This is a genomic window from Pantanalinema rosaneae CENA516, assembly GCF_050753385.1.
GTDB classification, from domain to species: Bacteria; Cyanobacteriota; Cyanobacteriia; order Leptolyngbyales; family Leptolyngbyaceae; genus Pantanalinema; species Pantanalinema rosaneae.
This window is the reverse complement of the sequence record NZ_JBLZFZ010000017.1, coordinates 1-57,157: the sequence shown is the minus strand read 5'-3', so window position 1 is coordinate 57,157 and position 57,157 is coordinate 1. Positions and strand designations below refer to the sequence as shown.

53 protein-coding genes (1 of these 53 cut by a window edge) are annotated in these 57,157 nt (G+C 50.5%); 27 read left to right on the top strand and 26 right to left on the bottom strand.

Features of this window, described 5'->3' with window-relative positions:
• The 3 genes in view from ACN4EK_RS12180 to ACN4EK_RS12170 are tightly spaced (at most 3 nt apart) and all read right to left on the bottom strand, a layout consistent with a single transcriptional unit that may run on beyond the window.
• Nucleotides 1–1,683, bottom strand: partial view of a PhnE/PtxC family ABC transporter permease gene (locus tag ACN4EK_RS12180; protein ID WP_431658161.1) — the 5' portion only. It extends 3 nt beyond the left edge of the window; 1,683 of the gene's 1,686 nt are visible here — the first part of the coding sequence; it begins with the start codon at nucleotides 1,681–1,683; the stop codon falls past the left edge of the window.
• A 2-nt stretch (nucleotides 1,684–1,685) separates the two neighbouring features.
• Nucleotides 1,686–2,432, bottom strand: coding sequence for a phosphonate ABC transporter ATP-binding protein (locus ACN4EK_RS12175; protein WP_431658160.1), 747 nt, complete (start codon nucleotides 2,430–2,432; stop codon nucleotides 1,686–1,688).
• A gap of 3 nt (nucleotides 2,433–2,435) precedes the next feature.
• Nucleotides 2,436–3,362 carry a putative selenate ABC transporter substrate-binding protein gene (locus ACN4EK_RS12170; protein WP_431658159.1) on the bottom strand — a complete coding sequence of 309 codons (927 nt, stop codon included), beginning with the start codon at nucleotides 3,360–3,362 and terminating at the stop codon, nucleotides 2,436–2,438.
• Between the two features lie 148 nt (nucleotides 3,363–3,510).
• Here ACN4EK_RS12170 and ACN4EK_RS12165 point away from each other — a divergent pair, with 148 nt between their 5' ends.
• Both ACN4EK_RS12165 and ACN4EK_RS12160 read left to right on the top strand, forming a co-directional pair.
• A complete protein-coding gene (locus ACN4EK_RS12165) occupies nucleotides 3,511–5,223 on the top strand; it encodes a SulP family inorganic anion transporter (protein WP_431658158.1) in 1,713 nt (570 codons plus the stop codon).
• Nucleotides 5,224–5,371: 148 nt separating this feature from the next.
• A complete protein-coding gene (locus ACN4EK_RS12160) occupies nucleotides 5,372–6,427 on the top strand; it encodes a potassium channel family protein (protein WP_431658157.1) in 1,056 nt (351 codons plus the stop codon).
• Between the two features lies 1 nt (nucleotide 6,428).
• Here ACN4EK_RS12160 and ACN4EK_RS12155 read toward each other — a convergent pair whose 3' ends face one another.
• The 7 genes from ACN4EK_RS12155 to ACN4EK_RS12125 form a co-directional block, all read right to left on the bottom strand.
• Complete coding sequence (locus ACN4EK_RS12155) at nucleotides 6,429–7,307, bottom strand: SDR family oxidoreductase (protein WP_431658155.1); 879 nt, start codon at nucleotides 7,305–7,307, stop codon at nucleotides 6,429–6,431.
• Between the two features lie 5 nt (nucleotides 7,308–7,312).
• Nucleotides 7,313–8,767, bottom strand: coding sequence for a sensor histidine kinase (locus ACN4EK_RS12150; protein WP_431658154.1), 1,455 nt, complete (start codon nucleotides 8,765–8,767; stop codon nucleotides 7,313–7,315).
• 16 nt (nucleotides 8,768–8,783) lie between these two features.
• Nucleotides 8,784–11,447, bottom strand: coding sequence for a hybrid sensor histidine kinase/response regulator (locus ACN4EK_RS12145; RefSeq protein WP_431658153.1), 2,664 nt, complete (start codon nucleotides 11,445–11,447; stop codon nucleotides 8,784–8,786).
• A gap of 103 nt (nucleotides 11,448–11,550) precedes the next feature.
• Complete coding sequence (locus ACN4EK_RS12140; RefSeq protein ID WP_431658152.1) at nucleotides 11,551–12,549, bottom strand: BMP family protein; 999 nt, start codon at nucleotides 12,547–12,549, stop codon at nucleotides 11,551–11,553.
• A 120-nt stretch (nucleotides 12,550–12,669) separates the two neighbouring features.
• Complete coding sequence (locus ACN4EK_RS12135; protein ID WP_431658151.1) at nucleotides 12,670–13,974, bottom strand: acetamidase/formamidase family protein; 1,305 nt, start codon at nucleotides 13,972–13,974, stop codon at nucleotides 12,670–12,672.
• Between the two features lie 291 nt (nucleotides 13,975–14,265).
• A complete protein-coding gene (locus ACN4EK_RS12130) occupies nucleotides 14,266–15,054 on the bottom strand; it encodes an ABC transporter permease (protein ID WP_431658150.1) in 789 nt (262 codons plus the stop codon).
• A gap of 82 nt (nucleotides 15,055–15,136) precedes the next feature.
• Nucleotides 15,137–16,120, bottom strand: a complete 984-nt coding sequence (locus ACN4EK_RS12125; protein WP_431658149.1) for an ABC transporter ATP-binding protein — start codon at nucleotides 16,118–16,120, stop codon at nucleotides 15,137–15,139.
• Nucleotides 16,121–16,307: 187 nt separating this feature from the next.
• Between ACN4EK_RS12125 and ACN4EK_RS12120 the strand changes: the two genes are divergently transcribed.
• Nucleotides 16,308–17,087 (top strand): SIMPL domain-containing protein, encoded by a 780-nt coding sequence (locus ACN4EK_RS12120; protein ID WP_431658148.1) that lies wholly within the window; start codon nucleotides 16,308–16,310, stop codon nucleotides 17,085–17,087.
• On the opposite strand, the gene ACN4EK_RS12115 is transcribed toward ACN4EK_RS12120, so the two are convergent.
• Nucleotides 17,084–17,452, bottom strand: coding sequence for a single-stranded DNA-binding protein (locus ACN4EK_RS12115; protein WP_431658146.1), 369 nt, complete (start codon nucleotides 17,450–17,452; stop codon nucleotides 17,084–17,086). The two genes, ACN4EK_RS12120 and ACN4EK_RS12115, sit on opposite strands and share 4 nt — an antisense overlap.
• 502 nt (nucleotides 17,453–17,954) lie before the next feature.
• Here ACN4EK_RS12115 and ACN4EK_RS12110 point away from each other — a divergent pair.
• The 5 genes from ACN4EK_RS12110 (at nucleotide 17,955) to ACN4EK_RS12090 (ending at nucleotide 22,015) form a co-directional block, all read left to right on the top strand.
• On the top strand, nucleotides 17,955–18,956 hold the full coding sequence (locus ACN4EK_RS12110) for a rod shape-determining protein (protein WP_431658145.1): 1,002 nt from the start codon (nucleotides 17,955–17,957) through the stop codon (nucleotides 18,954–18,956).
• 138 nt (nucleotides 18,957–19,094) lie between these two features.
• A complete protein-coding gene (gene mreC / locus ACN4EK_RS12105; protein WP_431658144.1) occupies nucleotides 19,095–19,871 on the top strand; it encodes a rod shape-determining protein MreC in 777 nt (258 codons plus the stop codon).
• Nucleotides 19,871–20,428, top strand: coding sequence for a rod shape-determining protein MreD (gene mreD, locus ACN4EK_RS12100; protein ID WP_431658143.1), 558 nt, complete (start codon nucleotides 19,871–19,873; stop codon nucleotides 20,426–20,428). The genes mreC and mreD overlap by 1 nt, the downstream gene beginning before the upstream one ends.
• Nucleotides 20,429–20,538: 110 nt before the next feature.
• On the top strand, nucleotides 20,539–21,360 hold the full coding sequence (locus tag ACN4EK_RS12095; protein WP_431658142.1) for a radical SAM protein: 822 nt from the start codon (nucleotides 20,539–20,541) through the stop codon (nucleotides 21,358–21,360).
• Nucleotides 21,361–21,373: 13 nt separating this feature from the next.
• Entirely contained in the window at nucleotides 21,374–22,015 is a 642-nt protein-coding gene (locus ACN4EK_RS12090; RefSeq protein ID WP_431658141.1) for a 4Fe-4S single cluster domain-containing protein, read from the top strand.
• Here ACN4EK_RS12090 and ACN4EK_RS12085 read toward each other — a convergent pair.
• Both ACN4EK_RS12085 and ACN4EK_RS12080 read right to left on the bottom strand, forming a co-directional pair.
• A complete protein-coding gene (locus tag ACN4EK_RS12085; protein ID WP_431658139.1) occupies nucleotides 22,012–22,299 on the bottom strand; it encodes a (2Fe-2S) ferredoxin domain-containing protein in 288 nt (95 codons plus the stop codon). The genes ACN4EK_RS12090 and ACN4EK_RS12085 overlap by 4 nt on opposite strands.
• Nucleotides 22,300–22,307: 8 nt before the next feature.
• Nucleotides 22,308–23,453 (bottom strand): CobW family GTP-binding protein, encoded by a 1,146-nt coding sequence (locus ACN4EK_RS12080; RefSeq protein WP_431658138.1) that lies wholly within the window; start codon nucleotides 23,451–23,453, stop codon nucleotides 22,308–22,310.
• Nucleotides 23,454–23,578: 125 nt separating this feature from the next.
• Between ACN4EK_RS12080 and cysS the strand changes: the two genes are divergently transcribed.
• Entirely contained in the window at nucleotides 23,579–25,042 is a 1,464-nt protein-coding gene (cysS, locus tag ACN4EK_RS12075) for a cysteine--tRNA ligase (RefSeq protein ID WP_431658137.1), read from the top strand.
• Nucleotides 25,043–25,105: 63 nt separating this feature from the next.
• Nucleotides 25,106–26,275, top strand: coding sequence for an AI-2E family transporter (locus ACN4EK_RS12070; protein ID WP_431658136.1), 1,170 nt, complete (start codon nucleotides 25,106–25,108; stop codon nucleotides 26,273–26,275).
• Nucleotides 26,276–26,325: 50 nt separating this feature from the next.
• On the opposite strand, the gene ACN4EK_RS12065 is transcribed toward ACN4EK_RS12070, so the two are convergent.
• From ACN4EK_RS12065 to ACN4EK_RS12040, 6 genes are all read right to left on the bottom strand, one after another.
• Complete coding sequence (locus ACN4EK_RS12065) at nucleotides 26,326–27,246, bottom strand: branched-chain amino acid transaminase (protein WP_431658135.1); 921 nt, start codon at nucleotides 27,244–27,246, stop codon at nucleotides 26,326–26,328.
• Between the two features lie 156 nt (nucleotides 27,247–27,402).
• On the bottom strand, nucleotides 27,403–27,819 hold the full coding sequence (locus tag ACN4EK_RS12060) for a hypothetical protein (protein ID WP_431658134.1): 417 nt from the start codon (nucleotides 27,817–27,819) through the stop codon (nucleotides 27,403–27,405).
• A gap of 93 nt (nucleotides 27,820–27,912) precedes the next feature.
• Nucleotides 27,913–28,791, bottom strand: coding sequence for an ABC transporter permease (locus ACN4EK_RS12055; protein ID WP_431658133.1), 879 nt, complete (start codon nucleotides 28,789–28,791; stop codon nucleotides 27,913–27,915).
• 4 nt (nucleotides 28,792–28,795) lie between these two features.
• On the bottom strand, nucleotides 28,796–29,815 hold the full coding sequence (locus ACN4EK_RS12050; protein ID WP_431658131.1) for an ABC transporter ATP-binding protein: 1,020 nt from the start codon (nucleotides 29,813–29,815) through the stop codon (nucleotides 28,796–28,798).
• Between the two features lie 150 nt (nucleotides 29,816–29,965).
• Entirely contained in the window at nucleotides 29,966–30,952 is a 987-nt protein-coding gene (locus ACN4EK_RS12045) for a heme o synthase (protein ID WP_431658130.1), read from the bottom strand.
• A 146-nt stretch (nucleotides 30,953–31,098) separates the two neighbouring features.
• The gene (locus ACN4EK_RS12040; protein ID WP_431658129.1) at nucleotides 31,099–32,082 is read right to left on the bottom strand and encodes a COX15/CtaA family protein; all 984 of its coding nucleotides are present in this window, start codon (nucleotides 32,080–32,082) and stop codon (nucleotides 31,099–31,101) included.
• A 648-nt stretch (nucleotides 32,083–32,730) separates the two neighbouring features.
• Between ACN4EK_RS12040 and ACN4EK_RS12035 the strand changes: the two genes are divergently transcribed.
• The 4 genes from ACN4EK_RS12035 to ACN4EK_RS12020 all read left to right on the top strand — a co-directional run bounded on the left by ACN4EK_RS12035 (nucleotide 32,731) and on the right by ACN4EK_RS12020 (nucleotide 37,291).
• A complete protein-coding gene (locus ACN4EK_RS12035) occupies nucleotides 32,731–33,771 on the top strand; it encodes a cytochrome c oxidase subunit II (protein WP_431658128.1) in 1,041 nt (346 codons plus the stop codon).
• Entirely contained in the window at nucleotides 33,768–35,531 is a 1,764-nt protein-coding gene (gene ctaD, locus ACN4EK_RS12030; RefSeq protein WP_431658127.1) for a cytochrome c oxidase subunit I, read from the top strand. Before ACN4EK_RS12035 ends, ctaD begins: the two co-directional genes overlap by 4 nt.
• 81 nt (nucleotides 35,532–35,612) lie before the next feature.
• Nucleotides 35,613–36,233 (top strand): cytochrome c oxidase subunit 3, encoded by a 621-nt coding sequence (locus ACN4EK_RS12025; RefSeq protein WP_431658126.1) that lies wholly within the window; start codon nucleotides 35,613–35,615, stop codon nucleotides 36,231–36,233.
• Nucleotides 36,234–36,421: 188 nt separating this feature from the next.
• The gene (locus ACN4EK_RS12020) at nucleotides 36,422–37,291 is read left to right on the top strand and encodes an alpha/beta hydrolase (RefSeq protein ID WP_431658125.1); all 870 of its coding nucleotides are present in this window, start codon (nucleotides 36,422–36,424) and stop codon (nucleotides 37,289–37,291) included.
• Between the two features lie 11 nt (nucleotides 37,292–37,302).
• On the opposite strand, the gene tsaB is transcribed toward ACN4EK_RS12020, so the two are convergent.
• Entirely contained in the window at nucleotides 37,303–37,932 is a 630-nt protein-coding gene (gene tsaB, locus ACN4EK_RS12015; RefSeq protein ID WP_431658124.1) for a tRNA (adenosine(37)-N6)-threonylcarbamoyltransferase complex dimerization subunit type 1 TsaB, read from the bottom strand.
• A gap of 127 nt (nucleotides 37,933–38,059) precedes the next feature.
• Here tsaB and ACN4EK_RS12010 point away from each other — a divergent pair, with 127 nt between their 5' ends.
• Nucleotides 38,060–38,467 (top strand): lysozyme inhibitor LprI family protein, encoded by a 408-nt coding sequence (locus ACN4EK_RS12010; protein WP_431658123.1) that lies wholly within the window; start codon nucleotides 38,060–38,062, stop codon nucleotides 38,465–38,467.
• 50 nt (nucleotides 38,468–38,517) lie between these two features.
• Here the strand turns inward: ACN4EK_RS12010 and ACN4EK_RS12005 are convergent, their stop codons facing one another.
• Nucleotides 38,518–38,955 (bottom strand): barstar family protein, encoded by a 438-nt coding sequence (locus tag ACN4EK_RS12005; RefSeq protein ID WP_431658122.1) that lies wholly within the window; start codon nucleotides 38,953–38,955, stop codon nucleotides 38,518–38,520.
• Nucleotides 38,956–38,958: 3 nt separating this feature from the next.
• Nucleotides 38,959–39,375: a guanyl-specific ribonuclease gene (locus ACN4EK_RS12000; RefSeq protein ID WP_431658121.1), complete on the bottom strand. Its 417-nt coding sequence runs from the start codon at nucleotides 39,373–39,375 to the stop codon at nucleotides 38,959–38,961.
• A gap of 194 nt (nucleotides 39,376–39,569) precedes the next feature.
• Between ACN4EK_RS12000 and ACN4EK_RS11995 the strand changes: the two genes are divergently transcribed.
• Nucleotides 39,570–39,770 (top strand): heavy metal transport/detoxification protein, encoded by a 201-nt coding sequence (locus tag ACN4EK_RS11995; protein WP_431658120.1) that lies wholly within the window; start codon nucleotides 39,570–39,572, stop codon nucleotides 39,768–39,770.
• On the opposite strand, the gene ACN4EK_RS11990 is transcribed toward ACN4EK_RS11995, so the two are convergent.
• Both ACN4EK_RS11990 and ACN4EK_RS11985 read right to left on the bottom strand, forming a co-directional pair.
• Nucleotides 39,767–40,327 carry a pyridoxamine 5'-phosphate oxidase family protein gene (locus ACN4EK_RS11990; protein ID WP_431658119.1) on the bottom strand — a complete coding sequence of 187 codons (561 nt, stop codon included), beginning with the start codon at nucleotides 40,325–40,327 and terminating at the stop codon, nucleotides 39,767–39,769. The genes ACN4EK_RS11995 and ACN4EK_RS11990 overlap by 4 nt on opposite strands.
• A gap of 24 nt (nucleotides 40,328–40,351) precedes the next feature.
• A complete protein-coding gene (locus ACN4EK_RS11985) occupies nucleotides 40,352–42,100 on the bottom strand; it encodes a glycosyltransferase family 39 protein (protein WP_431658118.1) in 1,749 nt (582 codons plus the stop codon).
• 181 nt (nucleotides 42,101–42,281) lie between these two features.
• Here ACN4EK_RS11985 and ACN4EK_RS11980 point away from each other — a divergent pair, with 181 nt between their 5' ends.
• From ACN4EK_RS11980 to purF, 3 genes are all read left to right on the top strand, one after another.
• Entirely contained in the window at nucleotides 42,282–43,070 is a 789-nt protein-coding gene (locus ACN4EK_RS11980) for a hypothetical protein (RefSeq protein ID WP_431658117.1), read from the top strand.
• A 149-nt stretch (nucleotides 43,071–43,219) separates the two neighbouring features.
• The gene (gene purL / locus ACN4EK_RS11975; protein WP_431658116.1) at nucleotides 43,220–45,595 is read left to right on the top strand and encodes a phosphoribosylformylglycinamidine synthase subunit PurL; all 2,376 of its coding nucleotides are present in this window, start codon (nucleotides 43,220–43,222) and stop codon (nucleotides 45,593–45,595) included.
• Nucleotides 45,596–45,804: 209 nt separating this feature from the next.
• The gene (purF, locus tag ACN4EK_RS11970) at nucleotides 45,805–47,337 is read left to right on the top strand and encodes an amidophosphoribosyltransferase (RefSeq protein ID WP_431658115.1); all 1,533 of its coding nucleotides are present in this window, start codon (nucleotides 45,805–45,807) and stop codon (nucleotides 47,335–47,337) included.
• 102 nt (nucleotides 47,338–47,439) lie between these two features.
• On the opposite strand, the gene ACN4EK_RS11965 is transcribed toward purF, so the two are convergent.
• Complete coding sequence (locus tag ACN4EK_RS11965) at nucleotides 47,440–47,637, bottom strand: hypothetical protein (protein WP_431658114.1); 198 nt, start codon at nucleotides 47,635–47,637, stop codon at nucleotides 47,440–47,442.
• Between the two features lie 348 nt (nucleotides 47,638–47,985).
• On the opposite strand from ACN4EK_RS11965, the gene glyA reads away from it, so the two are divergent.
• The 4 genes from glyA to ACN4EK_RS11945 all read left to right on the top strand — a co-directional run bounded on the left by glyA (nucleotide 47,986) and on the right by ACN4EK_RS11945 (nucleotide 51,475).
• Nucleotides 47,986–49,269, top strand: coding sequence for a serine hydroxymethyltransferase (gene glyA / locus ACN4EK_RS11960; RefSeq protein WP_431658113.1), 1,284 nt, complete (start codon nucleotides 47,986–47,988; stop codon nucleotides 49,267–49,269).
• 251 nt (nucleotides 49,270–49,520) lie between these two features.
• The gene (locus tag ACN4EK_RS11955; protein ID WP_431658112.1) at nucleotides 49,521–50,582 is read left to right on the top strand and encodes a glycosyltransferase family 4 protein; all 1,062 of its coding nucleotides are present in this window, start codon (nucleotides 49,521–49,523) and stop codon (nucleotides 50,580–50,582) included.
• Between the two features lie 93 nt (nucleotides 50,583–50,675).
• Nucleotides 50,676–50,984, top strand: a complete 309-nt coding sequence (locus ACN4EK_RS11950) for a DUF3181 family protein (RefSeq protein WP_431658111.1) — start codon at nucleotides 50,676–50,678, stop codon at nucleotides 50,982–50,984.
• A 41-nt stretch (nucleotides 50,985–51,025) separates the two neighbouring features.
• Nucleotides 51,026–51,475, top strand: coding sequence for a hypothetical protein (locus ACN4EK_RS11945; protein ID WP_431658110.1), 450 nt, complete (start codon nucleotides 51,026–51,028; stop codon nucleotides 51,473–51,475).
• Between the two features lie 68 nt (nucleotides 51,476–51,543).
• Here the strand turns inward: ACN4EK_RS11945 and thrC are convergent, their stop codons facing one another.
• A complete protein-coding gene (gene thrC, locus ACN4EK_RS11940) occupies nucleotides 51,544–52,671 on the bottom strand; it encodes a threonine synthase (RefSeq protein WP_431658109.1) in 1,128 nt (375 codons plus the stop codon).
• Between the two features lie 255 nt (nucleotides 52,672–52,926).
• Between thrC and ACN4EK_RS11935 the strand changes: the two genes are divergently transcribed.
• The 4 genes from ACN4EK_RS11935 to ACN4EK_RS11920 all read left to right on the top strand — a co-directional run.
• Nucleotides 52,927–53,184, top strand: coding sequence for a hypothetical protein (locus ACN4EK_RS11935; RefSeq protein ID WP_431658108.1), 258 nt, complete (start codon nucleotides 52,927–52,929; stop codon nucleotides 53,182–53,184).
• 101 nt (nucleotides 53,185–53,285) lie between these two features.
• Nucleotides 53,286–54,041 (top strand): low-complexity tail membrane protein, encoded by a 756-nt coding sequence (locus tag ACN4EK_RS11930; protein ID WP_431658107.1) that lies wholly within the window; start codon nucleotides 53,286–53,288, stop codon nucleotides 54,039–54,041.
• A 9-nt stretch (nucleotides 54,042–54,050) separates the two neighbouring features.
• Nucleotides 54,051–56,144, top strand: coding sequence for a protein kinase domain-containing protein (locus ACN4EK_RS11925; RefSeq protein WP_431658106.1), 2,094 nt, complete (start codon nucleotides 54,051–54,053; stop codon nucleotides 56,142–56,144).
• Between the two features lie 107 nt (nucleotides 56,145–56,251).
• A partial coding sequence (locus ACN4EK_RS11920) for a serine/threonine protein kinase (RefSeq protein ID WP_431658105.1) occupies nucleotides 56,252–57,157 on the top strand: 906 nt, incomplete at its 3' end.

The window sequence follows — 57,157 nt, the reverse complement described above, 5'->3', positions numbered from 1 at the left end:
GCGGAGCGATCGTCGAGCGGTTGCACTAATCCAATCAACCAGAAAGGTGAGGACAATAAAACCAAGTAGGGTCGGGAGTAAGGCGCGGTAATCGAAGCTACTGAGTTGTTCCATCATTAAACGACCCAAGCCACCCGCCCCGACGAGTCCGACAATCACCGTCTCTCGCATACAGACTTCCCAGCGATACAAGTCATAGGCGAGAAAGCGAGTCAAGGTCAGAGGTAAAACCCCATAGAGCCAGACTAGGCTACTCGGAGTCCCTTGAGCTTTTAAGGCTTCGAGAGGACGCTGATCTAGATTTTCGATCACCTCGGCTTTTAGTCGTCCGAGGATACCAAGATTGTGAAGTCCTAACGCGATCGCTCCCGGTAAGATCCCTGGAAACGTGACGAACAACACGACTAACGCCCAGACCGGAGCCGGAATAGCTCGACTGATGAGTAACAGCGATCGTGCCGCTAGCAGTCCTACCCATGCCAGCCAACGGTTGCCCTGTCCTGTGCGATTCAGCAGACCGCCGGGAAGAAAGAAATTATGGGCGGCGGGAAAGGACAACAGCATTCCGCCGACTGCTGCCAGGACGATCGCCAAAATGGACATCGCCACGGTTTGGAGCGATAGGGGGAGGAATTGCGGGACGATGCTCCAATCGGGCGGTAGGCTCGATCGCACCATCTCTCTTAGTAACCGATAGGTACGAGCAGACCAGAGTTGGCGGAAATCTGCCTGGATATACCAGAAACAAAAGCTGATTAAGCCCAGGAGGCTCAAACTGAGGACGATCGGGAGTCGGCGGTATTGCCTGCCTGTACGCGCTATGGGAGGTAAGGGTTTGCGGGCGTTTAAATCTAAACGACTGGGACAGCCGAGTTGCTGCCGTGTCCAGGCACTGATAAAGTCTACGGCTCCATTCAGCAGAAATAGGGCATAGAAAAATGTCCAAAGTTGCGGGTAGCGAAGCGATTGCAAACTAAGGAGGATCTCGTAGCCTAAGCCGCCTGCCCCAATCATGCCCAAAACGGCGGCCGATCGAATTGAGCATTCAAACCGATAGAACACATAGGACAGCAGATGTAAAAATGCTTGAGGCAGCAAGGTGTAGAACAGGGCGGTCAGGGGCGCAACACCACTCCCGACTAGGGCTTGAAAGGGTTGGCGCGGAGTTTCGTCTATAATTTCCGCAAAAATTTTGGCGGTAATGGCTCCGAAGGGAATGGCGATCGCGAGTACGGCTACTAATGGATCCAGCCCAAAGATATTAATGAAAATTAAGCCCCAAATCACTTCATGGATGGCGCGGGGGATAGCAAGCAGGGCTTTCGTAATCAGCCAACCAGAGGTGAACCGATGGGAGGAATGGGGGACGATCGCTGACCACCAGACCTCAGAACAAAAAAGTCCCCCGAAGCAACCAAGCAACACACTTAAACATGTGCCACAGACGGCATAGGCGAGGGTGGTTAAAGTGGCATCTGCTGTTAATCGCAGTAGGTCTGGGCTGAGGTCTGGCTGCCCACTGGCAACAACAAATTGCCAAAGTTGTCCGACTCCATTGGGATTGAACAACTCCCGTTGTCCGATGCCGATTTGTCCGAGGGATAGCCCGATCACGACGATCGCGAATAACCCCCATCGAAATGATGAATGGGTTAGCAGGGTTGGAGGTTTTGTCCCTGCCATCATTAATCCAATTGATATAGCGCTTGAATCTGGTCAGCCGTGAGGTCTGCCGTCGGCACATCAAAGACTATTTGACCCTGGCGTAAACCGATCAACCGCTGACAGTACGTTTTGGCTAACTCTAAGGTATGGAGACTGACAACCAGAGTCCGGTGGTGTTCCTGGCTCAACTCTGCGAGTAATTGCATAATCTCGCGGCTACGTTCTGGATCCAGGCTGGCGATCGGTTCGTCGGCGAGAATCACGGCGGGATCCTGCACTAATACACGAGCTAAGGCGACTCGTTGCTGCTGTCCACCAGAGAGTTGATCGGTACGGGCATACAGTTTTTCGGGAATGCCAACCCGTTCTAGCGCGATCGCGGCAGTTTCTACGTCCTGGGGGACAAGCAGCGACCACAGGGCTTTTGGGAATGACCAGCGACTTAAATGACCAGCATTGACATTGTGAATCACAGCCAAATTATCGACTAAATGAAACTGCTGGTAGATCGTGCCAATCTGCCGCTGAATTCGTTGCAGCGATCGGGGTGGTAGACGATTGAGACATTGCCCAAATGCCCATACTTCCCCCTGGGTAGGCATCAGAGTAGCATTCAGTAGCCGCAGTAAGGTACTTTTTCCGGCACCACTCGCTCCCACCAGTGCCACCCGTTCACCCGGTAAAATCTGGAGATTGAGATTGGTTAAGGCATGGAATTGACCGAACTGTTGCGAAACTTGCTTCAACTCCAGAATCGGTTGGGTCATGGGTTATTTAATCTTGCCAATCTCTCGCCCAATTTGTTCAATCTGGACATAGTTTTTATTCTGAGTCGGAATAAATTTAGCCGCGCCAAACAACTCCAGAATTTCTTTCTGGTCAGGCACTTTAGGGTCAAGCTTCAACAGAGCTGCCTGCACTTGATCCACAAAATCAGACCCATAATGGTTACGCACCTCCGGGTTAATCACCCAATGATAGTCATAGTACGCTGGAGTCCGCCAAATCACTTGCACTCGGCTGGTATCGACTTTACCTTCCGCTACCCGGCTGTTCCAGACCTGTTCATTCATCACCCCTGCCTCATAGGTTCCGGCTTGCACCAATTCCAGCGTGGCATCGTGCGATTGAGAAAATCCGGGTTCACCCCGAAAATCCTTGAGGTTAACCCCAGCCTGTTTCAGGAAGTGTTGCGGCATCAGTCGTCCTGAGGTGGAAGATTCACTCCCAAAGGTAAAACTCCGTCCTTTCAGGGCACTCAGTTCCTTAATATTTTTCAGGCGGGCAATGCCACTGGATGTATTGGCGATGAAGACGCTATGAAACTGAGCATCAATGTTCCGTTGGGCGATCGCTTCGGCACCGGGAACTTGTAAGCGTGCCTGGGTTCCGGTTAGGCCGCCAAACCATACCATATCCAGATCTCCAACTCTGAAGGCAGTGACGGCGGCGGTGTAGTCGGTGACAGGTTTGTAAACAACGGGGACGTTTAATTCGGCTTGGAGATATTTTGCTAATTTGCCATAGAGCCGCTGTAACTGTTCTGGATCCTGGTCAGGAATGGCTCCCGTTGTGAATGGTCTGGATTTATTAATCGTTGTGCTGCTAGTCCGACCAACGGCTTCAGGTTCATCGGAACATGCGGTCATGGGCAGTAGGAATACCAGTAGGCAGGCGAAAAGGCGTAGTCTTCTCATCGACACAGTTTCAAACATTCAGCGATCGCTGCGAAAATTTTACCGGATGTCATGGCATCGTTAACTTCTGCATCTCTAAATGGGAAAACACTTTAAGTCAGCTTTAAATAAGAAATCACGGTGATAGCGCAACGGCACAGGTGGTGGGATGGCGAGGTTCAAGATACCTAAGGCAATACTGCAATATTTTCCTGGGCTGCAACGGTTGCTATCTTACCAACGCGCCTGGTTACGCGGGGATGTGTTAGCTGGATTAACGGTGGCAGCTTACCTGATTCCGCAATGTATGGCCTATGGTGAGTTAGCGGGAGTTCAGCCGGTTGCTGGATTGTGGGCAATTCTGTCGCCCATGGTGATTTATGCCGTACTGGGATCGTCACCGCAACTCTCGATCGGTCCAGAATCGACGACGGCAGTAATGACGGCAGCCGCGATCGCCCCCTTAGCGGCGACGGATCCCCAGGCGTATGCTGGCTTAGCCGCGTTGATGGCATTTGGGGTGGGAGTAGTTTGTTTAATTGGCTATGTAGCGCGGTTGGGTTTTCTGGCAAATCTGTTATCTAAACCGATCCTGATTGGTTACATGGCTGGAGTGGCGGTGATTATGATTACCGGGCAACTCGGTAAGATTAGTGGTCTTAAAATCACTGCCCAAAGCCCATTAGGACAGATGTATGAATTTGTGCAACGGTTGCCTGAGATTCATGGGGCGACGTTGGTTCTGTCGATGCTGGTGTTAGGGTTTTTGTTTGCTATGCAACGGTGGTTTCCCACGTTACCAGGCCCATTGTTAGCGGTGTTATTGGCAACGGCGGCTGTCGGCATGTTCGATTTGCAACAGCGAGGACTCCGGGTGGTGGGCGAAATTCCGGCGGGATTGCCTCACTTCGCTCTGCCTAATCTAGCTGTTCCGGATATGCTCCCGATCGTGGCGGCAGCGATCGGGATTGCGATCGTCGGTTATTCCGACAATGTGTTGACGGCACGATCATTTGCCAGTCGTCATCACTATACCGTCAATGCCAATCAAGAGCTATTGGCATTAGGAGTGGCTAACCTGGGTAATGGCTTTATGCAGGGCTTTCCAATTAGTAGTAGCGGTAGTCGCACCGTGATTGGTGATGCCTTAGGAAGTAAGACTCAAGCGTTTTCACTTGTGGCGTTTGGGGTTGTGGTGGTTGTGTTGTTATTTTTGCGCCCGGTGTTGGCATTGTTTCCGAATGCCGCCTTAGGTGCGATCGTGATTTACGCCGCGACTAAACTGATTGAAATTCCTGAATTCCAACGATTATGGCAATTTCGGCGGAGTGAATTTGCCTTAGCCATGATTACAACGATCGGAGTATTACTCACGGATATTCTGGTTGGGGTTGGCATCGCGGTTGGATTATCAATCATTGAATTATTTGCGCGGCTGAGTCGTCCCCATGATGCTGTGATGGGACATGTGCCAGGATTACCCGGATTACATGATATTGAGGATTGGCAGGGCGCGACGACGATTCCTGGTTTGGTGATCTATCGATACGATGCCCCCTTATGTTTTGCCAATGTAGAAAATTTCAAACGGCGGGCACTGGCGGCGATCGCGGCGGAAGCGGATCCAGTCGAATGGTTCATTTTGAATACTGAAGCAATCTCTGAAGTGGATATGACCGCGATCGAGGCGCTGACCGAATTTGCGAGTGAATTAGCGGCACAGGGGATTACGTTTGCGATGGCACGAGTTAAGCAAGATCTCTATGCTCAACTGAAGCGTTCAGAGCTATTACAACAGATTATGCCAGAGCGGGTTTATTTCACATTACATACGGCGATCGCGGGGTTTGAAGCTCGCTACCAGCCTCGGCAGGATAGCTAAGGACTCGCTAATTGGTGTGGATGATACAGCGATCGCCAATTTTTTCTGCCATGAATAGAAAGGCGATCGGACGGATCAGTGGCGCAAAAGCTAAGGGTTCAACCTAGCAATCCGATGCTGTAGAAGGTTGGTGCGATGCCTGTGTAATATGCAAAGTTCACTCAAGCGGATCTTAGTTGGCACAGGCTGTTTCTTGCTAATTTTTGTGCTTGCTGTGGCAGGCTATGTCTTAGCTGGATGGCAAGTGCTAGATGCCATTTACATGGTGGTGATTACCGTGTTTGGGGTGGGATTCGGGGAAATTGGCCCTATGAGTCCAACCCTACGAGTCTTTACCATTTTTGTGATTGTCGCAGGTTATACCGCCGTTGTGTATATCGTCGGTGGGTTTCTGCAAATGATCACTGAAGGCGAAATTAATCGAGTCATGGGAGCCAGACGGATGACGCGAGGCATTCGGACGTTAAGTGAGCATGTGATTATCTGTGGCTATGGTCGCATCGGTCAAATTCTTGCCCGCAAGTTGGCGGAGGCGAAACAACCCTTTGTGGTGATTGATCACAATAGCGATCGCATCCAGCAAGCGGAACTGAATGGGTATCTGGTGCGGTTTGGTAATGCGACGGATGAAGTGGTTTTAGAATCGGTGGGAATTGATCACGCTAAGGTGTTGGCAACGGTATTACCGGATGATGCGGCGAATGTGTTTATTACTCTGACCGCCCGGGGTCTGAATCCCCGTCTGGTGATCGTGGCTCGGGGAGAATCGCCGTCTACAGAAAAGAAATTGTTGCAAGCCGGAGCGGATCAGGTGGTATCTCCTGCCGCGATCGGAGCCTTACGGATGGCACACATGATTACCCATCCTGCTGCCCTTAACTTTTTGGAAGCCGATGATGGTCGGGCGACGCTGAATGAGCTATTAGCCCAATTGGATATCCAGATTGATGAATTAGCGATTCCGGCGGGTTCCGAATTGGTCGGCGCTAGTATTGGCACAGTAGAAGTGCGGGGCAAGGGTACATTTATTGTGGTGGCATTACGCCGAGCCGATGGCACGATGTTGATTCATCCCAATCACAGCCTATTTCTGCATGAAGGCGATACCTTGATTGTGATGGGACATCAAGGCGATATTCCCCGGTTTGCCCAGCATCATGCCCTGAAACGCCAGATGCGCTATCGCGGGGCGAAGCAACGCTAACCTAGACCAGTCCTTTGAGGGCGGCTAATTGCGATCGCAGGGAGGGCGGCGCATAGCCTAATCCAAAAGCTTTGGTGCTATCTAAGGACACATCCGCCGGACGGGGAGCCATCATGGGCACATCCTGTTGGCGACAGGCGTGTAAACCAGTAGCGGGTAGCTCTAAGACCTCGATCATCAACTGACCAAATTCGTAGCGGGAAATCCGCTCGCTGCCGCCTAAATGTAGAATGCCCTGGATGTGCTGCTCTAAGGCGAGGAGAAGTCCTTGGGCGGCAACCGTACCACTCACCGGAGTGCGAAATTCATCGACAAATAGCTTTAATTCCCGTTCGGCGCGGAGAGCTTGCAGAAACGGTTGCAGGAAACTGCTAGCTGTCGGTGGGGCGGCTCCAAACAATAAGGGCATCCGACAAACCGCCGTGAGTGGATAGCGCTCTAACATCCGTTGTTCAGCTAAGACTTTTTGTTCACCATAGCGATTCAGTGGTGAAACGGGGTCGGTTTCTCGGTAGGGCGGATTTAAGCCATCAAAGACCAAATCTGTGGAGGTAAATACACAAGGCAGATGGTAGTCGGCACACAATCCAGCGATATTTTCGGACGCAGTAACATTGATGGCATAGGCCTGTTCGGGGTACTGCTGGCAGAACTGGGTAGTCGATTGGGCGGCTAAATGAATCACGGCATCTGGCTTGATCTGCTGAAACAGGGTTTGTAATTGGGCAAAGTCAGTCAGATCGGTCTGGATGGCGGTGACGTGGGGCAAATCGATCGTCCGCGATCGACCAATGCCATAAATCTGCCAATCTGCGGCGGCACGCTGACAAAGGTTCCACCCGAGAAATCCGCTGGCTCCAGTCACAATCAGGTTAGGCATAGGGGTCAGGTTGAGGCTTGTTGGATCGGTAGTTTAAGCCAAAATTCTGCCCCCTGTCCTGGTTCTGAGAGACAGCCAATCTCACCATGATGTTTTTCGGTAACGATCTGATGGCTGATCGATAAGCCTAAGCCAGTGCCTTTGCCGATCGGTTTTGTGGTGAAAAATGGATCGAACAGGCGATGTCTGACGGTTTCTGGCATCCCTGGGCCGTTATCGCGAATGGTGATGTTAACAAACTGCTCATCGGTGATTGCCGTCTGAATCACGATCTGGCTGGGGTTAGCCTGTACCTCGGTGGGCGATCGTTGACTGTCGTAGCTTTCCAGGGCATCGATCGCATTGCTGAGTAGATTCATAAACACTTGATTCAGTTGTCCGGCATAGCATTCGATTAACGGTAAGTTGCCGTATTCCTTTATTACCTGAATTTCCGGATGATCCGGTCGAGCTTTGAGGCGGTTATGCAGAATGAGTAGCGTACTATCAATGCCCTCATGGATATCGACGGCTTTGAATTCGGCTTCGTCTAAGCGGGAGAAGTTGCGTAACGACAGCACAATCTGGCGAATCCGTTCTACCCCCAGTTTCATCGAACTGACCAATTTGGGCATATCCTCCAATAGAAATTCCACATCCATCTCTTCCAATTGCTCTTGAAGGACGGGGACGGGTTGAGGATAATGGGCTTGGAATAATTGGGCAAATTTCAATAAATTTTCACTATATTCGCTGATATGCATTAGGTTGCCATAGATGAAATTGACCGGATTATTAATTTCGTGGGCAACCCCGGCTACCAGTTGTCCCAGACTGGATAACTTCTCACTTTGGATTAATTGAATTTGCGCCTGTTGCAAATTGTGGAGGGCTTGGGAGAGTTCAGCCGTCCGTTCTTCAACCCGGTGTTCCAGTTGTTGGGTTAATTCCTGGAGGGATTGTTGGGCGATCGTGCGTTCCGTCACCTCCTGTTTCAACAGAATGTTCTGCTGTTCTAAGGTTTTGGTTAAGTAGCGTAACTTCAGGTGCAATTTCACCCGCGCTAAAACCTCTTCCTGTTGAAATGGTTTGGTGATGTAATCCACTGCCCCTAAATTTAAGCCCCGCACTTTATCACTGCTATCGGATAGCGCCGTCATAAAAATGACAGGGATTTCTTGAGTGGCGGGATTAGCTTTTAAGCGCTGGCAGGTTTCAAACCCATCCATTCCCGGCATCATCACATCCAGCAGGATCAAATCGGGCGGATCGTAGTTGATTTGCTCGATCGCGCTCTCCCCATCCAGAGCCACTGCCGTTTCATACCCAAAGTCAGCTAAGGCATTGGACAATACTTCTAAGTTTGTGGGGTTATCATCGACCACTAAAACTACGCCCAGATCTTTTTCTGTGAACGTCGTATTCCAGGGTTCGGGAGGGTTTACTTCAGCCGGATGATGGGGATAAGTTAAAGGGTTCATAATTGCCACCAAGTGACTAACGATCGAGTGAGTAGGATTTAAGTAATTCGCGGATTTTGGCGATCTGGAATCCCTTGGCGAGTTGCCGGATCGGTTGGGTAAAGGGCAGCAGTTGGGCGTTGCTCTGTTCCAGTTGGTCTAATGCCTCTACCAGGGCTTTCAATCGCCCTTTCATGGCTAAATCCAACAGGTGGGAAAGGTCTTCAGCGGCTGGCGGTACAATTTGATTTACCGCGATCGCCTCATTCTGATCATCGATTTGCAACTTAGTCCGAGGTTCGTGAGTCTGTTCGTAGATCCAGTCCAACTTGAGTTGCTGTTGCAGAATGCTGAATAAATCCTCTGCCTGTACGGGTTTGGGTAAAAAGGCATCCCCACCTGCATCTAAACATTGCTGTTGATCCTGGGCAAACACATTGGCAGACGACACGACGATCGCCAGATTCGGGAGTTCGGGGGCTTGCCGTAACCGCCGCACTAATTCCAACTTCTCCATACCAGTGACGCAGGGTTCAGTAATCACCAGATGGGGCTGATGGATGATCGCTTGGCGGAAGGCATCCGGGCTATTATCTGCCTCTAGCAGTTCAAACCCTAGAGGTTCCAGTAGTTTCGATACCACGGAGCGATTTTCCCATTTGTCATCCACCACCAGAATTGTTTGTCTGGTTCCCCAGTAGCCAACGATCCGTTGCTGAGCGACTTTAGCGGCGCTTTGTGCCCATTCCACCGCTTCTTGGAACTCGACATCCAGCCAAAACATGCTGCCTTCACCGGGGTAACTTTTTACCTTCAAGGTTGCCCCCATTAGCTGCACAATTCGTTGACTGATGGCGAGTCCCAACCCGGTTCCTTCGGCTTGTTGTTGCCGATCGCCCAGTTGCTCAAACGGTAAAAAGATGGTGTCCAATTGTGCCGGATTGATCCCTATGCCGGTGTCCTCGATTTGAAACCGGACTTTCACCTGGGATGGCGTTGGGTTGGCTGCTAGACTTTCCGGGATCGTGGGAGATGCCAGCCGATCGACCGTAAAGGTGACACCACCCCGTTCTGTGAACTTAATCGCATTCCCCAACAGGTTAATCAACACCTGCCGCAAGCGCTTTTCATCGGCACAAATGCCGATCGGTAAATCAGGCGCAAACTGATAGGTGAATGCCAAACCTTTTTGTTCGGCTCGGACATGGCACAGTTCAGCAATGCCCTGCAAAAATGAGGGAAAGTGGAATTCAGTGGGGCAAAGTTCCAGTTTGCGGGCTTCAATTTTTGCCAGATCCAGCACATCGTTGATTAATGTCAGCAGATGATTGCCGCATTGATGAATAATGCTGACTCCATGTAAATCCTTGGCGCTGATTGAGGGCGATCGCTCCAGAATTTGTACATAACCGAGAATGCCGTTCAGGGGAGTTCTCAGTTCATGGCTCATATTCGCCAGAAATTCACTTTTGGCACTATTTGCCGAGTCTGCGGCTTCCTTCGCTTCCTTCAGTTCCGCTGTGCGGCGTTCCACCCGACGTTCCAGTTCTTCATTGGTTTTTTCCAGTGCTTGGAAGGATTCCTGTAACTGGCGGGTCATGGTGTTAAACGATTTGGCCAGTACCCCCAATTCGTTGTGCGATCGGGTTTCCACCTGCACAGCCAAATTGCCCTCACTAATGGCCGCGGCGGCAGTGGTGAGTTTGCGTAAGGGGGAAATAATCCGCCGAGACAGCATAAATCCCAATCCGGCGGCGACCGTAGTGGCAATTCCCAAGACCCCCGCCGTTGCCCAAATCGAGTTACGCACCGGAGCATAGGCTTCAGCCGTTGGCAGTTCGACCACCACTCGCCAGTAGGTACTGCGGACGGGAGCCGCTGCGCCTAATACCTCCTGCTGTTGCAATCCCTGATATACCTGCGGGGGTGTGGCTCGGGATAACGATAGGTGATGCACGAAGGGACGATCGGAAATGTCCTCTAACTCAAACCGATGATCCTGGTGGGTTCTGGCTTTGGCAATCACGACATTGCGATGGTCAATCACGTAGGTATAGCCAGTTCTGCCCACCTCCGTCTTAGACACCACAAAGTCCAGAAAGCGCAGATTGACCTTTGCCATTAACACGCCATCAACCTGATCCTGCTTGTTTCGGACTGGCACCGCTAACGTTGTAACCAGATTGCCATCGGCACCAAACTCGACTGTGTCTATAAAGTCCTCTTGATCGTGAAACGTGCGTCGGAATAAGGGCGTACCAGCGATACTGCTCATCCGGAGTTGGGCATAGGGGGAGACGACGGAGACAGGAGTACCCTGCCGATCGACGATCGCCACCATTTCGTAGGCATCATTGTTCCGGGTCAACCCTTCCAGTAGAGTCTGCTTCAGTTCGGGGGATAGCTCAGTGAAGCCACGCAGTCTCGCCAGATAATTCAGCTTCCGCATCAAGTCATCCATGTAAGCATTGATGGTTTCGGCGGCGGCTCGCGATCGCTCTTGTTGTAATAGCTGCGATTGTTTTTCCTGGGTGCGGTTGCTGGAGTAGATCAACATCCCACCTGTTACCAGTAGGCTAGATACCACGAGACAGACCAGTCCCAGGCATAGTTGATTAGCGATCGACCCCTGCCAGGGTTTGCGAGTGGGGCGACGAACGGTGGCAAGGTTTGCCAAGGGATGGTGAGAGGCTGAACTCACGAAACTCTCCTTCTGCAACGCATTGAACTGACAAGCAGACCAACAAACCGTAGTATCGATCAAGCTGAGAGCCTTGATAAAAGCTGCATTGCCCGACGCTGACTTATAGTGAAACGTCAATTTTTCCAGTCAGAATATCGGTTTTGATCTGGTTAACAGTATCTTCTTCCTCTGAGGTTAGTGTGCCCCGAAAGGCTGCCAGATCTTGTACCCCTTCCCGCAAGCCAAATTTGTATTGTTTGCCTTCCCAGCGTCCCTGGCGGACTAAGGTTGCCCCGTGTAGCAATAATTCTGGTACTCGTTGAATGCCGCTGGTGATCACGGTACCCGGAGCCAGGTTATAGCAATCCTTGACCCAGCCGATCGTGTAAATCTGTCGTTCCTTTGCCAGTTGATGAATGGCTGTACTGGTCTGTTCGGCACGTACCAGCAGCACATCACTACCTGCCTGAATTTCGGCTTGTGCCATAATTTTGGCGATCGCTGGATCGGCAGTCTGTCCTAACCAGCGGATGCTGACTTGCATATCGGGTCGCATGGCTTTAGCGCCGCGTTCAAATAAAACAGCCACTTCCCGGGCGGCTGCCGATTCTACACCGCCGATAAACGAGATTTTATGGGTTTTCGATTTGAGTGCTGCGATCGTGCCGGATAAATACCCTAATTCACCATTTCTAAAGGACAAACTGCCAAAATTGAAATTGTTACCAGAATAGGAGTCCAGCACAGCGAACTTAGTGCGAGGAAACTGCTTGGCGATCGCTTCTAAGGCTGGAATATAGTCTCCACTTTGACCTAAAACAAAATCAAACCCCTGTTCCGCATATTGCCGGAAGGTATTCTCCAGTTGGGGTGTGGATTGTCCAGCAGATCCGCTCGTGTAAGCACTTTCAGCAATTAATTGTTTTTCGATCAGTTGCAAGCCTTGGTGGGTGGACTGCCCCCAGCTCTGATCGTTAATTTCCCCCGGCAGAATGGCGGCAACTTTGAAATTACCGGCAACTTGCCGATCCTGTTCGCCACCGATACCGCTACAACTGACCATCGCACCGGTCAGAACTGCCAAAATCAAATATTTCGTGAGAGCTATAGGGTTTGCCATGCCAGCCTTAGGCGAAACAATAATAACGGAGCTGGATGACTTGACTCTAGGTGGATTAAAAAGAACTTACATCAGCAATTTTCGGGAATTTCCGTAGCGGCTAGATGACCCGTATGGGTGTTATCCAGAATAGGAACTGGGTAGGAAGATATTTTTGGGCAGTGCCGCATGGCATCCCTGACGGATATCCACCACCTGAGTCACTGTAAAATCAACTCCGGTAGAAATAATGCTATAAGCCTCATCCGCACTAATCTTTTTCTTGGTTTGAAGAAAATCAATCATTTGTTCGGCACTTTGCCGCATCGCTTTATTCAAATCCTCATTAAACCCGTGGGTAATCCAGTGGGACTCGGTTTCCAGGAGGGGGTTGGTGATTGGAAAGTCTTTGAGAATGAAGATTTGCAAAAAAGCATTGAGTGACGCTTCGATCGCAGTGCCATTCAGTTCCGCATCTCCTTGTGCCATGTGGGGATCCCCGACAAAGAAGTTGGCTCCCTTGTTAAACACGGGATAGTACATGGTAGCTCCCGCCCCAATCCGCCAGTTGTCGATATTGCCACCGAAGGGCCCGGGCGGAATACTGTTGATCCGACCACTTTCTGCCGGAGCCACGCCCATCACACCAAAATGGGGGCGCATGGGAATGGCAACTCTGGCTTTGAACGGTTGACGGGCGGATTGATCGGGTTCAGTAATAAACCCAGGTTTGTTGTAGAGGGGTAGCCCCTTGAAGTCGTAGCCAAAGATGGGTTGTGCCCACCCGGCTAACGAATCCAGTCGGTAAATCGTGACCCGTTCTTTTTTGAAGGTGTTGTATAAGTAGCCCCAGTGGGCGGCGGCATTGCTGCCATAGGGTAAGCGTGGCTGGGTGTTGAGAATCCGTACCATCAAGGTATCGCCCGGTTCTGCGCCTTTAACGGCGATCGGTCCGGTCATGATATGTACCCCAGGGCCGCGATCAGTCAATTTGTCATAAACTTCCCGAACCCCATCGTCCATGAGTAAATCGGGGGCATCCCCAGCATGGTGGGTGAGAGCTTCCACGTAAACAATATCCCCGGATTCGATCGTCAAAATCGGGGGCAACGTTTTATCAAAAAAGCCCCAAAAGCAGGTTTTGGAGGTGGCTTTTAAGGTATGAAAATTACCCGCACTACGGATGGCTTCTCCGATCACAGGCATTTCTTGTTTGGCTGCTTCGCGATCGCGGGAGATACCTTGAGTACAGCTTGTGGTGATTGCCGCTAAGGCTCCGGCGGAGGCGAGAAAGGCACGACGCGATTGGCGGGAGAGGTACTGAGGATGCTCGTCTAAAAACTGCTCACCTGCCTGGGGATCGGCTTCAGATGGGGAGGCAGGATCGGGCGGAGGGGGGCTATGGGAGGAGCAAGGTTCCGAATGATGATGCTCATGGTCTGCCATAGGGATGCTGCGGAATATAGATCATCAATGATGACTGTCCCATACTCACCCAAAATCGAGCGATCGCTGTAACAATTCCACGAAAAATGTTTTCTAAAACAATCTGATAATCATTCTCTGCAAAGCTTCCTTACTACTTGTAACTAAACGTAAAAGCTCACTCAGTTAGCTTGACTAGCTTCATCCTTTATTCCGGGTTCAAGCCGCAGAGTAAGTGTAGAAAAATACACAGTATTTTAGAGTTTTATCCCCGATCGAGGTGGGCTTAATTAGCAGAGCTACTCTAACCAATTATGCCCCCATCCCGGAATATTGCCGCAGTCCTTTTTGCCACAACCAGCGACAGATTAGGAGAAATACAATGCCCCAACCGAGCATCACCAGGATGCCACGCCCAAAATTAACGGGTAAACCCACAATTAAACTGGCAGGGAAATAGATCATGTAGGGAAATGGTGTCCACAACACAATCTCTCGCATTAAGGGAGGAAATTCTTCTAAGGGGGCAACAATTCCAGACAGGAATAAATAGAACAAAAATGAAAACTGTTCTAAGGCACTGGCTCGCTCAGTCCAAAAGGCAAACATAGATAGGGTATATTGCATCAGAAACCGCAGCCCAAACGCTAATATGACGGCGATCGTAAAGCTGATTAAATTACCGAATGTGGGCAGCCAAAAGGCACTGGGATAGAGCCAGAAGAATAGCGCCAGTAAGCCGAAGGCAAAGGGTAGACGGGCAAAGCGTTCCGCAAAGTGAGAGGCGAAATGATGCCAGAACGGATTTAAAGGTTGCAGCAGGCGAAAGGACAATTTACCTTCGACAATTTCCCGTTCAAATTCCCAAATTACCCAAACGACTGTGAATTGTCGCACCATAAACACGGCAATAAAATATCGGGCAAAGTCGATCGCACTTAAGCCGAACTGTCCACTTTGGGCAGCTTGTGTCCAAATCCCCATCAAAATAATTGGCAGTGATCCAGACAGCACCCAAAACAGCAGTTCTGCGCGGTACTCCAGCATGTAAGCGTAATACACCGACAGAATGGTATGGCTAAGACGAAAAATGCGGTTCATGCGAGGGCACTGAGTGAATGGTTAGGAAAATTTGGCGGGAAGTTTGTTCGTCGGTAACTGGGGTCGTCCCTGGCTGGAGCCACTAGCCTGCCAGTCCTGCCTTCAGCACCCGTCCGATCACTTCCTCGATCGGGGGTTCCGTTACCGCCAAATCGATCACCTCCAAATCCGTCAGAATTTTAGCGACGGTACGGGTCAGCGTTTCTTGCGGCACTAAAAAGCGCACCATCTGTCCTTCGATCGCTTCTATATCGGCATATAATGCCAATTTCTCGGCTGGATAGGACTGGGTAAGTTCGACTTTAACCTCGCGGCAGGGGGCAAAGCGATCGACCAACCCTTCCAGGCTACCGTCATAAATTAACTGACCCTGGTGAATCACCAGCACTCGCTGACACAAGGCGGTAATGTCTGCCATGTAATGGCTGGTGAGTAAAACCGTTGCCCCGAACCGCTGGTTATACTCCCGCAAAAATTCGCGGACACTCACCTGCGCGTTGACATCTAACCCCAGCGTTGGCTCATCCAGAAACAACACTTGCGGTTGATGCACCAGGGCAGCGAGCAATTCGGCTTTCATGCGTTCACCCAGCGATAACTTACGCACAGGTTGGGTCAGCTTGCCTTCTAACGCCAGCATTTCTGTCAGTTCACTCACCTGTTGCTGAAATTGTCGATCGGGAATGTTATACACGGCGGCATTAATCCGCAACGAGTCCAGGGCGGGCAAATCCCAAATCAACTGCTGTTTTTGCCCCATCACCAGGGTAATTTTTTTCAGAAATCCGGCTTTGCGCTGAAACGGCGTGTATCCCGCCACATTGACCCGCCCACTGGAGGGATGAATTAACCCCGTCAGCATCTTGAGCGTAGTGGTTTTGCCTGCTCCATTAGCTCCCAGGAACCCCACCACCTCTCCCGGCTCAATCTCAAAGGAAATTGCCTGGACGGCGTTAACGGCTCGATAGGTGCGATGGAAAAAGTGCTGGATAGTGCCCTTCAGTCCCGGCTCTTTCACGGCAACAGGATACACTTTGCTTAAGTTCTCAACCACGATCGCAGACATAGATTTTGGTGGTATCCCTAGAATTTAGCCTGGTTCGATCCTGCCATTTTTTTCTGAAATCAAGTTCTGATCTGAGGGAGATGTTTTGCCGATGTAGCGAAAAGCGTAACCAGCGATCGCTGTCTCCGCCCCAATGACAGAGTAGAAGTATACAGAACTATGAACGACTGCTCTCGTGAGGAGAACTATGAATCACCTTCTACCGAACCCTGAACGCCGCCACGATCGTGCCTTCAAACTATTGGCAGTGGCAGTCGGATGTTTTAGTCTCTTGATCGCATCACCGGGGTTAACAGCACCAAAATTGGCTCCAGATCAAATTGCTCAGATTCGACCAACCCAGGAAAGAATGTTACGAACTATTACCGTCACCGGACGCGGCACTGAAATGGTGGCAACAACCTTGACCCAGGTACGCTTAGGGGTGGAGGCGCAGGGCAAAACTGCCGAAGAGGTACAACAACAGGTGGCTCAGCGATCGACCGCCGTGATCAATCTCCTAAAATCCCGCAATGTCGAGAAATTGGAAACCACTGGCATTAACTTGAGTCCTACCTATCGCTACGACAATGGCACTCAAACCTTAACGGGGTATACGGCTAGCAACATTGTCAGTTTTCGGATTGCCACTAATCAAGCCGGAGCATTGATGGATGAAGCCGTGAAAGCTGGAGCCACCCGGATCGATGGTGTTAGCTTTGTGGCAACGGATGCCGCGATCGCAACGGCTCAAAAAGCGGCATTGCGTGAAGCGACCCAGGAAGCTAGAGCCCAGGCGGAAGCTGTCTTAAGTTCACTGGGGTTTACCGCCCAAGAAATTGTTGGCATTCAGGTGAATGGAGCCTATGCCCCCCCGCCCCGTCCCCTGCCGATGGCAGAGATGGCTAAGCAGGATTTTGCCTCTACTCCGGTAATTGGGGGTGAACAGCAGGTCGATGCCTCGGTAACGCTACAGATTAGTTACTAAAACTCTTCCTGATAAACGTCGCTGCCGGACATACTGGCATCACTATCCCGCTTTGATCCTAATAGTTCCATCCGTTCTACCCGGATCACTGGCTTCGAGCGATTGGCTCCCGTGTTCCGATCGCGCCAGTATTCAAACTTCAGTGATCCGGACACTCCAATCAAACTGCCTTTACGAACATAATTGGCAGCAACCTCAGCCGTGCGCCCCCACAGTTCTAAATTGAACCAATCCGGCTGCTCTTGATTGCGGCTAAATCGATTGACCGCTAGAGTCAAGGTACATACAACACTGCCAGACTCGAAATACTTCACATCGGGTTCTCCGCCGACGCGACCCACCAACGTAACAGAATTCAGGCTCATAATCCTTCCACAAAAACACTAAGATAGGGATATGCTGACGACGCTAACCCAAAAATTGAACTCAATTCTAAAGGAGTTCTAGTTGAATAGACTGGTACAAGTGTACCCTGAAGGCTGGGGACTGGCAACGAATGATCTGTTAGCTGCTTTTATCAAATTAGTCAAGTTTGATAATAAACTTCTAACAATTAAATGGGGTGTCCTGATGTTAGTTTTGCGGTGGTGAATGCTGGTGATAGCTTGATTCAATTCACCTCAGTGGTATCACTGCGATCGTCTACTTGGTCTATCTGGTCAGGGTTTTGGCGGTTGTCGCCAACAAAATTGGGTCATGTCTGTGGCAGAAAACCTGGATCACAGAAAATGGATAACAAGCTAGACTCATGATCGAAAACGTAATAAAATCCAAGCTTGATTCCATTCACGGTTACGCACTGTTCGTTATTACTTTGAGGCATAGGGGCTAGTGGGTCTTTTTAGTCGATTCTCTCTTTCACGGGACATGGGTATTGACCTGGGCACGGCAAACACACTAGTTTTCGTGTCTGGGAAAGGTATTGTGCTTCAGGAGCCTTCGGTAGTCGCGATCGACCAGGATGAAAAAGTGCCCCTGGCAGTCGGAGAAGATGCCAAACGCATGTTAGGTCGGACTCCCGGTAATGTCGTAGCACTGCGACCGTTGCGGGATGGGGTAATCGCCGACTTTGATACCGCTGAAATGATGCTGAAGCACTTCATTGCTCGGGTGAATGAAGGCAAAACGCTGGTAGCCCCCCGGATTGTGATTGGGATTCCGAGCGGGGTAACTGGGGTAGAACGACGGGCGGTGATGGATGCGGCGGCTCAAGCAGGGGCTCGGGATGTCTATCTGATTGATGAGCCGGTGGCGGCTGCGATCGGGGCGGGTCTACCCGTGGCTGAACCCACAGGCAACATGATCATTGATATTGGGGGTGGAACCACGGAAGTGGCTGTCCTGAGTTTGCAAGGTACCGTATTGAGCGAATCGGTTCGGGTAGCGGGAGACGAACTGAGCGAATCGATTTCGCAATACATGAAGAAAGTGCATAACCTGGTGATTGGGGAACGTACCGCCGAAGAAATTAAGATTATGATCGGTTCCGCCTATCCGATCGACGACGATGCTCAGATGGAAGTACGGGGTCTGCACTTGTTGTCTGGGTTGCCCCGTACCGTCTCAGTCAAGAGTGCCGAAATCCGTGAAAGTATGGCAGAACCGCTAGCCGTGATTGTGGATGCCGTGAAACGTACCCTGGAACGGACTCCTCCCGAACTGGCAGCAGATATTATCGATCGCGGTATTATGCTGGCAGGGGGTGGGGCACTGCTGAAAGGACTGGATACCCTGATCAGCCATGAAACGGGTATTGTCGTGCATGTGGCGGCTGATCCTCTCAGTTGTGTGGTTTTAGGCACAGGTCGTGTTCTCGAAAACTTCAAGCAAATGGAGCGGGTCTTCAGCGGCCGTTCTCGCCATTTCTAGCCCCCATTTCAGGAGCGATCGCTCCGATCGACAGTTCTTGTTGAGGATCATTAATCACGGTTGATGGCAACCTGATTCGCTGAAGATCGCTCAATTGCCACCTTGCTTGTCTCCAAACCCAGCTACCCTTCTCTTTGAATGTATACACTGCGTCGCTGGTGGGATCGACACCGACTACAGATTGTTTTGGTCAGTCTGGCTCTGGGGGGCGCTTTGCTCCTGCGACAGACCCAAGGCGCTGTTCTATTTGAGGTCTATCAGCTTTTTACTCGCCCGTTTCAAGCCAATCCTGAGAAGCAAACCTTGTTGCTCAACGCCCAGATGGCTGAGTTGCAGCAACGGCTGACGGAAATGGAAAGTCAAAATCAACGACTGAAGGAGCTTTTGGGCTATGTGTCTAAAAACTCCAAATCGGGTGTGGCGGCACCTGTCGTTGGTCGGAGTGCGGATCACTGGTGGCAACACATGATTTTGGGTCGTGGTAGCCAGGATGGGGTGAAGGTGGGCTATATCGTGACGGCTCCGGGGGGGGTGGTAGGGCGTGTAGTCAGTGTTACACCCAATACGAGCCGAGTCTTGCTCTTAAGTGACCCATCCAGTCAGGCGGGGGTGACCGTCAGCCGCAGCCGCTATATGGGCTATATCCGGGGAAAATCTTCTAACCGCGCGGTGATGGAGTTTTTTGATAAAGTGCCTGATGTGCGCCGGGGCGATGTGGTGACCACGTCGGCATTGAGTCAGCTATTTCCGGCGGGCTTGCCGATCGGGCGGATTGAGTCGGTTGATTTGAGTAAAAGTCCCGCCCCAGAAGCGGTTGTAGAATTGTCTACGCCGATGAGTTCTTTGGAGTGGGTGGTAATTTATCCCCATACCCAGTCTTTACCGACTCCCGATGATTCCTCTTCTGAGCCGTGATGTTCAAGCGTAATTTTTTTAGTGTGTTGCGGGATGATCCGACGAAACGGCTACTCCTGAATGGTGCGGTGACAGTAGGCTCAGTGTTACTGTGTTTATTGATCTTGCCGACGCGATTACCGGGAATGGAACTGGCAGGGATCGCCCCTAACTGGTTGCTGATTTGGGTCGTGACCTGGAGTGTCAAGCGCACCGTGTTTCAGGGAGCGATCGCCGGGTTAGTGTTGGGGTTGATTCAAGATGGCATGACTGCCCATGCACCGACCCATATTTTTAGCTTGATGCTGGTGGGGATTCTCACGGCTCGGCTGCGCAAAGAACGTTACTTACAAGAAGATTTTATTTCAGTGGCATTGATCGCGTTTGGCATGGCGGTGCTGGCTGAAACGGTGACGGCGATCCAGTACAGTATTCGCGGCGATCGCTCATTGATTGATATTTGGACGTACCATCAGTTAATTGCTCTCAGTTCCGCCATTCTCAGTAGCCTGTGGGCACCGATTGTCTACTTCCCCCTAAATCGCTGGTGGCAGCGGATCAATGCATTAGAACAGTAGCTCTGCCAGCCTCGCTTTTCCCACTGCTCCCTCTCTCCCTCATAAGTTCCTCACAATTTTAAGTTAGTAACTTGATCAAGGCGTTTCAGGACTTGCACCGGGAGGGAGCATTGTCTTCATCAACTACTTCATATAGTGTCCCGATCGAAGCTTGTCTGAGTCCGGTATATGGACCGGTGGAATCATGGCGGTTTGGGCGATCGCTGGGGATTGATCCAATCGGGTTTACGTCTACCTGTCCGTTTGACTGCGTATACTGCCAGTTAGGTGGCATTGATCAAAAGTCCTGTGACCGTCAGATTTTTGTATCCACCGCTCGAATTTTGTGGGATCTCCAGTTTCATGCGCCCTGGCATCATGTGGATGTAGTCACCCTGAGTGGCAGTGGTGAACCGACTCTGGCGCTTAACCTGGGGACAATTTTGTCGGCGATTAAGGCATTAATTAGCAAGCCGGTGATTGTGCTAACGAATGGCACATTGCTGCATGATCCGGATGTGCGAGCGGAATTGGCGATCGCGGATCAAGTGGTGGTTAAAGTGGATGCGATTTCAGCGGAACAATTTCGCTGGGTGAATCGCCCGCTACCAGAGATGGATTTATTAGAACTGTGGCTAGGGATTGAGGAGTTTCGCCATCAGTATCAGGGGTATCTCGCGATTCAAACGATGATGCTGTCTGCCTGGAGTGACTATAACCAGAGTGAATATATTCGGTTGATGCGGGAATTAGCTCCGAATGAAATTCAACTGAATACTCCCACCCGTCCCCGACCTCTAGGGCATCAAGTCGATGCCCGTAGCAATCAGGTAACGGAATTCTGCTACCCGGTGCAGTCATTTCAGCCAGTCAGTACACAAGTGTTACGGGAATTCGGCGATCGCATTTATCAAGAAACCCAAATTCCTGTGCGTTGGGCGATTAATAGTTAAAGGAGTGCTATCCATGTCAACCCCTAAAGTGAATCCTTATCTGTCCCTCTTAGAGATTCCCCCGGGCTACCTGAATATTATGGGCTATGTGGATGAGTCGGAAGTGAATGGGCCCGGTTGTCGAGCGGTGATTTGGGTACAGGGCTGTTTGCGGGAATGTACCGGGTGCTTTAATCCGGAGTCCTGGTCGTTTGAGATTAAGGAACTGGTGGCAGTGGATACCCTCGTCGATCGCATTCTGGAGAATTCTCGCAATGAGGGAGTCACCTTTTCGGGGGGGGAACCGTTTTGGCAGGCTCCTGCCTTAGCCAGTTTAGCCCGCAAAGTCAAAGCAGCAGGCTTAAACGTTATGTCGTTTACGGGATTTACGTTAGAACAATTGCAAGGTGACTATGCCCCCGCCGGAGCCCAAGACTTACTCGACCAACTCGATATTTTGATTGATGGGGCGTATGTGGAAGCGCTTGCCGTCAACTCACCCGATTCCCCAGTGTCATCAACGAACCAACGAGTGCATGTGTTTAATCCAGCGTTTCAGGATAACATTACCTGGGCAAGTGATCAGGTAGAAATTCATATCCTTAAGGATGGCAGCCGCATTATTACGGGGTACCGGGGACAGTTGCCCGAGGGTGAATTAGAGCGATCGCTTTAAGGACGGGGATGAAAACGAGGATGTAACAGGCGATCGACGGGTTGACCGGCTTGCAAATGTTGAGTGACGATCGCTGAAACATCCTCAGGCTGGACGCGGCAGTACCAGATTTCATCGGGTAATACACGCACCGTGGGCCCCATATTGCATTGTCCCTGACAACCACTGGCAACCACGGTCACCTCAGGAATTGCCTGTAACTGGAATGCTGCCAGCACTTGCTCTGAACCGTTGTTACGGCAGTTAATGTACTGGCAGACGATCACCTGGCGATCGGGATTCACAAGTGATCCTACCGCCCGAATCCTTTACCCCGGTGTTCGGCTGGCAGGGTGAGACAGTGTTCCAGTTGTTCCCGCAGTTTGCTGTGGTCTAAATCCTGACCAATCAGGACTAACTGGTTTTTGGGAGTATCTTTCCACTCGGTATCATCCAGGGAAAACCGCTTGCCGCTGAGGTGAAAGATATGGCGCTTGGGACTTTCTTTGAACCAGAGGATACCCTTTGCCCGAAAGACATTGACCGGCAGTTGGTGATCGAGAAAATGCTGGAATCTCTTAATATCAAAGGGTTTATCGCTCTGGAAGGAAATTGAGGTAAAACCATCATTTTCCAGGTGATTGGAGTGGTGGTGATGGTGGTGATCATGATGGTGGTGGTCATGGTCATGATCGTGAACACACTGCCCATGATCATGATCGCAGGCGAAATGATCATCATGCTCGTGATGGTCATGATCGTGGTGATGGTGATGATCATGATCATCCGCTTCGGCCTCAGTATCAAAATACTGATCTGACTCAAATAGCCCTACACTCAGGAGCATCCCCAAGGGCACTTGCCCTTTCACGGTGCGGAGAATTCTAGCGCCTTCTTTCATATCCCGGATGCGGACTTCCAGCGAATCCAGGACAGCCTCATCAACCAGATCGGCTTTATTCAGCAGAATGATATCTCCGTAGGTAATCTGGCTCAATGCTGCCTGACTGTTGAATAAATCCAGACTAAAGTTTTCGGCATCGACTACGGTAATAATCGAGTCTAGCCGGGTCATATCCCGTAATTCTGTGCCCAAAAATGTCAAGGCGACAGGTAGTGGATCGGCAAGTCCTGTGGTTTCGACCACCAGATAATCTACGGCATCCTTACGCTCCAGAACTTTATAGACAGCATTGACCAGATCATTATTGATCGTGCAGCAAATACAGCCATTACTGAGTTCCACCATGTCGTCTTCGGTGGTGATAATTAACTCATTATCGATGCCAATTTCGCCAAATTCGTTGACTAAAACAGCGGTCTTGACTCCCTGCTGATTGGTCAGAATATGGTTAAGCAGAGTAGTTTTGCCGCTCCCTAAAAAGCCTGTAATGATAGTGACAGGTAAGCCAACCTTGGGAGCTTCCATTGTGGAAGAATCGACTGCTGCTGACTGCATAGCGCGGTTGTCCGAAACGTCAGAGAATATGAGTTGGGAGGGAGTACGATCGCCCCATGAGGGGATATACCTCCTGCATACCCCTACCTTACCATTGCCAATCTGTACTTGGTGCTCCGAATTGTATGACCCTGACTATTTACAACACACTCACCCGCGACAAGAAACCGTTTGAACCGATCGCCGCCGGAACCGTCCGGATGTATTGCTGCGGGGTGACGGTGTACGACTATTGCCATTTGGGTCATGCCCGCTCTTATATCGTTTGGGATACGGTGCGACGTTACCTACAATGGCGCGGCTATCAAGTGCAGTACGTCCAGAACTTTACGGATATTGATGACAAGATTATTCGGCGATCGCAGGAAGAAAATCTGCCCTGGCAGGAGATCACCCGCAAATACATCGAAGCGTATCAGGAAGACATGGGGCGGCTGAATATTTTGCCTGCCGATGCCTATCCCAAAGCTACTGATGTGATTCCCCAAATGATCGAGTTGATTAAAACCTTGATCGATCGCGGCTATGCCTATGCCGTTGCTGGGGATGTTTATTATGCGGTAGAGCGCTTCCCGGACTACGGTAAGTTATCGGGACGGAAGCTAGAGCAAATGGAAGCGGGAGCCAGTGAACGGCTAGAGTCTGAGGCGGTCGCCAAGAAACGCCATCCGTTAGATTTTGCCTTGTGGAAAGCGGCAAAACCCGGTGAACCGGAATGGGATTCGCCCTGGGGTAAAGGTCGTCCGGGCTGGCATATTGAATGCTCGGCAATGGTACGGGAGTGGTTAGGCGATCGCATTGATATTCATTGTGGGGGTGAGGATCTGGTCTTCCCCCATCATGAAAATGAGATTGCTCAATCCGAAGCGGCATTATCCCAACCCTTAGCGAACGTCTGGATGCATAACGGGTTTGTGAAAATTCGCGGCGATAAAATGTCCAAGTCCCTGAAGAATTTCACCACAATTCGCTCATTACTGGAAACCACCGATCCGATGGTGGTGCGGTTGTTTGTCCTGCAAGCCCACTATCGGAGTCCGATCGACTTTACGGAGGAGGCAATTTCGGCGGCGGAAAATGGCTGGAATACGCTGAAGGAAGCTCTGAAATATCGGGTGAACTTTGAACAGTTGCCCGGTTGGTCTGATCTAGATACTCTTGATCAAACAAGTGTTGATCGGTTTAATACCGCGATGGATGATGACTTCAATACTCCCATTGCCATTGCAGTGTTGTTTGAATTAGCCAAGGATTTACGCCGGACAGGCAATGTATTGGTGCATACCGGGCAGTCTGACCTACCCGTTGAACACCTTCAACCAAAATGGCAAACACTCCTGTGTCTTGGTCAGGTACTGGGTCTGGAGGTCAGTAGCGTGTCGGATCCGGAATTGACAGAGGTTAGCAGTGATAGCAGTGTCGCGACTGGTCTGAGTGAAGCCGAGATTGAGGCGTTGATTCAACAACGGCAAGCCGCCCGGAAAGCCAAGAATTTTGCGGAAGGCGATCGCATTCGTAACGAACTGCAAGCCCAGGGAATTACCTTAATCGACCAACCGGGAGGTGAGACTCGTTGGCATCGCCATTAGGGTAGAGCGATAGGGGCTAAAATCTTTCTAGCCCTTCCCCGTTGCCGCTTACTTTTTCTATTTATGTCCGAACAGCGCATTACAATTTCTCTCTCTACCATTGTTAGCGCCCTACTGGCGGTAGTGCTGCTGGTGATGCTCTGGCAACTCCGGGAACTCGTCATTGTGGTGATGGTTTCTGTGGTACTTGCCTCCTCGATCGCCCCGATCGTCGATTGGGCGGAAAACCTTCGCATTCCTCGCTGGCTTGCCGTAGTGACGATTTATCTGGTGTCGATCGGGGGGTTTGTCGGCTTAGGGTTGCTGATTGGGCCCACGGTGGTGCAGCAAACCCAACGCTTGATCAGTAGCCTACCTGCCTATTCCGAAAGTCTGTACCTTTGGCTTCAAGATGTCACCAGTCAGGTGAATACCAGTCAGCCTGATTTATTAGCCAAAATTCTCAATCCCCAGGATTTAACTAACTGGGCAATTCGTTCCAGTCGGCAGGTGGTACTGCGATCGTATGACTTGACCCGAGGAGTCGTTTGGGTGGTCTTTAGCGGCATTCTGGTGTTGCTATTGTCTGCCTACATGGTGACCAGCAGCAAAGTCCTGATCGCCCAACTGGTCGAGCTATTTCCCTATCCCTGGAACGAACGGTTGCTAGAACAGGTGAAGCCCGTGAGCGAACGGATGGGCGGCTTTATCGCCGGACGCGTGATTGTTTCCCTGATCCTAGGGGTGGTAATTACGGTTGGGCTAAAGTTTTTGGGGCTATCAGAGTTTGCCCTGGCACTGGGGGTAATTGCGGGATTTGCCAATTTGGTGCCGTTGGTTGGTCCTGTTGTTGGGGCGATTCCTGCCTTAATTGTGGGGCTAGCTACCGGAGGATTGACCTGGTTATGGGTGCTACTGCTGTTTGTGATTGTGCAAAACCTGGAGGGTAATATTCTCACCCCCCTGGTGATTGGGTCATCAGTTAAGCTGCATCCGCTTTATGTATTTTTAGCCGTGTTGGGTGGCACTCAAGTATTAGGGGTGTTGGGAGCATTGATTGTGCCGCCCTGGATTGCTGGAGCGGGGGTGTTACTAGATAACCTGTATCTACGTCCAAAGCAACTGGCAGAGGCAAGCGTCATTTCTAACCATGCTCCGACTGCCTCCGAGTCCTATGGCGATACCTCTCCACCGGCTAATCCCATCCTGAAGGGAGCGGCTGACAGTGGAAGGAGATATCCTGAGGATCTGTAACCATTCTGAGGGATAGCCTGTTCCCTCGATCGCGCTAACGCTTGCCTGGTCTAGAAGCCCCCAATCTCGATCGGGAAGACCCACTGCCGATAGGTATCGTCGCGGTTTTCGGTAATCGCCGTCAGTTTGGTTTGTAAGGTTTGGGTAATGGGGCGATCGTCTGGCAGGACGTAATTTTCAATCCGTTTTACCGGAGCAATTCTGGCGGCAGTGCCACAGAGAAACACTTCATCGGCAATCAGGAGTTCCGAGTGATCGACGGGACGCTCCTGAATGGGGATACCGAATTCGCGGGCGATCGTCAGCACACTATCCCGGGTAATTCCCTCTAAAATGTCCTGCTCAAATCCCGGTGTAATTAAATTACCATTGCGAACAATAAAGATATTCATCCCCGAGGCTTCGCTGACTTTGCCCTGAGAATTCATCATGATGGCTTCATCAAAGCCGGAGGCGACGGCTTCGGTTTTAGCGAGGGATGAGGTGATGTAAGCGGCACTGATTTTGCCCCGCAACGGAAAACTCCGATCTTCCTGGCGATACCAGGAGCTAATCCGGCAGGATACGCCACCGGGGGGCAGGTAATCCGCCATTTCTAGCCCGTAAATCAAAAAATCTTTTTCAATGTTATGCAAACGGGGAGAGATGCCTAAACCAGAACTGTATACCAACGGACGAATGTAAAACGAGGTGCTGGGTTTGTTCTTTTGCACAAAGTCAACAATCAGATCTTGAATTTGACTGGCAGGTAACTCGTATTGCAACAATTTGGCACTGGCACTTAACCGTTGACAGTGGCGATCAAGGCGAAACAGTAACACTCGTTGGGGATTTTCGGGGTCAGGAATGCCGCGCAACCCACCAAACGCTGCCGTACCGTAGTGTAGAGCATGGGTAGCGACAGAAACTTTAGCCTCTGTAAAGGGCAGAAATTGGTTTTGCAGGTAGGCGATCGGCAGAAAATTTTCCATAGGACAAAAAGGAACTGAAACCAGTAAGCGGTAGGAGGAACGATGCGATCGGGGTGAGAACAGGGCTGAAGATATTAGCCTAATTACCCCGTAATCCTCCAGATTACCACCAATACTGGCTCAATCCCGTGGTCAAATCCAGGCTTTTGCCAGGAGTTAAGGGGTGACAGAACTTGTTCCTTCGCTGCCTTCAGGGGTAGCCCCAGGAATCGGAGTAGTTGTCTCAGACTGAGCCTGCCGCCGTTTGCGGAGTTCTGCCTGTTGTTGCTTACGAAACTCGGTCATGGCGGAATCCAGGTTTTCGCCCTGGTCGGCACTAAACTCGTCAATGCTGCGACCACCCCCCTGCATGGCACGATGGATAAAATCCATCACTCCACTTTGTCCCCCTCGACTGCTAAAGGGGTCAGAGGATTTATCAGGGTTTTGGAAGTCCTGAAGCGGTTGGGGGGTGTTTGGATTTGCCATGACCGGAGAGAGTATGCCCAGGCTGACTCCCATCCCTGCTAGCAGACCGATCGCCAGTAGGGTCGATCGACGGATATCGGTTGATGTGGTTAATTTCATGGTCATCTCAGGTCAACTCCTCCAACCCAACGGTAGGTTCATTATCAATTTAGCGTGTTCTTTAGCCCAGACGAATGCACTCCTGATTTGCTCCCGTAATTAAGCAAACGCTTGGCGTAGCCGAGGTTGGATGCTGAGCAGCGCTACTCCAGCAAATCCCAGTAGCACGAGGAGCGCACTGCCTAAACTGACGGATCCCCAAGGAGCTTGCATGACGATGCTACTGAATGACCAATCGGGATGCAGGTAGACATACCGAATTGGCTCGATCGCATAACTGAGCGGATTCAACGTTGCCACCCATTGCAACCAGGTGGGCATAAAGGAGAGCGGTACTAAAGCGGTGCTGGCAAACAGCAGGGGTAAATTGGTGACAAAAATCACGGCAATCAGTTCAATATGTCCAGCCAGGGAAAATGCCAGCCCTAAACTGAGAGCCGTCACTGCGACCACAAGGAGTAGGACGATCGCGCCCACCAGTAGCAATCCCGGTAAGTTGGGTAATCCGGAACCCAGGGCGGCACCCATCGCAATGATGGCTGTAGTTTGGATCAGGCTCATGACGGTGATGAAAATGGCGGAAGCTAAGACGATCGAATACCGAGAAGTTAGGGGGGCGACTAATAACCGATTCAAAAAGCCAAACTCGCGATCGAACATCACTGGCAGTCCAGCATTCAACGCCCCACCAAAGGCAGTAAAGACGATCACCCCAGCCCCAAGAAACTGCCCATAGCGAATATCAGAGCCAAACAAGTCTTGCGGGGCATTCTGGAACAGGGCACCAAATAAAATCAACCACATTAAGGGTTGAATGATCCCGGCAATCAGGGTAGAAGGACGACGTTGCAATTGAATAAACAGCCGTTTCGTTAGGGCGCTAGTTTCCTGCCAAAACTCACTTAATGGGCTGGCTGGCGCTAACGTGGCATCGGCGATCGTGGGATTTAGCTTGGATGGCGTAACTGTAGTACTCATCGCGTTACCTCATACTCTTTTTCCGCTCGGCTTTTTCGTCCCGGCTCCCGGCTGCCGCAATTTCAGCATCTAACAGGGTACGACCCGTAGCCGCTAAATAAACATCATCCAGACTGGGTCGGGATTGGGCAATGCCAAAGGTGGGTAATCCCGCCGCTTGAAGCGCTTGTTGTACTGTCATCAGGGCATCGCTCTGGGGCTGCACGACTAGATTGAGGGAGTTGCCCTGGGCATGGTTAATGATCACTTCCTGAACCGTTGGCAGGGATTCTAACAACTGCTTGGCTCGTTCAGCTTCGTCCAGGGGCGAGAATTCGCGAATCCGTAGGGTGATACGATCGCCTCCCACCTGATCCTTGAGTTCGGATGGAGTGCCCGCCGCAATCACTACGCCTTGATCGATAATCGCAACTCGGTCTGCCAGGGCATCGACTTCTTCCAAATAGTGGCTAGTCAATAAAACCGTTGTGCCCTCATCCCGGATTTGGCGCAGAAAGTTCCAAACGGCGACCCGACTCTCGATATCCAAGCCAACGGTGGGTTCATCCAGTACCAGCACATCCGGTTGGTGAAGCAATCCAGCCGCTAAGTCCAAGCGTTTACGAATCCCCCCAGAGTACGTGCCACTTTTTTTATCAATATAATCCTCTAACCCCAATCGCTGGATCACCAAATCAATGCGGACTTGAGCGATCGCTTTAGGCAGATGGTATAGAGCCGCTTGCAGTTGTAGCAGTTCGCGTCCGGTCAACACCTTATCGATCGCGACTTCTTGCGCCACATAGCCCAAATGCTGCCGCGCCGATCGGGGATTGTTCAGCACTGAAATTCCGGATACTTCAATTTTTCCCGTGTCGGGTTCTGTCAAGGTACACAGACACCGCAGCGTTGTAGTTTTGCCAGCGCCATTTGGACCCAGTAACCCAAAGATTTCGCCCGGTTCGATCTGTAACGAGACATCTTTGACCGCTTCAACGCTGCCATACCGCTTTTGCAACTTTTCGATCGTCACTGCGGGAGCCATACTTACCCCACCTGATGATACAAATCTCAATCTTTATTCTAGTCTGCCGGGAGGCTTGTCAAGGTTCGATGATCGATGACGATGGCGATAGAAAAGGGCAATCTCTCGCGATCGCCCTTGGGTAAAGGTATTAAGTCCTCAAAAAAGCTGCTAAGCCTGAGTTGGTAGCACAGCACTAATGAGTAGTTGCATATTACTGGCGACCACATCGGTCAGTTGATGTGTCCAGGGGAGGCTGTCTAAGCCCATGCCTGCACAGAGCAGCATCATGTACAGGATCGAGTATTTAAACAACGATCGTGCCACTTGCAAATCTGATGGGGCTTGCATCAGTTGCCACGCTTTTTTGACGAAAATCCCACCGAGGAGTAGCGCAATGCCACAGTAAACTGCCCCCATCACATGCAAGGGATAGACCAGTAATAACGTGACTGGGATCAGAGCCAGGGTGTAGTAGAAAATTTGGCGGGAGGTGGGTTCATCCCCGACGACCACCGGCAACATCGGCACACCGACTTTGGCATAATCTTCCCGAATCATTACCGCCAGTGCCCAGAAATGGGGCGGAGTCCAGAGAAAGATGATGGCGAATAAGACCCAGGCTGCCCAACTGAGTTCTCCAGTTACCGCCGCCCAACCGACTAAGGGCGGAATGGCTCCTGCGGCTCCCCCAATCACAATATTTTGAGTGCTGTGCCGTTTCAGCCAGTGAGTATAAATCAGCACGTAAAATACGATGCCTGACATGGCGAGGCAGGCACTTAGGAGGTTAGCGAAGACGGTGAGTAAGGTAAACGAAATGGTCGCCAGACCGATCGCAAAGAGGAGGGCATCGCGGGGCTGGACTCGTCCGGAGGGTAACGGACGATGACGAGTCCGCTCCATGATGTAATCGATATCGCGATCGTACAAACAATTAATTGTGTTCGCTGATCCAGCCGCAAAGGCACCACTGATCAACGTAATGAGCAGTAACACGGGATCAACCTGTCCTGCCGCCGCTACCCACATGCCGCCTGCGGTAGTAATTAACAGCAGCAAAATAATCCGAGGTTTGGTGAGTTGGTAATAACTCTGGATGACTTGCAGCAGGTTTTCGTGGTGCCGGGGGCTGACAGTCAGGGTTGTTTCTTGCATTCAGTTTTCCTCCCAAAAAGACGCACCGCAGAACTGGAGAACCACGATCGCAGGTGCGCCGTTCACATCTATAAAAACCGATCCGGATCGGAGCAAATTCACGAGTGAGCCAGGGTGTGAGGAACAGACCAAAGATTGAACTAAGGTTAGGCAGGCTGGCCATCGGTAGTGTTAGTTAAAGGGGGTGTCGCTGGCGCGGGGGAAGCGATCGCCGAGGGTTCGCTAGATTCCAGTACCCGATCGCGCCAAGCCAGGACAGTGAAGATGACCAGGCTCCCTAGCAACATGGCACCAACCGCCTGGTGAGCCACAGTTAAGGGTTCAACCTGTAACCGTAGTTTAAAGGTGGCTACTCCGAGCAAAATTTGGACACCGACCAGGCTACCCGCGATCGTTGCCCAACGTCGTAAAGTCGGATGGAGGGCGGGAGTGCGCCATGCCCAGACTACTAAGCCAAGGGTTGCCAGAGTGGCAGGAACGACTCCAGCAATATGGCTGTTCATCACCAGGCAAAGTTTGGCTGTGCCGAGACACTGGTGTAGTGCCCATTGGGATGCTACTAACCCCCCTAGCAAGCTTTGAGCGTACACCAGGAGTGCGGCGATCAAACCAATCCAGGGTAACTTGCCGGATGTGCCGACCCCTTGATAGGGCAAGAGGGCGATGCCGATCGTCAGCAGTGTGACGAAAAACAACAAGCCTGTACCCAGGTGAGCGGTGACAATATCAAACCGCAGCAGTTGGGTGACGGTGAGCCCACCGAGAATGCCCTGGAAAACGACCAATCCCAGAGCGAAGGTAGCTGCCCAGGGGAGCCAATGGGGTAAAGTGCGCCGATACCACCAGGAAAGGGTGGTCAGGCCGATCGCAAACAGTCCCATCGACGACGCAATCAATCGATGAAACCATTCCAAAAAGACTTGGAGGTTCATTTGCTGGCGGGGGATCAACTCCCCATAGCAGAGCGGCCAGTCGGGGCAGGCCAGTCCGGCGTTCATCACCCGGGTTGCACTTCCTAATGCCATTAAAAATAAGGTTGCTGCCGCCATTCCCAATACCAGGCGACGAATCCACACCTGCGGACGAGACAATGGCTCAGTAGTGGATGGGTAAGGGGCAAAATCGATCATGTGTAGTAACCTGCTGTACAAAAAATCAATTTTTCTTAACTAATACCCTAGTATTGACTCAAGCCCAATTCAGACGCTCCTTCCTCAATTTAGCGAAACAATCACGGTAGTTAGCTATTACTTTAATGACCCTGTTGCCGAATGCAAGAACCTTTAGGGATTTCTTTGGAATGCGTACCGAACTCTATCTAAAGGGAGAGGCAAGTAGCCATGTTTACATTTTGGGATTTCACTTGACAAAAGTTAAATTAACTCTTGCTATTCTGTCAGAGAAAAAATTTTTAGATGTGACTTGTGACACATTCTGATTCGATTTCAGATGCGCTAACCTATCAGGCAGTAGCCTCTTCAATGCCCTTGAGAAGTTCCGAAGAAAGATTAAGAAAATTACTCGGAGTATGTTGTCTTTTAAACTCCTGTTCTACCGTGTAGCTGGTATACCTGAGTAGACTCCTGGCTGTTCTACCGGATTGAGGTGACTGTGGTGGCATGAAGAACATCGATCGCTTGGCTGTTTATCTATCCTTGTTTCTGGCGTATGGTCGATCAAGGAGTAGGTCAATTTAATCGATGGAAAATTCTTAAGAAATTCTTCAGATTGAAGGAAGTTTTGCAGATATTGGAACACGTTCTAGGCGGAGATAAATTGTGAACATTCCAAGTTCAATTATCACGATGCTGGCAGGGATTGCGTTGACCCTGGTTAGCCTCTGGTATGGTCAGAATCACGGGCTATTACCCGTTCAGGCCTCCGAAGAAGCTCCTCTGGTGGATGGCTTGTTTAACACCATGCTCACCATTGGCACTGGGCTGTTTCTGCTGGTGCAGGGAACACTACTGGTTGCCATTTTTCGCTTTCGCCGCAAACCTGGAGACGATACCGATGGGCCCCCAGTGGAAGGCAATATTCCCCTGGAAATTCTCTGGACTTCCATCCCAGCCGTGATTGTGTTGGGGTTAGCGGTTTACAGCTTTGAGGTCTACAACCTGATGGGGGGGCTGAACCTGGATCCAACGGATCACTCGGTTGCCCACGGTCATCGCATTGAGCAAGTGGCGATGGCTGACATGCAATCTATGCCGGGAGCCGCGATCGCGGCAACCTTACCCGATGGCAGCATTCAATTACCGAAAGCCGGGGTAGGGAAAACGATGGAAAATCCCCAATCCGGTAAATCTGAACTGGTGGTGGATGTTGCCGGATTGCAGTATGCCTGGATTTTCACCTATCCCGATAGTGGTGTGACATCCGGAGAACTGCATGTCCCTGTCGGACAACCTGTTCGTCTCAACATTAAAGCGAATGATGTGCTACATGCCTTCTGGGTGCCGGAATATCGGTTGAAGCAAGATGCGATCCCCAGCCGCGTCAGTGAATTGCACTTCATCCCCAGCAAAGTGGGTGAATATCCCGTGATTTGTGCCGAGTTGTGTGGGCCCTATCACGGGGCGATGAAAACAAAAGTCATTGCTCAAACTCCAGAGGAATTTACGGCTTGGATTGACAGCCAAAAAGTTGCCAGTAGTGCAGGGCTGGAGCAAGCGATCGCGCTCAACATGACTCCGGCTAAAGAGCAGACCCCGGATCAGTTTCTGGCTCCCTATGTCCGCGATCTGGGTGTTTTGCCCCAAACCCTAGAGCCGCTTCATCCTGCCGTTGCCCACTCTCATACGGATAATCGTTTATGACCCAAGCTATCCAAGAGCCAGTTGGTGCTGTTGCCCACCATCCCGACCCGGAGGGCAATAACTGGCGCAAATACTTTACCTTCAACACGGATCATAAGGTGATTGGGATTCAATACCTGGTCACAACGTTTTTGTTTTACTTAATTGGTGGGGCGTTAGCGACGGCGGTGCGAACGGAACTTGCCACCCCAGAAGTCGATTTTGTTAGCCGGGAAGTTTACAACAGTTTATTCACCGTTCATGCCACGGTGATGATCTTTCTGTGGATTGTGCCTGCCGGAACCGGAGCCTTTGCCAACTTTCTGATTCCCCTGCTGATTGGGGCAAAGGATATGGCATTTCCCCGGTTAAATGCTCTGGCATTCTGGATGATTGTGCCGGGGGGCATTTTGCTGCTAGCGAGTTTCTTTGTCGGGGCTCCGGCGGCAGGTTGGACATCCTATCCCCCGTTGAGTTTGGTGGTCAATAAAGCTGGGGAAGCCATCTGGATTCTCAGTGTCCTGATCCTGGGAACCTCCTCAATTATGGGGGCGGTTAACTTCCTGACCACTATTCTGCTAATGCGCGTTCCCGGCATGACCTTGAACCGGATGCCGTTGTTCTGCTGGGCGATGTTGGCGACTTCAGCATTGGTGCTGTTATCGACTCCAGTGTTAGCCGGAGCCTTGATTCTGCTGGCATTTGATTTGATCGTGGGCACATCATTCTTCAATCCCACGGGGGGCGGTGATCCGATCGTCTACCAGCACATGTTCTGGTTTTACTCGCACCCGGCTGTTTACATCATGATCCTGCCGATTTTTGGCTTGATCTCGGAAATTCTGCCCGTTCATGCCCGTAAGCCGATTTTTGGCTATAAGGCGATCGCATATTCCAGTTTGGCGATTAGCTTTCTAGGGTTGATTGTCTGGGCGCACCACATGTTTACCAGTGGCACTCCTCCCTGGCTGCGGATGTTTTTCATGATTAACACCATGATCATTGCCGTACCGACCGGAATTAAGGTATTTAGCTGGTTAGCCACCATTTGGGGCGGCAAGCTGCGGCTGAATAGTGCCATGCTGTTCGCCATGGGCTTTATTTCCATGTTTGTGATCGGCGGGATTAGTGGGGTGATGGTTGCCTCAGTACCGTTTGATATTCACGTTCATGACACCTATTTTGTCGTGGCGCACCTGCATTACGTCTTGTTCGGTGGCAGTGTGTTTGGCATCTATGCCGGGATCTATCACTGGTTCCCGAAGATGACCGGACGGATGATGAATGAAACGCTGGGGAAAATTCACTTTGCCCTGACGCTGATTGGCTTCAACCTGGCATTTATGCCCATGCATAAGTTGGGTCTGGAAGGGATGAATCGGCGGGTGGCGGAATATGATCCCCAGTTCACGACATTGAATTTGGTTTGCACGATCGGAACCTATATCCTGGCAGTTTCAACCTTGCCGTTTATTGTGAATGCGGCTTGGAGTTGGATTTCGGGTCCGAAAGCCCCCAATAATCCCTGGAATGCCTTGACCTTTGAATGGACGATCAGTTCGCCACCTCCTACCGAAAACTTTGAAGTGGAGCCTGTACTAACCGTGGGTCCCTATGATTACGGGTTTGAGCATGGAGCGAAATCGGTGGATGTGCCACTGTCGGATGAACGTGATCCCGTATTAGCGGCGGGACCGAACTCTGCGCTTCGGGCGGATCCCGATCCGGCGGTGGCGGCTTACCCAGAGGATCGAGAGGATAACGCTGACGATCGCGGCTAACCTTAGCCATCTGCCAAGTGTTCGGATGACCTCGAATGCTTGGCTTTGACCAATGTTGCGACTGATGGATTTTGGAGGCTCATGCAAGGTTCTACGATCGATTCCAGCCAAACTGTTTTGAATTACCATGCGGAAGGTGCGGCTGACCATCATGCCGACCATCCGGATCACCGCATTTTTGGCATCATTGTCTTCCTGATTGCAGAAGGCATGATTTTTCTAGGGCTGTTCATGGCGTATCTAACCTTCCGCTTAGTTAGTCCCGAGTGGCCCCCTGAAGGCACACCGGAACTGGAATTACTGCTACCGGGAATCAATACCATCATTCTGATTTCTAGTAGTTTTGTCATCCACAATGCGGATACAGCGATCAAACAAAATGATGTGAAGGGACTGCGGAAATGGTTCATCATTACGGCGGTCATGGGAGCTATCTTCCTGGCAGGACAGCTTTATGAATACTTCCATCTGGAGTTTGGGCTAACCACGAATCTGTTTGCCAGTACGTTTTATGTGCTGACCGGATTCCACGGCTTACACGTTTGTTTTGGTCTGCTACTAATTCTGGCGGTACTATGGCGATCGATGAAGCCGAATCATTACTCGAATACCAATCATTTTGGCGTGGAAGCTGCCGAAATTTACTGGCACTTTGTTGATGTCATCTGGATTATTTTGTTTTTCCTACTCTATATTTTGTAGGACAACAAATTCTAATTGGATAAAACTTGATTGGGCAGGGCGATCGTCCTGCCCAATTTTTTGAGCGATTTTTGCGGTATGGCTGATTTTCTAGCTGTAGTATTGCACGTTGCTTAGTTCAGGTAAGAATTGTGATTCGTAGGTTAAACAGAAACTTGAAATCATGGAAGCGATTTCTGATTGTGGTAATGCTGCTTTTAATCGCCTACTTATCCACCTGTTTATTATTATTTTTGCGGCAACGTTATTTGATCTACCGTCCTAACTCACAACTGGCAATGCTACCGAGTGCCCCAGCCTTCAATCTGCCTTATCAGGAGGTTTGGATTCCGATCGCTGACTCTCAGGTGCGTCTCCATGCTTGGTGGATTCCTGCTCCCTCTCGTCAGGAAAAGTTTGCGCTTTTGCCAAATGAACCGATGAATATTCTCACTGCTCCCAAAACCATGTTGTATTTGTGTGGAGTGGGGCGAAATATGGGAGATTACAACTATTTGGCTAGAGTGTCAGCATTTCGGCAACTGGGCTTTTCAGTGCTGGTGTTTGACTATCGCAGCTATGGTCTAAGCCAGGGATCATTTCCTAATGAATTACAGGTTTATGAAGATAGTCAAGCGGCCTGGAATTATTTACGCCATACCCGTCGAATTCCATCTGAGCAAATTGTGATTTATGGAGAATCATTAGGCGGAGCGATCGCCTTAGATTTAGCGATCAAGCATCCGGATGCGGGTGGGTTAATTATGCAAAGCTCATTTACATCAATGGCTGAGGTCATTAAACATCGAACGGTATTGCAGCTTTTCCCGATCGATCTGCTACTGACTGAAAAATTTAATTCCCTCGCTAAAATTCGATCACTGCGGATTCCTGTGTTGTTTTTACATGGTCAGGCTGATTCTGTTGTACCTTCTGATATGAGTCAACAGTTGTATAATGCTGCTTCTGAACCGAAGCAACTATTGTTGATTCCGGATGCTGATCATGTGAGGATTTATCAGCCTGGAAACTACTCGTATTTGAAAGCAATTCATCAGTTTATTCAGTCAATTCAGTAGATTTGAACAAATCATTTATCTACCGGATGTTGTCCGTAAAAGGGGAGAGCTTCTGACCAGTCAGGTCGTTTTCCTTGTTGCCACTCGGCAAAGGCAAGGGTTAAAACGCTAGCCACTGAATCACCTAAACCACCCGATATTTGCGTTAAATGATAAGGTTCTGACCAGTTAGCTAACGTTTGTTGCCAGTCTGCCAAACTCATTACGGTGTCCGGCAACAGTGGAGCTAACTGCGATCGCTCTTTTGCATCTACCTGATAGATTGCTCCGTAAACTTCACCGCGTTGAGCAGGCATTTCTACCGCGATCTGAAGCACATCAGGATGGCGAATTGCCGTGGTATGAGCGATCGCAGCCAGGGTAGAAATGGCAAATAAGGGAATATCCAATTGTTGGGCAAGGGTGCGAGCTGTAACGACACCAATCCGAGTTCCTGTGAAGCCACCGGGACCTTGAGCAACAGCAATAAAGGCTAAATCCTGCCAGGTTTGAGGGGATAGAAAATCGGCTAAATATTGATGCAACAAATTTGAGGTATCTCGTCCTAATGCCCACGATCGACAACGAGAATCTGTCTCGAAATTGCTAATGGCTAATCCTAAATCGGGACTGGCGGTGTGAATAGCTAAACCGTAATCCAAGCGATCGCTCCCCTACTGACCGAAATTGCATGAAATGACACTGAAGCTAATCAATGAGCCGTTGATTGCTCGGTACTATTGAGTAGTCAAACATTGTTCATTATCAGCTAATTATTATTCTCTCATCATGCCAAACAAACGCCCCACAATTGCTTTAACAGTCGGTACGATCGCTGTATTACTCGGTAGCGTGAGTTTGTTGCCCACTCATGCCCAATCGCCGAAGCCGAATTGCCAAAATCCCCAAACTCAGGTGGAGATGAATTATTGTGCTGCCGAGCAAGCGAAAGCCTCTGATCGTAAGTTAAATCAGGTTTATCAAAGAGTACGGGCAAGCTATAAAGGTACGGCTATGGAAGAGCAATTAGTTGATGCCCAACTTGCCTGGATTAAATTCCGAGATACCAATTGCCAGTTTGCCAGAAATCGCTTTCAAGGTGGTTCAATGGCTCCCCTAGTTTACAGCACTTGCGTCGATCGCATGACTCAAGATCGGACTCAAGAGTTAGAACAATTCATGCGTCGGGGTGGTTAAGCAGGACTGAATTAAATGCTTTGATTAGGGCGATCGCTCCAACGATCGTCCTAAATTTTAGCTATGTTACCAAAGCTAGGACTACTGGTTTTCAACAGAATATACATGGGTACATTGGCATCCTGCCAATACTCGATCGCGGCTTGAAAAATCTCCAGTGCGGTTGCCCATTCGCCTGGATCTGCCTGAGCAAATCGTTCTGGATAGTCATATAACACAACATATCCTTGAGCCGGTAGCCAATCTAGATCAGTCAGGCTATCTTCAAACGCATCCCAATTTAACCCAAAGTATGGCGGAAATTCCATAGCTTGAGCGCAAGCTTTGAGAAACTCTAATTTATTGGTAATGGTTTGACCGTCTAGAGAAACTAACTGGAAATCTTGCTGCTGACACCACTTAAATAACTCTTCAAATATCACTTCTGTACTCAATTGATAGATTCCAGCCTGGGATTGATTCGTCAGGATCGCAATTAATGGCTCCATCGTTTATTTCACTCTTACAAAACTGCGATAGTGGTCTTTGGTATAGTAAAATTCGCCCTTTTGCCCTGTGACAATCCGGCGGGCACCGCGATCGGGTGAACCAGGAGTAGGCACAGTATATTCCCGATAATATCCGCTAGGAGCCGCCGGTAATTTGCCCTCCCGATTGCCGAATACTGTACCGTCTTTGCGATAAGGAAACGGGCCTCCTTGTTTAATTAACTGGATGGTTTTACGAGCTTCTGGTGGTAGTTGACTAACTGAAACCGTGGGGATTTGAGTAGGCGATCGAGCGATGATTTCAAAAGTGGGTGTCTTACTAATTGGACTCGCTAATGTATGAACATTAGTTGCCAAAACTAGCCCCAAACAGGTTAATCCAACCAGGAATAACCCTAACGCCTTTTTGAGCGATTCCATACAAACTATCTAGATCAACTGAAATATGGCTTCAGTGTATCTATCTCGGTTTTGTCAATCGATCGTTAGATAGAAATTGATGCCAAACTTTACGAACATTTAAGTTGCTAGCAGGATCTACCTTCAGTACCATGCCAAATTGCTACAGCATCTCAACAATAGATGTAGCTGTAATTTGTAGCAATAAAAAATATATGGCACTGAAACTGAAAGTTTCCACCTTAAATAGTCCTGAAGCGGCTCAAGAACTGAAAGAAACGATTCTGACTTCTGAACCTGATGCCAAAATTGACATTGATACAGAAGCTCAGACCGTAACGGTTGAAGCTAAAGCCTCGGAAGAAACATTTAAGCAATTAATTGTGGCAGCCGGACACCAAATCGTTGGTAACTAATCTTGCCGGTGCTTGCCTAAGGGAGTGGGTAAGCCGTCCACACTCACGGAATTTTTGAGTTGGCGATATTCCTTGAGCCCCTGTTCTCCTTTTTTGTCTGCCCAAGTGACCAAATGTTGTCGTTGGGCTTGATGCTCAAACAGGGGGACTCCCAAACCACAGGATGTTTGTACTCGTGAGATATCCGCCACAATAATTTGCCTTGCTCCAGGAATCGGCACAAATTTGGCATAAAGATCATGCCAGTCTGGGGTATCTGGCAACACAACTCGACCCTGACCATACAACCGCAGGATGCAAGGCGGTTCCTGGAAGGCGCAAAACATGAAGGTAATGCGTCCATTTTCCTGGAGATGGGCCGAGGTTTCGTTGCCACTCCCCGTTAAGTCTAAATAAGCCACTTGATAGGGCGATAAAATTCGGAAACTATCCAATCCTTTGGGGGACATATTGACATGCCCCGATCGGCTCAAAGGAGCAGTTGCCACAAAAAAGATCGGTTGAATCGCAATAAACTGTTGCAGTTCTTCCGTAATGCGATCGAAGAGTTTTGCCATAGGATTTGGTACTTAAGAGAAGCGTCATTGACAGAGGTAATGCCGATCGCGGTAGCCCGTATTCTGTTCTTGGCGATCGGCTTTTTGGCAATTTAATCCGCTCAAATCTAATTTTTTGGGCAGATTAATCGTCCACAAATTGAGTGGTTTGGGTAAGGAGTTGATCCCTTGGGCAAGGGATGATAAAAGGATTTGAGGATCATCCTGTTCTGGCAAAATCAGAAATTTAGGTGTTGTGGTTCGCTCGTCAGGTAATTGCTGCATTTCATACCCGATCGCGATCGCGCTACGAATTTCTGCATGGGTTTCATAGTCAACGGCGATCAAAATGGAACCTGTTGGCTCGGATTCAATTTCTGCGGCTAAAACATCGGTCTGTCTAGACTTTTTAAAACTTAAATCTGAGACGACGGTGATACTACTAATTAAGCCCATGCATAGCACCCAAATGATTACTTGCCGTCCCTGAAGTTGAGGTAAGCGAGGGAACCGCTCGTTTGAGCCAGAGGGTTTAATGGCAAAGGCAGGTGTGGGCTGCCAACTTAGCGCTAAAGCGGCAGCAATGACTAACAAAAAGGCAGGAAAGTAAACGAAATGATAGCGAGGAGCTACACTGACATCCGATCCGTGGCCATAAATAATGGCAAGAAATAGAACCAGGACGAGGGTAACAAAGCCACCCAGTACCAAAAGGATGGGTTGATAGTCTGCGATCGCCCATTGAGCTTGAATTCCGCGTACCATGGGTGGAACAAGCCAGTATAGGGTTAGCAAAATCAGCAACACCATCGGCACAATCACCGGCCAGGATTGGTGTTCTATCGGCAAAATCACTATCATAGTGACCAGCCAAGCCAGCAATCGCCCGATCGGCTCTAGCCATTCCGCAACCTCCAGATCGGTCTGAATCCACTGGGTTAATTCGCTATCGGACACTCCCCGGAGGGCAGGCAACCAGACTAAGGTGGCGATCGTACTGCCGATCACGGCAAGCCATACCCTACTCCAGTTTGCTCCCGCCAATGCCTGAGTTGTTGCTGGTAACCATCTCTGTCGTGCCAAGAACCACACTCCCACCAATGCTAAGCCTTCGGCGATTAAAACTAGCAAAAAGAAATAGTGAGTTGCCATCCCCAGCCCATTGACTCCAATCCAACCACAGACAATCGGCAATGGTAAGGGCGATCGCTGACATAACTGGTGGACGGCGATCACCAGGCAACTGAGGGAGGCAATAATCCACAGAACTGCCAAAGTATAGTGGCGAGCTTCCTGGGCCAGATAGACCCCATAGGGTGAAACTGCCATGAGAGCAGCGGCTAACTGAGCAACTAAACGCGAACGAAACGCCAACCAACTCAATCCAAACAAGGCTGGAATTGCCAGCACCCCAAATAGCGCACTCAGCGATCGCCCTGCTGCTAGGGACACGACCTGCCCACCGGGCGACCAGAGCTGAAGCCAGAAATGGGTGAGCCAGAAGTATAGCGGGGGATGGGTACTTTCCTGCATCAACTCCCGGATGGTATCTTGAGCCGTCAACGCTGAATCGACCCACAACGGTTGTAAGAGGGTGTTCAGGTCGATTACCTGCCCAACTGGCATGTGCAGAAAACCATGTCCCAAACTAAATCCCAGAGTGGCAATTTCGATCGTCGAAGGTGGTTTATCGGTCAAATTGGTGAAACGCAACCAACTACCAAGCCCGATCCAGCCGAACAGGAGCCAGAGATGGGGGGAACTAAACCCACGTTTAACAAAATCAAGTGACATCACCGAAACCAGAGGCAAGCGATTAGCGAACGTTGGGGCGATGATGTAGAGGAGTATAATGGATAACTCTTTAGAGGTAGTCCTGATTACGTCACCTGTGCAGATGCATCCCCCAGCAAAAGTATGACAGGAAGTGCCAGGGTTTTACCTGACTGCAATACCTACGGCAACAGCAGTGATTATGCAGAAAACAGTCGTTCGGCAGGTGGAATTGTCCGTTTACACGCCAGTTAAACGGGTGATGCGGATATTGATCACGATCGTGTTGTGCCTGATTGTGGCAGGTATCCTCAGTTCTACATTCAGAATTCTTCAGTATCCGTTTCCAGCCTCAAAATGGTTTCACAAAATGTTTGACCTGGATAGCGAATATAATATTCCAGCCTGGTATGCCAGTTTTTCGTTACTGTTTTGTGCTGGTTTATTAGCCGTAGTTACAGCCATTAAAAAGGGCGATCGCTATCACTCGTATTGGAAAGTTCTAGCATTTATTTTTCTATTTCTTGGCTTGGATGAGGTTTTTAGTTTTCATGAAGCCTTAATTATTCCGTCGCTGCGAAAATCTCTTCAATTAAATTCTTTTTTCTATCATACCTGGGTGATTCCAGCGATCGTCTTAGTAGGATTTTTTCTGTTCAAATACTGGAAGTTTGTCCTGCATCTACCTCAACGCACTCGTAACTTAATGATATTTGCTGGCGGGATCTATATTACCGGAGCATTAGGCATAGAAATGGTAAGTGGAGCAGTGCGGGAAGCTTATGGTCGCTGGAATGTGCTAACTCAAGCTGTGATTATTTCGGAAGAGACTTTGGAAAAAGTTGGCATCTTAATCTTTATCTATGCACTATTAACCTATTTGGTGAAGTTAACGGATCGATTAACTATCAATTTCCAGTTGGTTCCAGAGATGGCTAAACCGCGTGAGCCAGTTCTCCTCGACGAAAATGCCCCAGACTGGCCGCAATAGAATGGGTAGATCTAACCAACTTCCGGTCAAGGTCATGATCCACACCTGGGAAACTCTCCTTTCTGAAGGTAATTTTGTCTAGACTTTTCTGACCAAAAAGCGAAAAAACCCCGATACAATAGAGCCTGTTCTGTTGGGGATCTGGTCTTATGTCGGCTCTTGCGTCTGCTCCTTTTTCGGCTGAAGAAATTGCTTCGGAAGGCATTAAACCAGAGGAATACGAAGAGATTGTGCGGCGGTTGGGTCGTCACCCGAATAAAGCAGAACTGGGCATGTTTGGGGTAATGTGGTCAGAACACTGCTGCTATAAGAATTCCCGCCCGTTGCTGAAGCAGTTTCCCACGGAAGGTTCTCGCATCCTGGTGGGACCTGGTGAAAATGCTGGTGTCGTTGATTTAGGCGATGGGTTCCGCTTAGCGTTCAAAATTGAGTCCCATAACCATCCTTCGGCGGTGGAGCCGTTTCAAGGTGCAGCTACGGGGGTGGGGGGGATTCTGCGAGATATTTTTACGATGGGGGCTCGCCCGATCGCCATTCTCAATTCTCTCCGCTTCGGTTCGTTGGAAGATGCTCGCACTCGGCAATTATTTAGTGGCGTGGTGGCTGGGATTTCCCACTACGGCAACTGTGTGGGTGTACCGACTGTTGGGGGTGAAGTTTACTTTGATCCGGCGTACTCTGGCAATCCTTTAGTCAATGCCATGGCATTAGGCTTGATGGAAACTCCGGAGATTGTCAAATCGGGGGCTAAAGGGATTGGTAATCCGGTGTTATACGTCGGCTCGACTACGGGACGGGACGGCATGGGAGGAGCCAGTTTCGCCAGTGCGGAATTAAGTGATGCCTCGATCGACGATCGGCCCGCCGTTCAAGTTGGTGATCCATTTCTGGAAAAATCTCTGATTGAAGCCTGTCTAGAAGCTTTTAAAACTGGAGCAGTGGTGGCGGCACAGGATATGGGGGCGGCGGGGATTACCTGTTCGACCTCGGAAATGGCGGCGAAAGGTGGGGTCGGCATTGAACTGGATTTAGACAAAATTCCGGTGCGGGAGACGGGTATGGTTCCCTACGAGTACCTGCTGTCGGAGTCCCAGGAACGCATGTTGTTTGTGGCGCACCAAGGACGGGAGCAAGAATTAATCGATGTCTTTGAACGTTGGGGCCTCCATGCCGTCGTGGCGGGCAGCGTGATCGAACAACCGATCGTCCGGATTCTGTTTCAAGGTGAAGTCGCCGCAGAAATTCCCGCTACTGCTTTAGCCGATAACACGCCGATTTACCATCGAGAATTACTGACCGAACCGCCGGAGTACGCCCGTCAAGCCTGGGCATGGTCAGTCGATCGCCTACCCGAGTCAACTCCCCAAGGCATTGAACTACAGGGAACTCAGTCCACTTGGAATGATTTACTCCTAAAACTATTAGCCACGCCAACGATCGCCTCAAAACGGTGGGTCTATCGCCAATACGATCATCAAGTGCAGAACAATACCGTGATGTTGCCGGGAGGGGCAGATGCCGCGATCGTGCGAGTTCGTTCTGTTGCTGAGTGGGAGCATCCAGGGCAGTCAGCGACTGGACAGCAACCTGCCTTGACTACCTCGAAAGGCGTTGCCGCCACGGTAGATTGCAATGCTCGCTATGTCTATCTCAATCCCTATGAAGGGGCGAAGGCGACCGTAGCAGAAGCGGCTCGTAACCTCAGTTGTGTCGGGGCAGACCCCCTGGCGGTCACGGATAACTTGAACTTTGGTAGTCCCGAAAAGCCGATCGGCTACTGGCAGTTAGCAGAAGCCTGCCGGGGGCTATCCGAAGCCTGTCGAGAATTCAACACGCCGGTCACAGGAGGCAATGTCTCTCTTTACAACGAAACCCTGGATGCGAAGGGTGTGCCCCAACCGATCTATCCGACCCCTGTTGTGGGCATGGTCGGTTTGGTTGATGATTTAACGCAAATCTGTGGTCAGGGTTGGCAAGCTGCTGGTGACTTAATTTATTTATTGGGAGTAAAGTCGGATGCTGAATTGACTCCTCTGGTCACGTTGGGGGGTTCTGAGTATTTGGCGACAGTGCATGGATTGGTGGCAGGTCAACCGCCGGTAGTAGATTTTGCCTTGGAACGGCAGGTACAGGCAGCCTGTCGGGAAGGGATTCGGCAGGGTTGGGTGCGATCGGCGCACGATGTCGCAGAAGGGGGATTGGCGGTGGCGCTGGCGGAGGCCTGCATCAGTGGCAATTTAGGTGCCGATATCGTGCTATCTGCGAATGACTCGTTACGATGGGATTATCTCCTATTTGCCGAAGGGGGAGCGCGAATTTTAGTCTCTGTCCCGCGATCGCAGCAAGCTGTTTGGGAATCCTACTTAAACGAGCAGTTGCCAACCTTCTGGCAAGCCTTAGGCTCGGTCAGTTCACAACCTGATTTGCATCTTGCAACTACTGATCACATTGCCTTAATTAACCTCAGCCTGGTTGATTTGGGCGATCGCTGGCAGACGGCGATCGAGCGGTATTTCGCTTCTTAACCTGTTCTTTCCCGTGACTGTTGAGAGAATTCTGCCCCCCATTTGACATCTCTACCGCTCCCCTACCGCTTTTCAGCATCTGTGCCTGTTAGGATATAAGCGTCAGTAGTTAATGAGAAAATTAAAGTAACTTTAAGTTTTTTAACTTTTCGCTTGTTTCCTAGCCACTTACTCGGCTGACCCATCTAGCATCCGGAGCCAGTTCACGCATGATCTCCAGCCAGTCCTTTTCTGATTCTGCATCCTCTGCTGACAACTTAAGTGTCACCCTTAACAATCACGAAGCTTCTGATAAACCTGAGGAAGCCTGTGGTGTGTTTGGGGTGTATGCACCCGGCGAGGATGTGGCGAAACTGACCTACTTTGGATTGTTTGCTCTGCAACATCGGGGGCAAGAATCTGCCGGAATCGCTGCCCTTAGTCGGAATCACGTCCATCTCTATAAAGAAATGGGGCTAGTGTCTCAAGTCTTTGATGAAGAGATTTTGGATACCTTAAAGGGGGATCTGGCGATCGGGCATACCCGCTACTCCACGACGGGTTCCAGTCGAGTGGTGAATGCTCAACCGGCTGTAGTGGAAACTCAGTTAGGGCCGTTGGCATTGGCGCACAATGGCAATTTGGTGAATACTGGCATTCTGCGGGAGGAAATGCTGCGGAGTAACCATAATCTGTTGACCACGACGGACTCAGAACTGATTGCTCTGGCGATCGCGGAAGAAGTGAATCATGGCAAAAACTGGCTGGAGGCGGCGATCGCAGCGTTTGGGCGTTGTCAGGGAGCATTTAGTCTGGCGATCGGGACTCCCGAAGGCATGATGGGAACTCGCGATCCGAACGGCATTCGTCCTCTGGTGCTTGGGACTTTGCCGCAGCATCAACCGACTGATCCCATTCGCTATGTGCTGGCATCGGAAACCTGTGGCTTAGATATTATCGGTGCCGATTACCTGCGGGATGTGGAGCCGGGGGAAGTGGTGTGGATTACGGATGCAGGGCTATCGTCGTTCCATTGGGTGACTCAACCGAAACCCAAGCTCTGCATTTTTGAAATGATCTACTTTGCCCGTCCTGATAGCGTGATGCACAATGAAACCCTCTACAGCTATCGAATGCGGATTGGGCGGCAATTGGCAGTAGAGTCTCCGGTTGACGCGGATATTGTGATTGCTGTACCAGACTCGGGCGTTCCAGCCGCGATCGGCTTCTCGCAAGTCTCCGGCATTCCCTATGCGGAAGGGTTGATCAAGAACCGCTATGTCGGACGGACGTTTATTCAACCGACCCAAACGATGCGGGAATCGGGGATCAAAATGAAGTTGAATCCCTTGAAGGATGTGTTGCAGGGGAAGCGAGTCGTGATTGTGGATGATTCGATCGTCCGGGGTACCACAAGCGGCAAGATTGTTAAAGCATTGCGGGATGCTGGAGCTACCGAAGTTCACATGCGAATTTCCTCGCCTCCGGTGACGCATCCTTGCTTCTATGGCATTGATACGGATAATCAAAATCAACTGATTGCAGCAACCAAGTCGATCGCGGATATCGCGGCACATATTGGAGTGGATTCCCTGAGCTACTTGAGCTGGGAGGGAATGTTAGAAGCTACTCAGGATGATACCGAAAATTTCTGTTCCGCTTGCTTTACGGGAGATTATCCCGTTCCCGTCCCCGAATTGCTGAAACGCTCTAAGCTGATGTTTGAAAAGTCCCAACGACTGGAAAACGCTGCTCCTGTCTAAACCTGATTCATCGTTAATCATCGCCACCAACAGGGGCAAGCAGCTAAACTCGCCTCTGTTGGTTTTTATCTGGTCTGGATACTTTAAACCTTCTAAATAGAATTATTCAATATTGGCGATGCGGAAGCCCATTTCACATTCATACTGATCAGGCTGCTGTTCTGCCAATTTCCGTACAGCATGACCACAGCGCAAGCGTCCGCCTGACCAACGAGGTTGACCCGCTTGATCAGCCAGTAGGCAGCTTTGACAAACCATGCTGGGAGGAATAAGTTGATTCTCCATCAAAATAACCAGCATTCAACACCTCCGATGAACGCTTTTTGATTACCTTAAATTCATTCTAGTCGCGAGTTTTATCCCATCGGGGATCATCACACACAGCTTAATACAACGCTTACAAAGTAGTCGTATCGGTCATATCCATTCAATAAAGATTAATGACTTGCCTCTTTAGCGAATTGTTTGCCCATATTGCTGTGGCCATGGCATCATCGGGCGAACATAAAAAACTCTGGGAAATTGTGATCAAAGTAGTCTGGTCGAGCAAGAATCGCAGTATGATCATAGGTTCGGGAACAATGCACAAACCATGCTTGCCGCCCAATTTGACTTCAGTTTGACGATTTTTGCTGCGAGGATTGCCTTGTGACTCAGACTAACTTAGATTTCCTGGCTCAAACTGATCCCACGATCGCCGGGTTTATCCAACAAGAACTACAACGCCAACGGGATCACCTGGAATTGATTGCCAGCGAAAACTTCACCTCGGCGGCAGTGCTGGCGGCACAAGGCTCTGTGTTAACTAATAAATATGCTGAGGGGCTACCGGGTAAGCGCTACTACGGCGGTTGTGAGTTTGTCGATCAGGTCGAGCAACTGGCGATTGATCGCGTCAAGCAACTCTTCGGTGCCGCCCATGCGAATGTGCAACCTCACTCTGGGGCACAGGCTAACTTTGCGGTATTTCTAGCCCTGCTGAAGCCGGGTGACACCTTTATGGGCATGGATCTGTCCCACGGGGGGCACTTAACCCACGGTTCGCCAGTGAATGTCTCTGGTCTGTGGTTTAACAAGCAGCACTATGGCGTAAATCCAGACACCGAATGTTTGGACTTTGATCTAATTCGGGATCTGGCACTGCAACACCGTCCGAAGCTAATTATTTGCGGGTATTCGGCATACTCCCGCACGATCGAATTTGACAAGTTCCGGGCGATCGCGGATGAAGTGGGTGCTTACTTAATGGCAGACATTGCCCACATCGCTGGCTTGGTTGCCACCGGACACCACCCAAATCCGATCCCCTATTGTGATGTGGTGACGACGACCACTCACAAGACGCTGCGGGGGCCGCGCGGTGGGTTGATTATGACCCGTGACCCTGAACTCGGCAAGAAGTTTGATAAAGCGGTGTTCCCAGGGAGCCAGGGTGGTCCATTGGAACATGTGATCGCGGCAAAAGCCGTTGCCTTTGGCGAAGCTCTGAAGCCGGAATTTAAGGCATATTCCGGTCAGGTGATTGAGAATGCCAAGGCGATGGCAGCCCAACTGCAACAACGGGGTTGCAAGATCGTTTCTAATGGGACGGATAACCATTTGATGCTGGTCGATCTACGATCGGTGGGCATGACGGGTAAACAAGCTGACCAGTTGATGAGTTCGGTCAATATTACGGCGAATAAGAATACAGTGCCGTTCGATCCGGAATCACCCTTTGTCACCAGTGGCTTACGTCTCGGTTCGCCTGCCATGACTACCCGGGGCATGGGTACAACCGAATTCACGGAAATTGCTAATATTATTGCCGATCGCTTACTGCATCCCGAAGATGAAGCGATCGCCACAGATTGCCGCAATCGGGTTGCCGCTCTGTGCCAGGGGTTTCCCCTATATCCCCACCTGACGATTCCGGTTCCAGCCCTGCTCTAATCGGAATTTATTATTAAATCATCCTGAAAGGATAGGTGTCGCCAATACCCGAGATGGCATGATCTTGGGTCGAGATGCCTATCCTGCTTTGGCGTTGCGGGAACTCTGGCTTTGTCGGATCCCATCATTTCGATCGCGGTTCAACCTTGATCGCATCTAAAAAATAAATTTCATTCACAATTCTTTGCTGACTATTATCTGAAGTGTAGTACACTGCTGCCTGACGCTTGTCCTCAACCCTACCGTTTCAGATGAGTCAACACTGGTATCACCTGATTGCATTTTTGGTTTCTGCCGCCGTCGTGCTGTGGAGTACGCCCATTGTCAAAAAGCTGGGTCTGAAAAGTGGACGATTTGATAAACCGGGCGGACGGAAGATCCATAAACGACCGATGGTGCGGTTGGGCGGGGTATCCATTTTCCTCGGTACGCTGATTGCCCTCTTAATGGTTTGGTGGTTAGGAGGATTTGGCATCCTGCCTCCCAATAAAGAGTATGAGGTCTGGGGCGTGACGATCGGGGGCATTGCCTTTTTCCTGATTGGGCTAGCGGATGACCTGTATGGGTTGTCACCGCTGTCTCGACTGATCGCTCAGGTAATTGTGGCGACGTTGGCTTGGGGGGTTGGGGTACAGATTGACTTCCTCACCATTCCAGGGTTGGGCTTAGTGCAGTTAGCCGATTGGATTAGTTTGCCCATTACCGTGATCTGGCTGGTGGGGATGGCAAATGCGATTAACTGGATTGATGGGCTGGATGGCCTGGCGGCGGGAGTGTGTGGAATTTCTGCCGTCGTCATGTTGTTTGTCAGCCTGTTTATGAAACAACCGGCGGCTGCCTTGATTGCGGCGGCGCTGGCAGGTGGTTCCCTCAGCTTCCTACGCTATAACTTCAATCCTGCCCAAATTTTTATGGGGGATGGTGGTGCTTATTTTATGGGCTTTACCCTGGCAGGAATTGGGGTAATCGGGTTAGTTAAAGGGGTGACTACAGTAGCGGTGACGATCGCCGTTGTCCTGCCCTATGTGATTCTCGCCGTTCCCATTTTGGATATGTCGGCGGTGATTCTCGATCGCCTGCGACGTGGGCAATCCCCGTTTGTTGCCGATAAACGTCATCTACACCATCGGTTACTGGAAGCGGGACTCTCCCATCGGTTAGCGGTGTTATTCATCTATTCCTTGACGCTTTGGGCAGGTACAGTGGCACTGGCTGTCTCTGGGATGCCGAGTGGTTTAGGCTACGCGATCGCGGCGACGGCTCTGCTCAGTTTTACCAGTTGGCAAGTTTGGAAAACCGCCCGACAATCCTAAAACAGTCGGAAGATGGACGGAGAACTGGTTGGGGTCTGTTAGGCTCAAGCATAGGATGACTCGTCTATAGGACTGTGTTCAAGGAGGGCAATGATGGCAAGATCTAGCACGACTGAAACGATCGAAGCGTTAGCCGCAGAAATTGGCGAAGCGGTTTACATCGATGTCGCGAAATGGCATCTTTACCTGTCCAATGCTCATCTGCATACTGTGTTAGCTGAGCGGCTGTATCCCATGTTGTCCTCACAGTCCCTGTCTGAGGCGGAAGTGACTAAAGTATTGCAAGAGATTCCCGTCAAGTTAGGGGGTGGCAAGCGAGAAGTGCCGTTAGCGGATCTGCTGCCGATGCAATGTCAGGTGAACCTGATGGATCTGCTAGAGGAATTTCAGCGTAATCTGTAAGGGATAAATTAACCTACATCCCTTCACGATGGAGTGTGTTCATGAGCCAGGATGTTGCCCAGTGGCTAGCGGAAATTCAAGCACTGAGGCAAGAGATTGCTGAGATTAAACAGGAGCGGGAAGAAGCCTATGCTAGTGCGGCAAACTGGCGGCAGCGCTATGAAACGGAGGCGCAGCAACGGCGGGTGGAAGCCAACCTGGCTCGGCAGACGATCGACTCATTGAAGCAAGAACTGCGCCAACTTCAGGAAAAAGCGTTGTCTGAACTGGATAGTGCGATCGATGTCTCTGGACTTCAGGCAGAAGTGAGCCACTGGCAAACGGTTCCAGAGTTACAGGCGGAGTTAGTCAAAGCGCTGGCAGAATGCGATCGCCTAACTAAAGCCTTGCAACAGGAACAGACGGCGCATATCCAAACCCGGAAAAGTTTAACCACGGCGCTAGGAGACGCGATCGCTCAATTTACCAAAGAACAACGCGATCGGGATTAACGACCTGCTTGCCAAGCCTATCAGGGATGAGGAATCGGCTAGTGATGTCCTATCCCCCAATTGACGTTTTAGAAACCCATTGCCTTGGCGACCGACGCTACATCGGGTTCAATCCCTTGCTTTAAGGGATTTTCGCAATGCTTGATCGCTGTATCGGGATCTTTTAGTCCATTGCCTGTCAGCACACAGACGACATTGGCTCCCGTCGGGACTTGATCTTTCACTTTCAATAGACCAGCGACAGAAGCCGCACTGGCAGGCTCACAGAACACGCCTTCATGGGAAGCCAGTAAGCGGTAAGCCGCTAGAATTTCTTCATCTGTGACCGCAGCGAAACTGCCCTGGCTAGCATCTCGGGCCGCGATCGCCCGTTCCCAGTTGGCAGGATTCCCGATGCGGATAGCCGTGGCGATCGTTTCTGGATGTTGCACGACCTGTCCAGAAATCAACGGAGCCGCTCCTGCCGCCTGGAAGCCCATCATCCGAGGTAATTTGGTGCAGCGGTGTTCCTGGTGGTATTGGTTAAAGCCCATCCAATAGGCGGTGATATTACCAGCGTTACCCACCGGAATGCAGAGCCAATCGGGAGCATCCCCCAGCACATCGACAATTTCAAAGGCAGCCGTCTTCTGTCCTTCTAAGCGATAAGGATTAACGGAGTTAACCAGCGTGACGGGATATTGGTTGGAAATTTCGCGGACGGCGGCTAAAGCCTGGTCAAAGTTGCCTCGAATGGCTAACACTTCAGCGCCATAAACCAAAGCTTGGGCTAGTTTACCTAGAGCAACGTAACCATCAGGAATTAACACAAAGGCTCTCATACCGCCCCGACGGGCATAGGCTGCTGCCGCCGCCGAAGTATTGCCGGTACTGGCACAGATCACCGCTGTAGCTCCAGCTTCCTTGGCTTTGGAGATCGCCATCGTCATGCCCCGGTCTTTGAAGCTACCCGTGGGATTTAAGCCGTCGTACTTGACCCAAACCTTAACCTGTCTGCCAATCTGCTCGGCGATCGCGGGCACAGGGATCAGGGGCGTATTGCCCTCCAACAGCGTCACGACGGGAGTTTGATCGGTTACAGGCAAATACTGCCGATAGGTCTCAATCAGCCCTTGCCAACCGCGTGTTGCTGGCTGGGGTGCCGGTTGAGCATCGGTAAACTGATTTGGGGAACTAGCAGACAGACTTACAGTCACAGGAAATGTACCATCACAAAGGGCAGATCTTAGTGTACCCTGATTCCCTAATGATCCTCCCTCCCCCTCTGTATCTACCCCCCTCGCTGGGCATAAAACTCACCTGTTTGCGCCACGTAGCTTGATGTTCTGACGCAATTCAGGATAACCAGGGAGGAATTAGCCAGTTAGAAAACCTTTACATATTGATTCTTTCCCGTAGAATCTTTTGTAAAGATCAAGTTAATATAACCCCTGTGGTGTAAGTGAGTAAAAATGACTAGTCAAACCTTGACAACGGATCGTTCGGCAAATTCCAGTACCGCTGTCCTCGATCGCCCCATCGCTACAACGGGCAAAGCGGTTCAGGCTGATCGCCAGTCGCGGGTACTGGAAGCGATGAAGGCGCAATATCGAATTGATCAACAGGTGAAGTTTCTCCATCTTCAAGCGGAAGCGGATACCCTGTTCCAGCAGTTGCAGGTGATGAAGCAGCAGCGACAAGCTTCTGGATTTGGTGATACCGCCAATTAGTGAATAGAGAGGATAGGGACGACCAGGGGAATCAGGTGTCTCTATCCTGCGGCTAAATTTGGTTAACAGGAATGCCAGTTTCTTAACCTCGATCGAGGTAAGTGACGCTCTATACTGAGCATGGGTTTCGTCGGGTAATTGAAGCGATGCGTTCCTTTTGGTCTGACCCTTATTTGTGGATTCATCTGGCAGGTTTAGCCACGGTACCAATCTGGATTGAGTTGTGCTGGCTGGGGCTGGCGATCGGGGATCCGGTGTTACCTCCGTGGTTAGAACTGTTGCTAATTGGGGTGATTGGCGTTGCCCCAATTTTCTGGATGCAGTGGCAACGTCCGTTTTCCATCTTCAGTTTGCTGATCCTTGCTGTTAAACCGGATGCTCTGACGGAAGATCAACGACGGTTACTCACTTTATTTAAATCGCCTCGGACTCGCATCTTCTCGGTATTAGTTGCCTTTGGTCTACTGACTCTATTGCGGCAACTTTATTACACGGCTCCAATCGCCGCGACTGCTGTTCCAGCCTTTTTGCCAGAGTCGCGTTGGGTCGGATTAGCGATGGCCGCGATCGGCTTTTTCGGGGCAAATTTGTTTGTCCAGGTTCCGGCTAGTGTTGTGGGGGTACTGTTGACCAGTAATGCCGCATTTTTGGCAACCCCTCCCTGTCCAGTGGAACAAGTACGGCAAGGGTTTACCAGTGTTGGCTTACGGTTGAAGAAGATTCCGCTAGTGCCTGTTCCGGCCCCAGTGAGTGTGGCGACGGCAAGTGTGGGTGATTCGACTCCCAATTCCGTGACAACTAGCCCAGAGTTGACTACAACAGAGGTGGTTGCCGAAGAATCATCAGAACTAGAATAACGCTGTTTCATGAATCCCCTTTATTGCAGCCAGGGACATGCCAATGCGATCGATAGTCGGTTTTGTCGCCTGTGTGGTGAAGTGTTAAATTCCGGTGGTGCGGTCAATCAGGCGGCGATCGGGGGAGAAATTCTCGGCTGGCGCTATCACGTTATGCAGGAGTTGGGGCATGGCGGTTTTGGTCGCACCTATTTAGCTGCCGATACCCATCGGTTTAATGAACTCTGTGTCTTGAAGGAATTTGCACCGCAGATGCAGGGCAGTCAGGCATTGGAGAAGGCACAGGAGTTATTTAGCCGCGAAGCTGGAATTTTGTATCAACTTCAGCATCCTCAGATTCCGCGCTTCCGGGAGTTATTCCGGGCAGAGATCCAGGGGCAGGGCAAACTGTTTCTGGTGCAGGATTATGTGGCGGGGCAGACCTATCAAGCGCTCTTGCAAACCCGCTTACAGCAGGGGCAGGCTTTTACTGAAGCAGAAGTCACACAACTGCTGTTGCAGATTTTGCCCGTATTGAACTACATCCATAGTCTTGGAGTCGTTCACCGCGATATTTCTCCCGATAACCTGATGCAGCGGGATGCCGATGGGTTGCCAATATTGATTGACTTTGGTGGCGTGAAGCAGGTGGCGGCGGAAGTCATGTCCGTCATGTATCAACCGATCGCTCCAATTGCCACACGCTTAGGCAAAATTGGTTATGCTCCGGCTGAGCAGATGGAGGATGGAGAAGTATTTCCCCATAGTGATTTGTATGCTCTGGCAGTCACCGTTTTAGTGTTGTTAACGGGACAGCAACCCCTAGAACTATTGCAGGGCGATCGCCGCCGCTGGCAACGGCAAGTCAGTCTCAGTCCAGCCTTAGTTGGTGTGTTGGATCAGATGCTTGCTCCCTATCCAGAACGACGATTTCAGTCGGCTCAAGCGGTGTTACAGGCTTTATCAGGGCAGACCGCCGCTAGAGGGAATGGGCAATATACTCAACCCCCAGTGACGCACCAGCCATCAGTGCCTGATCCCGACCCGGATATAGCTGTCACGCATCATTATCGAGCGACCGAGCCGATCACACCTGATCCACCGTCTCCGCGTCGTTCCTCAGGGTGGTTAACGCCACTGATTCTCTTGCTGATGGCTGGAGCTACCGTTGGTGGCATCTGGTATGGTGCCCGAGATTTCTTACCGTTACCGAATCAGCCAACGACCCCACCCACTACTCCCCCGATCGACAATGGAGCAACCGACCCAGAGTTTTCCCAGGCGGAACAACAGCGGAAACAGGAAATTAACCAACGCCGATCGCAACTGGGAATTGATAATGGCTTTTTCTCTAAGTTAGTGAATCAAACCTTTTATCAGCGTCATCCCGAATTAGCAGGGCGGCAGTTGGGGACGGATTCAGAGGACGAGGATCTCCGGGCAGACTGGGACAAGATTGCGCTGCAATATCTGGATCAGTTAAAAACCTTGAGTCCAGAGGCGCGATCGCGGTTAGGACAATACACGACCGCCGATGTCAGCCAGCGCCAGACCGCTGTGAATCAACTGAACCTTAGCAGTCGGGCGTTAAATGACCTCACCGATGCCCGATTTTTCTACTTATTTCCCGACCCACCCCGGACGCAGAATCTGCTACAGCAACCGATCGGGCAAGTTTGGCAGGCGATCGCTGTCGATCAACTGAAGGCATTACAGTCTGGTAGTACGTTAGAGCGGATTCAGTTTCAGTCCGGTAATTTCAGTCATCAGGTGACGGGGCGCTTACAACCAGGTGCGGGTAAGGCATACACCGCTAAATTTAGTCAGGATCAAGTGCTGCGGTTACGATTACAGGCTGCCGAGCAATCCATCCGATTGTCCCTGTATCCACCGACGAGTCAATCGCCCCCCCTTTTAGATCACTCTCAAGAAACCGAGTGGTCGGGCAAACTGGCGGCTTCGGGGTTATATGAAATTGTGGTGGTTTCTGAGGCAACCCAACCGATAGATTATGCGATCGATTTAGCGGCAGCGGATGATGTCACCACTCCTAATTCCGAGCCAGCCCCACCTGCCAATCCCTCCCCGACGGCTACCGATGAGCCAGTCCCGCCAGCGAACTAAAATCGCGATCGATTTGGGATGACAGTGTTACAGTAAAAATAGTACATAAGTTCTGATTAACCGCTACTAATGACCGAGCAAGGCATTGAGCAGCGGCAACTTTGTCTATGCCACCCATGCTAACCCCCCTGGAGCCTGGAACTCTATTACAGAACCGCTATCGAGTTATGGCAATAGCGGCACAGGGGCGCTGGGGACAGACTTATCTGGCACAGGATCACCAGCGCTACAACGAACTGTGTGTCCTGAAGGAGCTAATTCCTGCTGATTCAGCCACGACCTCCCTGGAATTTCTCAAACAGTGGATTCAGGATGAAATCGCCATTCTCTACGACTTGTACCATCCTCAACTAGCGCGATTCCGAGGCGTAATTATTCACGATCGCCAACTTTACTTAGTCCGGCAATATATCCAGGGTAAAAGTTGTGGGTTGCTGCTAGAGGAACGCCGCCAGCAATCCCAATGCTTTTCTCAGATGGAAGTGATGGCGCTCCTGAGTCAAATTTTGCCTGTGCTTGCCTATCTACACTGTTCAGGAGTCATTCATCAGAATCTCAGCCTTGATAGCATTATTCTGCGCCATGCCGACCAGTTACCCGTCTTAATTAACGTTGGCTTAAATCCAGCTCTGCTTGCCCAATTGCAACTCCATCTGGACGATCCAGATTCTCCCTGCCCACCGAATTACTATGCTCCGCCTCACCTAAAGCCATCTACTCCAAGCAATCCCCAATGGGATCTATATGCCTTAGCCGTGGTGGCGATCGCCCTCCTGACAGGACAGGAACCCGAACACCTGTTTGATCCCAAAACGCAAGGCTGGCACTGGCAAGATCAGGCGATCGTCCATCCTGCCTTTGCTCAACTCCTACAAACCCTATTGCAACCTGATCGTCGTAAACAATTGCTGACAGCTAAACAAGTCCAGCGATCGCTCAACTCCCTACTTGATCTCACCCTCCACTTCCCCCTCTCCCCCACCCCATCCTCACCCTGTCTCTTATACACATCT

What these genes read in the sequence shown, in the direction of transcription:
- mreC (WP_431658144.1), top strand. Translation starts at nt 19,095, where the DNA reads ATGTATACACTGCGTCGCTGGTGGGATCGACACCGACTACAGATTGTT.
- ctaD (WP_431658127.1), top strand. Translation starts at nt 33,768, where the DNA reads ATGACCCAAGCTATCCAAGAGCCAGTTGGTGCTGTTGCCCACCATCCC.
- ACN4EK_RS11990 (WP_431658119.1), bottom strand. Translation starts at nt 40,327, where the DNA reads ATGGCAAAACTCTTCGATCGCATTACGGAAGAACTGCAACAGTTTATT.
- ACN4EK_RS12125 (WP_431658149.1), bottom strand. Translation starts at nt 16,120, where the DNA reads ATGTCTGCGATCGTGGTTGAGAACTTAAGCAAAGTGTATCCTGTTGCC.
- ACN4EK_RS11965 (WP_431658114.1), bottom strand. Translation starts at nt 47,637, where the DNA reads ATGCTGGTTATTTTGATGGAGAATCAACTTATTCCTCCCAGCATGGTT.
- ACN4EK_RS12025 (WP_431658126.1), top strand. Translation starts at nt 35,613, where the DNA reads ATGCAAGGTTCTACGATCGATTCCAGCCAAACTGTTTTGAATTACCAT.
- ACN4EK_RS12045 (WP_431658130.1), bottom strand. Translation starts at nt 30,952, where the DNA reads ATGCAAGAAACAACCCTGACTGTCAGCCCCCGGCACCACGAAAACCTG.
- ACN4EK_RS11955 (WP_431658112.1), top strand. Translation starts at nt 49,521, where the DNA reads ATGAGTCAACACTGGTATCACCTGATTGCATTTTTGGTTTCTGCCGCC.
- purF (WP_431658115.1), top strand. Translation starts at nt 45,805, where the DNA reads ATGATCTCCAGCCAGTCCTTTTCTGATTCTGCATCCTCTGCTGACAAC.
- mreD (WP_431658143.1), top strand. Translation starts at nt 19,871, where the DNA reads ATGTTCAAGCGTAATTTTTTTAGTGTGTTGCGGGATGATCCGACGAAA.
- ACN4EK_RS12150 (WP_431658154.1), bottom strand. Translation starts at nt 8,767, where the DNA reads ATGAACCCTTTAACTTATCCCCATCATCCGGCTGAAGTAAACCCTCCC.
- ACN4EK_RS12120 (WP_431658148.1), top strand. Translation starts at nt 16,308, where the DNA reads ATGAATCACCTTCTACCGAACCCTGAACGCCGCCACGATCGTGCCTTC.
- ACN4EK_RS12110 (WP_431658145.1), top strand. Translation starts at nt 17,955, where the DNA reads ATGGGTATTGACCTGGGCACGGCAAACACACTAGTTTTCGTGTCTGGG.
- ACN4EK_RS11945 (WP_431658110.1), top strand. Translation starts at nt 51,026, where the DNA reads ATGAGCCAGGATGTTGCCCAGTGGCTAGCGGAAATTCAAGCACTGAGG.
- ACN4EK_RS12130 (WP_431658150.1), bottom strand. Translation starts at nt 15,054, where the DNA reads ATGAACCGCATTTTTCGTCTTAGCCATACCATTCTGTCGGTGTATTAC.
- ACN4EK_RS11935 (WP_431658108.1), top strand. Translation starts at nt 52,927, where the DNA reads ATGACTAGTCAAACCTTGACAACGGATCGTTCGGCAAATTCCAGTACC.
- ACN4EK_RS12115 (WP_431658146.1), bottom strand. Translation starts at nt 17,452, where the DNA reads ATGAGCCTGAATTCTGTTACGTTGGTGGGTCGCGTCGGCGGAGAACCC.
- ACN4EK_RS12175 (WP_431658160.1), bottom strand. Translation starts at nt 2,432, where the DNA reads ATGACCCAACCGATTCTGGAGTTGAAGCAAGTTTCGCAACAGTTCGGT.
- ACN4EK_RS12000 (WP_431658121.1), bottom strand. Translation starts at nt 39,375, where the DNA reads ATGGAATCGCTCAAAAAGGCGTTAGGGTTATTCCTGGTTGGATTAACC.
- ACN4EK_RS11985 (WP_431658118.1), bottom strand. Translation starts at nt 42,100, where the DNA reads ATGTCACTTGATTTTGTTAAACGTGGGTTTAGTTCCCCCCATCTCTGG.
- ACN4EK_RS11995 (WP_431658120.1), top strand. Translation starts at nt 39,570, where the DNA reads ATGGCACTGAAACTGAAAGTTTCCACCTTAAATAGTCCTGAAGCGGCT.
- ACN4EK_RS12055 (WP_431658133.1), bottom strand. Translation starts at nt 28,791, where the DNA reads ATGAGTACTACAGTTACGCCATCCAAGCTAAATCCCACGATCGCCGAT.
- ACN4EK_RS12060 (WP_431658134.1), bottom strand. Translation starts at nt 27,819, where the DNA reads ATGACCATGAAATTAACCACATCAACCGATATCCGTCGATCGACCCTA.
- purL (WP_431658116.1), top strand. Translation starts at nt 43,220, where the DNA reads ATGTCGGCTCTTGCGTCTGCTCCTTTTTCGGCTGAAGAAATTGCTTCG.
- cysS (WP_431658137.1), top strand. Translation starts at nt 23,579, where the DNA reads ATGACCCTGACTATTTACAACACACTCACCCGCGACAAGAAACCGTTT.
- ACN4EK_RS11925 (WP_431658106.1), top strand. Translation starts at nt 54,051, where the DNA reads ATGAATCCCCTTTATTGCAGCCAGGGACATGCCAATGCGATCGATAGT.
- ACN4EK_RS12020 (WP_431658125.1), top strand. Translation starts at nt 36,422, where the DNA reads ATGCTGCTTTTAATCGCCTACTTATCCACCTGTTTATTATTATTTTTG.
- ACN4EK_RS12050 (WP_431658131.1), bottom strand. Translation starts at nt 29,815, where the DNA reads ATGGCTCCCGCAGTGACGATCGAAAAGTTGCAAAAGCGGTATGGCAGC.
- ACN4EK_RS12165 (WP_431658158.1), top strand. Translation starts at nt 3,511, where the DNA reads ATGGCGAGGTTCAAGATACCTAAGGCAATACTGCAATATTTTCCTGGG.
- ACN4EK_RS12090 (WP_431658141.1), top strand. Translation starts at nt 21,374, where the DNA reads ATGTCAACCCCTAAAGTGAATCCTTATCTGTCCCTCTTAGAGATTCCC.
- ACN4EK_RS12040 (WP_431658129.1), bottom strand. Translation starts at nt 32,082, where the DNA reads ATGATCGATTTTGCCCCTTACCCATCCACTACTGAGCCATTGTCTCGT.
- ACN4EK_RS12140 (WP_431658152.1), bottom strand. Translation starts at nt 12,549, where the DNA reads ATGGCAAACCCTATAGCTCTCACGAAATATTTGATTTTGGCAGTTCTG.
- ACN4EK_RS12170 (WP_431658159.1), bottom strand. Translation starts at nt 3,362, where the DNA reads ATGAGAAGACTACGCCTTTTCGCCTGCCTACTGGTATTCCTACTGCCC.
- ACN4EK_RS12005 (WP_431658122.1), bottom strand. Translation starts at nt 38,955, where the DNA reads ATGGAGCCATTAATTGCGATCCTGACGAATCAATCCCAGGCTGGAATC.
- ACN4EK_RS12155 (WP_431658155.1), bottom strand. Translation starts at nt 7,307, where the DNA reads ATGCCTAACCTGATTGTGACTGGAGCCAGCGGATTTCTCGGGTGGAAC.
- ACN4EK_RS11950 (WP_431658111.1), top strand. Translation starts at nt 50,676, where the DNA reads ATGGCAAGATCTAGCACGACTGAAACGATCGAAGCGTTAGCCGCAGAA.
- ACN4EK_RS12080 (WP_431658138.1), bottom strand. Translation starts at nt 23,453, where the DNA reads ATGCAGTCAGCAGCAGTCGATTCTTCCACAATGGAAGCTCCCAAGGTT.
- ACN4EK_RS12070 (WP_431658136.1), top strand. Translation starts at nt 25,106, where the DNA reads ATGTCCGAACAGCGCATTACAATTTCTCTCTCTACCATTGTTAGCGCC.
- ACN4EK_RS12065 (WP_431658135.1), bottom strand. Translation starts at nt 27,246, where the DNA reads ATGGAAAATTTTCTGCCGATCGCCTACCTGCAAAACCAATTTCTGCCC.
- ACN4EK_RS12135 (WP_431658151.1), bottom strand. Translation starts at nt 13,974, where the DNA reads ATGGCAGACCATGAGCATCATCATTCGGAACCTTGCTCCTCCCATAGC.
- ACN4EK_RS11980 (WP_431658117.1), top strand. Translation starts at nt 42,282, where the DNA reads ATGCAGAAAACAGTCGTTCGGCAGGTGGAATTGTCCGTTTACACGCCA.
- ACN4EK_RS12010 (WP_431658123.1), top strand. Translation starts at nt 38,060, where the DNA reads ATGCCAAACAAACGCCCCACAATTGCTTTAACAGTCGGTACGATCGCT.
- ACN4EK_RS12160 (WP_431658157.1), top strand. Translation starts at nt 5,372, where the DNA reads ATGCAAAGTTCACTCAAGCGGATCTTAGTTGGCACAGGCTGTTTCTTG.